Raw genomic sequence first — 56488 nt, forward strand, 5'->3', positions numbered from 1 at the left:
CACCCTCGACTCCCCCTCCATCGCCGACATCAAATCCGCCCCACGCACGCCCTGTAGCCTGTTCAGCGTGGACCCTGGCGCCTCGACTGAAACCCTGATGACGTATCTGGTGGAGACCCTGGCCTCGGTTGATGTGATGGTCCATCACCTGGTGGATCACCTGGACGGCGAGTCGCGCAATGCGCTGCTGGGTATTTCGAACACGATCATGCTGGCGGAGATCACAGCGAACCGCGTACTGGATCAAATCGACACGCCGACGTAGAAGCCAAACGATCCCCCGGTAGGAGCTGCCGAAGGCTGCGATCTTTTGATCTTTGAATCTTTTGATCTTTTGATCTTTTGATCTTGGCGATCGGCAGGAATCAAGATCAAAAGATCGCAGCCTGCGGCAGCTCCTACGGGATCGGGTGCTGGCGGCATGAATCGGTAGGACCGGGTTTGTTCAGCCGGAGGTCACTTGGGCCAGGGGCTGCGGGAACAGGTTGTTCAGCGTTTCCAGCAATCGCACGTGATAGATCGGCTTGCGAAACAGGTCGAGCACTTGCAGGCGCAGCATGTCGCTGACGTCCTCCATGTCCGCATGCCCAGACGTGACGATCACGGGGAGATGCTGACGTGAAGTGTGCTCGCGCAACCGCTTGATCAGCGACATGCCGCTCTCCTCCGGCATTCGCAGATCGGTGATCACCAAGGCGATATCAGGATGGCGGGTAAGGTGATGCAGGGCGAGTTTGACCGACGTTGCCGTGAAGCAACAAAAGCCCTCGCCCTCCAGCAGTTCGGCAAGCTCCAGCAGCGCGTCTTCTTCGTCGTCGACCAAGAGCAACTGCTGGCGTGGGGGTGAAGATAATGTCATGTGGCGTTTCCGCTACGGCAATCCTAGGTTTAACCACATTAGCCGACGATCAGAAATACGGCTGATTATCTTAACTGCTTGGCACGACAGCCTTGCCTCCAATTCCTTTGTTAAGTTCGGTGAAAATTTCGCTGACCCGATCTCCAATGGGGGTAATAAACACCACAACAACAACCGCTACCATCGCCGCCACAATCGCATACTCGATCGCCGAAGCGCCTTCAGTACTTTCAAAAAACACGCGAATTTTCACATACAGTTTAAGAAACATCTGACAACTCCTTGGGCCCCTGGGCACCGGTATCACGGACCGAGACATGATTGCTCCGTGCCACCAAAGCATTGTCAACAAACCGGCCCCCAGCAACTGTAAGAACGGTTTAATTACTAAGTATTAGCACTTTCTTATGCACCCAAAAAAAACCTGCTATTTCGGCCACTTCTTCAACTTTTGGCAGCTATTTTCATTGTGGTTAATGGCATTTCGCTTTACCTGCGCTACCGTCAAATAGCGAAATCGTTGAATGTTCATAGCTGCTTAAGCACGAATTACCCCGTCTGGATATGGGCCAAGTCTTGCAGCAGGAAAAGGAGAGCCCGTCATGAACAGTCGCGTCACCATGGGTCTTGCAGGGATGTTGCTAGTGGGCGCAGTGGTCGCCGGCTACTGGGGTTTGATGCTCAGTCGCGCGCCTGTTGCCCAACCGGTCGAGACTCCCACCGCCGTTGCCGCCATCGAAAAAACCGTCGCCACTGCCGAAGACCAGACCCGCCAGTCGGTGGTCGTAGTGGTACGCGATGTGGCCCCATTCACGCCATTGACCGCCGCCGACCTCGCCGTGGAAAAACTGCGCAGCGCGCCGGCCGGCAGCCTGGGCAACATCGACCAGGCGCTCGGGCGTACGCCGTGGCGCACACTCAACGCCGGCACCTGGCTGAGTGAGGACAGCTTTGAAAGCGGTGGTGCCGTGGCACGCATAATTCGCAGTGACGAGCGCGCACTCGCGGTCGCCGTCGATGAAGTGATTGGTGCCGCAGGGCAATTGGCGCCGGGGGACTATGTCGACGTGCTGCTGTACTTGCGCCAGGACGAGAGCAACCCGCAACAGTCGGCACAGATCGTCATCCCGGCCATGCGTGTGCTCGGGGTCGGCGACCAGCTCGGCCTGACCAACGACGGCAAGCCTGCCACCCCGCCCCTGAACGCTGAAGAAAAGATCAAGCAGGATCAGCGCCGCATCGCCGCTCGCACCGTACTGCTGGCCGTGCCGGAACCATTGCTCAGCCGCCTGATGCTGGCGACCCAGGCAGGCACTTTACGCCTGGCGGTGCGCAGCGCCGAGGAGCAGCGCCTGGCCCGTTACTGGGCTGGCGAAAGCGACACGCCCGGCAATCTTGATGCTGCCAACAGAGGCCTGATCCAATTCACCCAACTGGCCCTGGGCGGCGCGCCGAAAACACCCGTCAGCAGCCCTGTGCGCACGGCCGTCGCACGGCCTGGGGTGGAAGTCATTCGTGGTAACCAGATCACCCAACAAACTCCCTGATCGAGCAAGGATGCAGTTCTATGCCCAGTCGTTCCATGCCGATACTTTGCCCGCTGTTCGCTTGCCTGGTGTTGACCGCAGCTGACACCAGCCTTGCCGCCTCCAGCAATTGCACGGCCTTGAGCCCGTTGCCCAGCGTGCTGGAAGTCGGCGAAGGCCTGCAGCAGGAGCTGCAATCTGCGGTTGCGATCACTCGCCTGGCCGTCGGCGACCCGAAGATCGCCGACGTGCGCACCACCGGCGCCAGCGGCTTCCTGCTCACCGGGATGGCACCCGGCGCGACCAGCCTGATGGTCTGGACGGCCTGCTCGACCACTCCGCGCCAGACCATGGTGTTCGTCCAGGGCAAGGCCACCGCCGCGCTGACCGGCGTCGCCCTGCCTTCCGAGGAACCGCTGCTGCCCTCCCAGGTGCAGACCGACATCCGCTTCGTCGAAGTCAGCCGATCCAAATTGAAGGAAGCCTCGACCTCGGTTTTCGGTACCCGTGGCAACTTCCTGTTCGGCGCGCCCCGCACCCTGCCGACCATCGACGGCGTGGTGCAGCCGCGACTGCCGGTGAATAACGATCAGTTCAATATTTCCTGGATTGGCGGCAAGACCATGGTGATGATTAACGCCCTGGAAGGCAGCGGTTTCGCCTACACCCTGGCACGTCCCAGCCTGGTGGCGCTGAGCGGGCAAAGCGCGAGTTTCCTGGCCGGCGGCGAAATCCCCATCCCGGTGCCCAGTTCCGGCAGTGACAACGTCTCGATCGAGTACAAGGAATTCGGCATCCGCCTGACGCTGACCCCGACCATCATCGGCAGCAATCGCATCGCCCTGAAAGTTGCGCCGGAAGTCAGCGAACTGGACTACAGCAACGGCGTCAACATTGCTGGCACCGTGGTCCCGGCGCTGACGGTACGCCGCACCGACACCAGCATTTCTTTGGCCGATGGCGAAAGTTTTGTCATCAGCGGCCTGATCAGCACCCGCAACAGCTCCCAGGTGAACAAGTTTCCGGGGCTTGGCGACATCCCGATCCTGGGTGCGTTTTTCCGCGACCAGAACATCAATCGCGAAGAGCGCGAGCTGCTGATGATTGTCACCCCGCACCTGGTGCAGCCACTGGCGGCGAACGCGCAACTGCCCTCGCTGCCCGGGGAAAAGTTGCGCAACTACGACCCGAATTTCTACCGCATGTACTTCCTTGAAAACGGCAACTTCGATAAACGCAGCGGGTTATCGCAATGAGCCAGAGCCTGAGCCAGACCTTTCTCGCGATTACGCGCAACGACACTGACCTGGAGTGGCTGCAGGGCGCCCTGGCACCCTTGGGCCAGGTGGTCAGCGTCGGTGGCGGCAGCCTTGACGAACTGCTGGCACTGGTGGATGTGACGTTCGCCAGCCTGGTGTTCATCGGCCTGGACCGCGACCACGTGGTGGCCCAGAGCGCGCTGATCGAAGGGGCCCTTGAAGCCAAGCCGATGCTGGCAATCGTCGCGCTGGGCGATGGCATGGACAATCAATTGGTGCTTAACGCCATGCGCGCAGGGGCCCGGGATTTCGTCGCGTACGGCTCGCGCTCCAGTGAGGTCGCAGGCCTGGTGCGGCGCCTGAGCAAGCGCCTGCCGCCTGTCACGCCCAGTAATCACCTGGGCGGCCTGACGGTGCTGTACAGCGTGCAGAGCAATGCCGATGGCGCCTTGCTGTCCACCCATCTCGCGCAAGTGGTGCAGAAGAGCGGGCAACAAACCCTGTTGCTGGACCTCGGATTACCACGGGGTGACAGCCTGGCCTTGCTGGGCCTGGAGAGCTCGTTTCACTTCGGCGATGCCCTGCGGCACTTGCGACGCCTGGACGCCACGTTGATCGACAGCGCGTTCAGTCGCTGCGAGGGCGGCTTGCGGATCCTCGCCTATGCCAGTACCGATGAACCGCTGGAACACACCAGTGCGGCCGAGCTGTACATGCTGCTCAGCGCGCTGCGTCATCACTTCCAGCACATTGTGGTGAACCTCACCGGGCAGCAGGACAGCGAGGCGCTGCGAACCTTTGTCAGCCACTGCGACAAGTTGCTGTGGTACACCGACCAGAACGTGCTCGATTGCCGGCGCAACCTGGCGATCCTCAATTTCTGGCGCGAAAAAGGCATGAAGCTTGACCACTCCCGGCTGCTGGTGGACCGCTACCTGCGCGACGTTAGCCCAGACGCCGAGACCCTGGGTAAAAGCTTCGGCATGGAGGTCATCGCGACGCTCGCCAACAGCCCGCAGGTGCGACTCAACGCCAAGAACCAGGGCGTGTCGCTGTTCGAACTGGCACCGCGAGAAACCCTGACCCAGGGCCTGCGCACCCTCGGCGAACGCCTGGCGAAACGCTCCGAAGGCATCATCAAGCGCAAGGCGGGATGGTTCGACCGCCTGAGGGGTGCGCAATGAACAGTGAAAAGCTGTTTGGCGCGCCAACCCGTGGCGCCGTCGGCAACACCGACCATGAGGGCCTCAAACTGGTGTTGCACCGCTACATCATCGACGCCATCGAAGAGTCCGGGAAAAACCTGCTGGAGGGTACCCGGCAGGTGCTGGCGCAGTTTGTCATCGACAAGATCGCCGAGTACATCGCCCGCCTCCACCTGGCAATCTCCCGCTATGAAATGGAGCGCCTGGCCGAAGAGATTGTCGACGAACTCACCGGCTTCGGTCCCCTCGAAGTGCTGCTACGCGACCCGGCGGTGACCGAGATCCTGGTCAACGGCCCGCACCGGGTATTTATCGAACGCGATGGCGTGCTGCATCAGAGCGACTTGCGCTTCATCGATGCTCACCACGTCGAACGCGTGATGCAGCGCATCCTCGCGCCCCTCGGGCGAAGGCTCGACGAGTCCTCGCCAATGGTCGATGCGCGCCTGCCCGATGGCAGCCGCGTCAACGCGATCATCCCGCCAATCGCCCTCGATGGCCCGTGCCTGTCGATCCGTAAATTTCGCAAGGACATGCTCAAGAGTTCGGACTTGATGGCGATGCAAACCATCGACCAGGCGATCTTTGATTTCATCCAGGAGGCTGTCGGCAAGCGCTGTAATATCCTGATCAGCGGCGGCACCGGCACGGGCAAGACCACCTTGCTGAATATCCTCAGCCAGTTGATCAACCCTCACGAACGCCTGGTGACTATCGAAGACGTCGCCGAACTGCAACTGGGCCACCCCCACGTGGTGCGCCTGGAAACCCGCCCGCCGAATGCCGAAGGCCACGGCGAAGTGAAGGCCAGCGACCTGATCCGCAACGCCCTGCGGATGCGTCCCGACCGGATCATCCTCGGCGAGATCCGTGGCGTCGAAGTGGTCGACGTACTCACCGCCATGAACACCGGTCACGACGGCTCGATGAGCACCGTGCACGCCAACAACGCGCAGGATGCGTTGCTGCGCCTGGAGACCCTGGTGGGCCTGACCGGCCGCAGCATCGCCGAGCGTACCTTGCGGCAGATGATCTGCGCCGCGCTGGATGTGGTGATCCAGTTGACGCGCATGCCCGACGGACGCCGCTGCGTCAGCGAAGTCGTGGAAGTGGTGGGTATCCGCGACGACGTGTATGTCACCAATACCCTGTTCCGGCTCGATCGACGCACCGGTTTCGGCTTTCTGCGCGAGGCGGTCAACCCCGCCGGCGACAAGCTGCGCCGCGAGTCGTTCGGCGACCTTCAGTGACCGCGAGGCGCACATGATCGGTCCTCTGTTGCTGTGCCTGGTGTGCCTGTTGCTGCTGACCTTTTCCGTGCGCCTGTTCTACCAGGGCGTGCGCAAATCCGGCAGCGAAAGGGTCTTGGAACGCCTCGGCCAGGGGCAGCCGGAACGGCTACCGGAAAAAACTCGCTGGACGGGCCTGGAGCGGGCATTCCTGCGCGCAGGCCTGGGGCGCCCCACCGACCGCCTGGGTATCTGGCTGGCGCTGTGGGTGGTGTCGATGCTGATGGGTTCTGCCGTCGCGAGCTGGGCCGGTTTCCTGCTGTTGCTGGTGGTGCCACCGTTGGCGCTGCGGGTGTATGTGTCCTGGCGCTATCGCCGGCGGATCCACCGGATCGTCGAGCAGTTACCCCAGATGCTGGACCACACGGTACGCAGTCTGAAGTCCGGTCGTACCCTGGCGGACGCAGTGATGGGCTCGATCGACGCCAGCGAGGATCCGTTGAAAACCGCCATGGGCAGGGTTCAACGCAACGTGCAGTTGGGCGTAAACCTGCCCGACGCCGTGAATGACTTTGCCGAACTGTATGAGCAGGACGAACTGCGCATGTTCGCCCTGGGCCTGAAGGTCAATCACCGTTATGGCGGCAACGCCAGCGAGCTGCTGGAGAACCTGATCAAACTGATTCGCGAGCGCGACCAGGGGGCTCGCCAGTTGCGTGCACTTACGGGTGAAACCCGCATGACCGCCTGGGTCCTGGGTTCGTTGCCGCTGATCCTGGTGAGCTATTTCATGATGAGCAATCCCGGCTACATGCTGGGGATGTGGAACGACGAAGGTGGACGGCAGATGCTGATCATCGCCGTGTGCCTGCAAGTCACCGGTTGCCTGGCGCTGTGGCGCATGTTGCGGAGCGTGTGAAATGGCCATAGCAATGCTTGTCAGCTCGTTGCTGCTGCTGGGCGCTGTGATGTTGATGTTCGCCAGCCTGTTCGAGCGCCACCGCCGCGAACGCCAGGTCAGCCAGCGCCTGCAGGGGCAGATGGTGCGGGACAACCGCCTGGGCACCTGGCTGCGCGCCGTGGGCGACAGCAAGGTGGGACAACGCAGCGTCAGTCTCGACAACGAAACCCAGGTGCTGCTCAACCGCGTGGGATGGCGCCGCGCCCGCCAGCGCTCGATGTTTGCCGCGCTGCAAATAGGCACGCCGTTCGTGGTGATGGGCCTGGTGATCGGGCTGCAAACGCTGTTCTATCCACAGGCCAGCAACCACTGGATCGCGCCATTCTTTGCCTTGGCCATTGGCTACCTGCTGCCCAAGCGCCTGCTGGCCTACGCGGCCAAGCGCCGGCAAAAACAGATCGCGGTGGAAATCTCCACGCTCATTCCCTTGCTGCGCATTCTGTTCGAGTCGGGGATGGCCGTTGAGCAGGCCCTGCGCGTTTTGAGCGTCGAAGCCCAGCGGCTGCTGCCGCAGACCACCCAGGAGCTGAGTCTTATTCTGGCCCGGGTCGACTCCGGCCTGGAGCTGGGACAGGAGCTGAACAAGGCGGCCAACGTGCTGGCTATCGACGAGTTTACCGACACCTGCGTGATCCTGCAGCAACTGATCCAGCAGGGCGGCGGTGCGATGAAGTCGCTGCTGGCGCTCAAGCAGCTGCTCGACGACCGGCGCCTGACCAACCTGCAGGAATACATCTCCAAGATGTCGGCGAAGATGTCGGTGGTGATGATGCTGTTTCTGTTTCCAGCGCTGTTGATCGTGTTGGCCGGGCCGGGGTTTACCGCGATTGGCCGAGCGTTCTCGTCCTGATTTGGGCTCTTGAAGAGGTTACTTATGAAAGCACTGATAGCCGTGATGAGTCTGCTGATGCTGAGCGGATGTGCCACCAACGGCCAAGCGCCCTGGTCCAACCTGACGACCTCCGCCAGTTGCGCCAAACCCAGCGCCGATCAGGAGCTGGCGCTGAACCTGGCCGATGACATGGCCAAGGACGGCAAGCTGCACGCCAGCCTCGCCAACCTGCAGAGCCTGCCGGACAACCTGGCGGATGTACGCCTGCGCAAGGCCCGGGTTTATCGCCTGCTTGGACGCAGCGATGCCGAACCCTTGTACCGCAGCCTGCTGGGCAGCTGCCGCGCCGCCGAAGCCGAACACGGTCTCGGCCAACTCGCCGCAGGTCGGGGTGACAACGGCCAGGCCCAGGCGCATCTGCAACGGGCCGCACGGCTGGCACCGACTGACGAAAGAATCCGCAATGACCTGGGCGTGGTCTACATGAACCAGCTGCGCCTGGACGACGCACGCTTCGAGTTCCTGACCGCCATCGAGCTCAAGCAGAGCGATCAACTGGCGGCGGTGAACCTGGTGGCATTGTTAATCTATCAGGACAACTGGCAACAGGCTGGTGAACTCGTCAGCCGTGCCGGCTTGAGCCCGGAACAATTCGGCGACGCCAAGGCCCGCGCCGAATCACTCAAGGCACCCGCCCCGCCACGGCCGTCCACCAGCGGCCAGGTGGCGGTTGTCACTGACGCGCTGAAGTAGAGGAGAACACCATGAAACTGACCATCCTGTGCTGCCTGCCCCTGCTGAGCCTGCCAGCCCTGGCCCTCGACGCCGGCCCCTCTTCACCACAACAGCAGGAAACCGAAGGCTGGCTGGTTTTGCAGAGCCGAAACCAGGCGGCGTCCAACATCCCGCAAACGGCCACGGCGGCCGAGCGGGAACGGGCCATGACGCGGTTCCTGAAAAGTTTTGAGTACCCGATACCGGAGTTTTATGAGCAGGATACGGGCGGGTCGCTGGAGGGGAATTGAGAGGCCTTCGGATACCTTATGCACATCCTGTATGCACATCCCCGTAGGAGCTGCCGAAGGCTCGGGCCGCGTTCGGACGATCTTTTGTCTTTTTAAAGATCAAAAGATCGCAGCCTTCGGCAGCTCCTACGGTGGATTTTTGCCACTCAGTGGGCTGTGACTCTTTGGCGCAAACCTGAGTTATTGGGGGACAACGCCAGTGCCAATTGCGTGCGATTGTGCATGTGGGTCAGACGCAAAACCTGCGACACATACAGCTTCACGGTGTTTTCGGTAATCCCCAACTCACAGGCAATCTGATAGTTGGTCTGCCCCTTGCCCACCAGCCGTGCCACGTCCAGTTGCCGAGGGGACAGCTGATTGAAAATCGACGGTATCTGCAGCCGGTCCGGATCAATGAAAGCATCGTCCGAGGCCTCTGCCCCGCCACGGGCTGACGGATTGCGTCGTACCTTGTCCAGGTCCTGATACAGATCATCGATGGACTCGGAAAGGTACTGCAGCTTCTGATTCAAATGCCCCAGCTGCAGACTCTTTTGCCGCTCCTGCAACGCCACTTCCTGGCGTTGCAAACCGTCCAGCAATTCATCCAGGTCGATGGGTTTCTGATAGTAGTCGGCAAAGCCTGCGCGTAACGCCTTGATCACGTCCTGCTTGTCCGCGCGCCCCGTCAACATGATGGCCTCGAACACCCGATGCTTGCCGGACAGGCGTTGCAACTCCTGAACCAGCTGAATGCCATCCATGCCGGGCATGTGCAGGTCACACAGCACCAGGCCGACATCGGCGTCATCGGAAAAACGCTCGATCGCTTCCTGACTGGAGCCACAGGGTACGCACTGATAACCACTGCTCTCGAGAAACTCGCCAAGTTCTTCCACGATCAACGGCTGATCATCAACCACAAGGACTTTTACTGCCGAGGTGAGCTTGTTCACGTGCTACTCCATGCCAACGCCAAAATCTGGCTATTCCTGTACTGACAGCCACGGGCTGTACAACTACGACTGACTTGAAAGTAGACGTAATTTTCGACTCTGTACACACGACATGCGACTAGCGGAGCCAGGCCATGGTCAGCACGGCGCCCGCCAGTACGAACGGCGCAAATGGTTGTTTTTTTGACATTTGCGGGCCCATATAGCGCAATTGTTCCCTAAGTGATTGACTCATATATAGCCAGAGTTTTGGCGAAATCAACAACCACAAAACGCTGACCACTCCTGCGCCGATGATCGTGCCGAGAACGTGCTTACCGTCCGTCGCAAGCGCCAAAGCTGTCACTAATTTCACATCACCGGCGCCCATACGACCCATCCAGTAGCCCGGCAGCGTGAAGGCCAGCGCCAGCAGGAACGCCAGGCCGCCCTGAATGGCCTCGGCGCCCAGCCAGGTGCTGCCGGTCCACAGCAACCAGACCAGTGCCAACGCGCCAGCGCCGAGGGTCAGGACATTGGCAATGTGTCGCTCTCGAGCGTCCTGCGCGGCGCACACCATCAGCCAGATGATCAGGAAAAAACTCTGCATGAGGTAAAAGCCGTCCGTTTTGGCTGAATGATTCTATGCTGATATTACGTCGTGATTGTCAGGGTAGACGCACACATGAAAACCGCCCTTCCCCGTAAACAAAAAGGTGCCGTGGCGATTGAGTTCGCGCTGGTGTTCGTGATCTTTTTCGCGGTGCTGTATGGCCTGCTCAGTTACAGCCTGCCGTTATTGCTGATGCAATCGTTCAACGAGTCGACCGCCGAAGCGGTACGGCGCAGCGTGGCCGTGGACCCGACCACCGCCAACTACAAGCAGACCGTCGAGACACTGGCGACCAGCGTCCTGACTCAACGCCTGTCGTGGATTCCGCCGGCCTTGAATTTCAGTGTCGCCAGCGACGCGAAGGCGGAGTACGCCGGCGGAGTGCTGACGGTGCGCATCGACTATCCCAGCAGCAAATTGAACAGCGTGCTGCCTTCGCTGGTGCTGCCCGGGATCGGCCCGGTACCCAGCCTGCCGACCACGCTCAGCGCACAATCGAGCCTGCAGTTTTGAGTTCCGGCGATACGTTGCTCGGGCGTCTGCTGCAACGGCAACCGGCGAAAGCCCTCATCACCGGACACGCCATGAGCGCGCCCGGAGTCGGTTTACACATCCAGCTGGATGCCGCGGCTCGAGTGATGCACCTGGCGGGACCGCTCAGGCACGCACTCGCCCGTCAGGCCGTGAGCGCCCAGCCGGTACCACTGCGCGACTACCTGATGCCCCACAGTTGCCTGTCCATCGAAGGTTCGCCTGGGGATTGGCTTGGGCACAGCCTGGACCTGGACTTTCAAGGCCTGGGCGATCAGCCCGTGCACCTGCGCGGCTGGGTGCAGCCTCAAGCCGAAGGCTGGTTATTGCAGCTGCTGGACATCGGTGACCTGTTGCTCGAACGCCGTCAGGCACGCAGCCGCGAGCAGTGTCAGCTGCTCACAACCCAGATCAGCGAGCAACTGCGCCTGTGCAGTCTGCCGCGCTTGCCCCAGGTGCTGACCGACCAGCTGCAACTTCTCGCCCAACGTTTGCACATCCCTTGCATTGCCGTCGCGCTGCTCGACGAGCAGGCACAGGGCTGGCAAGTGCATCAGCATGCCAAGGCCTTCGACGCGCCACAGTTATGGCACCTGGGGCAACGCCTGGGCACTGGCCTCGACACCTTGAACAGCGGCGCCCCGCAGCCGTTGATCAGCGGCGAGCATCCGCGCCTGCAGGATATTTTCGGCCATGCCGAAGGCTTCGCCGTGCCTTACCAGGACGCCCAGGGTATCGCGGCCTGGTTGTTGTGCGGTTTTTACCCCGTGCAACAGCGCGCGCCCGACTTGAGCCATCGCGACTGGTTACAGCTGATGGCCGCGCTGGCAGCGCCCCTGCTGGAGCGTTTGCGCGAGCAGCGCCACCATCTGCACCTGGAGCGCCTGGAAGCCCTGCAAACCTTGCTGGGCACCGGCTGGTGGGAGCTTTTCGGTGATCGCCACGAGCTGCAACTGGCCCCATCGCTTGCCAGCGACCTGGGCCTGGACCGGAGGTTTTTACCGGTGCGCGACTGGCTCGAACGGGTACACCCCGCCGATCGCGAAGAACTCAATGCCCGCCTGCTCGACCTGCAGGACAACAGTGCACCCCTGCTGCTGTGCATCCGCGTGCTGCAGGCCGATGCCGCGCAATCGCCGACCTGGTATCGCCTGCAAGGCCAGGCTATCGGCGCGGGGACACAGCGGCGAATCATCGGTTTCATGCTCGACATCAGCGACATCAAAAACCAGCAGCAGCACACGGCAACGGCGCATGCGCGGCTGGACAACCTGATCGCCAGTTCACCGCCGGTGATCTATGTTCAGCGCTACGTCGAGGGCGCGCTGCTGCCGACGTTTTTCAGTGACAGCCTGCTGCCGTTACTGGGCTTCTCCCTCGCCGACTGCAGCCCCGCGATGCTGGTCGAGCGAGTGCACCCGGATGACCGCGACCAGTACTTTGAACGCACCCGACAGTTGCTGCGCCAGGGTTCGGTGCAGGCGCGTTACCGGATGCGCGACAGTCTTGGCGATTACCACTGGCTGCTCGATGAAGCCCGCCTGCTGCGCGACGATCTCGGCCTGCCGGTGGAGGCCGTGGGCCTGTGGCTGGATGTCACTGAAGTCACCCAGGCTGCCGAGCAGGTTCGACAAAGCGAGGAACGCTATCGCCTCCTGGTGGAAGACTCCCCGGCGATGATCTGCCGTTACCTGCCCGACCTCACGCTGACCTTCGGCAATCGTCCCCTGGCGGCCTATCTGGAATGCGAGCCGCAAGCGTTACCCGGTGTGAACCTCGGCAGCTGGATGTCGCCGGAACAGCGCGAGGCGTTTGTATCGCGCCTGGGCCAACTGACCCCCGAGTTTGCGGTGAGTACCGCGGAAATCAATCTGCAACTGCCGGGACGCGAGCATGCATGGTGGGTCTGGTCGGATCGCGGGGTGTTCGATGATCAGGGGCGCCTTCTTGAAATCCAGGCCGTGGGCCGCGACAACACCGAGGTGCGGCGCGCCCAGCAGCAACTCACCCAGAGCGCAAAAATGGCCACATTGGGCGAGATGGCCACGGGCCTGGCCCATGAAATCAATCAGCCGCTGAATGTGATGCGCATGGCCGTCGTCAATGTGCTCAAGCGCCTGGGCAATGGCGATGTGCAGGTCGATTACCTGACCGAAAAGCTCAAGCGCATCGACGCTCAGGTCCAGCGCGCAGCGCGGGTGGTGGACCACATGCGCGTGTTCGGTCGCCGTTCCGAGATCGAGCAGCAACCATTCAATCCGTTACATGCCATTGAAGGAACCCTCGCGTTGCTGGCCGAAGGCATGCGCGGCAAAGGGCTGGAGCTGCGAATAGGCGAGGCCGGCTTCCAGGTGCAGGTGCGCGGTCATGTCGATCAGCTGGAACAGGTGCTGATCAACCTGATGGTCAATGCCCGGGATGCCCTGCTGGCCAAGCGCGAGGATGATCACCCGTTCCAGCCGTGGATCGCGCTGGACGCCGAGCGCGATGCGCAACACGTACGCCTGTGGGTCGAGGACAATGGTGGCGGTATCGATCCGCGGCTGATGGAGCGGATCTTCGAACCCTTTTTCACCACCAAGCCGGTGGGTGTGGGCACTGGCCTTGGGTTGTCTGTGAGTTACGGCATTGTCGAGAACATGGGCGGACGGCTCAGTGTGAGCAATTCGGCACACGGCGCACGCTTCTGCATCGAGTTGCCGATATTGCCCCAGTCTTAAATCACCAGCCCGGCGCGACCCGGGGGCTTGCAACTGAGGTTGGCGCCGACGTCGACTTTGTTCAGGGTGATGCCGAGGGCGGCGAGCAGGTTGTCGAGGATGGGGTCGAGGACTTTGCTGAGCAGGCCATCAATGACCACGCCCAGCGTGTTGTTAACTGCGTCCAGCGCCCCCTTCACAGTGGTCAGTAAATCACCCAGTACATTTGGAGCCACAGGTTTGTAGGCCTGCACCTGAACACCCGCCAGGGTGGTTTTCAAGCTGTCGACAATGCCCTGCGTACCCAGGCTGTAAAACAACGGAGGTTGTTTGATCTCTGGAGGCTGGTTGTAAATGTGCGTGCTCTGGGTGCTGGCGACGGGCGAATCGACCTTGACCCCAAGGCCGCCGCCGTAAAACGGCTTGCGTGTCGACAGATCGCAGGTTTCTGGCCCCAAGCCCAGCAAGGGAATCTTGCAAGTGATGGCGCCAACGTCGATCAAGGGCAACGGTTGCACCGTTACATCTGCCGAAGACGAGAATGCGTTGGTCGTGTCGATTTTGCCGACCTTCAGTTTCACCAGGGCCGTATTGGTCTGGGTCGTCAGCGTTTTGGTGGCATCACTGGCGCATGTGTAGTCGGTCACATGGCTGTTGGCACTGCCGACTTCCAGGGCGATATCAATTCTGGAGGTGGGCAGGATGAGCAAGTTCGTACGCTGGCAGGTGCCGCCCAGAACACAGAAGACTGACTGGAGCGCTCCGCCGAGGTTGAGGTGCAACACGTTGTTCAGGGCGTCGGTCACGCCTGAGATCAATGACGTATTCAAGATGGCAGCGGGCAGACCGACCACTCCCGTCAACAACGGCGGTAGATTAAGCGACAGCACCGTGCGCACCTGTGCCGTGCGCACGAAAATACGGTCGGGCCCCATCGGGTTGGCTTTGGCCAGTGCCGGATTACCCACCGCCGACAGCTGCGGCGGCTCGATCACCTTGACCCGTACCGAGCCATTGACCAATGCAGGAATATTCAGTGGAAGGTCGACCACGATGCCGTTCTGGCTGTTGGCCAGCTGCACAAAGGCTTCCACCAGCTGGAACACTTGCAGATGGGTATTGAGCGCCGACGAAGGCGTGCCGGTCTGCAACTGCAGCAGTTGCCCTAATGCAAGCTCGGTGCTGCCGGCTACCACCTTGAGATCGGTCAGGCCACTGACTGCCACGTTAGTCGTTGTGCCGCCAGCCTGGAGCACGGTGATCGCGGTGTCCAGCAACTGGGTCAGCTTGATTTTCTTGTTGAGCAATTCGGTGTAGTTGCCGGCACTGACGTTGACGTCCAGGGCCAGTTGATTCAGGTAGCTCAGCAGATTGATGTTGGTATCGACCAGGCCTTGCCAGCCCACCGCGCTCAGATTAAGGCTGCCGCCGAGCATTTTCCCCAACAACAGGTTCAAGGCCGCCGACTTGCTGGAGTCGACCACCAGCGCTGTGCTGCCGATCGTCAACATGGCCAGGGGCGGCAGCACGGCCGGGGCACCGACTGCTGTCGCGGTGAGCCGGGTGTTGAGGCTGACCGGGCCGGGACTGAACAGTGCACCGACACCGGCGGCGATGCTGGTGGGGACCACTCGGGTGGCGATCACGCGGATGGCTGCTTTTTTACTGGCATCCGGCGTAAAGCTGCGCAGCTTGTCGGCGCCGGTCTGCAAGACTCCGCAGGTGGTGGTCAGGGTAATGCCGTCGGCGACGGTCAGGCCGTTGCGGGTGGCGCTTTCAGTGGCGTACCTGGCCGCGGTGAGATTGGCCAGGCAATCGCCGTCGCGCGTCACGGCTTCAAGGGCCGCCACATCGGCGACTCGCTGCAGCTTGCGCTGCTCCAGGTAGAGCCTGCCACTGTCGAGCACCAGCAACATGAACATCATTGCCAGGCCGAGGGTAAGCGCGGCTACCAGACCGATCGCGCCACGTTGCCGGGCGGGACCGTGAAACTGCAAGCGGGGAGACATTGTGCACTCCTTTGCCGGCGTACTGCCGAGGGGTTACCTCCATGGGTATGGGAGAGTGTAGACAAGGGTTTTCAGAGCTGCACATGAGCGGTGTGCAGGAACTGTCGAGTGCAACGAGGCTGCGATCTTTTGGCTGTGTAATGTTCAAAAGCAAGATCAAAAGATCGCAGCTTCGTTGCACTCGACAGCGCCTACGGTTGATTGCGGTGCTGCATCAAGTTTTTATCTAGGCGGGTAATTTGCCAATATCCGCGCCACCGTCTCGCGTATCGCGGTGCTGCGATCAGCCGGGTTCGGCGAGCGGGCGAGCATTTGTTCGTCGCTGCCGCGCCAAACCAGCTTGCCGTCCTTGCCATCGAGCAGGTCGATCTGGACCGTCGCGACCTTGTAGGTGATGTTGCGGGTTTCGTTGTACATCGGCCCGCCCCAGTAACCATTCCATGGGCCGCCCCAACCACCGCCGTAGTTGGTGGTGACCTGCTGCTGGCGCTGCTCGACAATCAGGTAGGTCTGGACGCTCAGGTCACCCTTGATGCCAGCGGCAGCCGGGCGCAGGCCGCGCTGGTCGAGCTGTTCGGTTACCGCCTGGCGGATGCGCTGCTCGGTCAGATCGCTCTTGATTCGCGGGTCATCGGGGCGGTATTGCAGGGCCGGCTCTTTCCAGCTCCAGCTACGGTAAGCGGCGAAGTCACGACTGGCATCAAAGTCATGGTTGACCTGGTCCGAGGCACAGGCGCCGAGCAGCGCGATCACGACCAGTAAAGCGAGACGGCGGAACATGATGATTCTCCGAGTGAGGCATGAACCTGCGTAATGCGTCTTATCTACTTTAGCTAACCGGGAGGATACGCCGACATGGCTTTTTCCACAGCCTCCCTGATCGCATCGGCCCTGGCGCTCTGCTTGCCCTGGTTGCTGGTTTCGGCACTGGCGCTCCACACCGGCTGGCCGCTTTGCGCATCGAACAGGTCGACCCGCACGACCACGACCTGCTCCTGATAGGTGCGCACGATCGGCACTGTGTTGTACATGCCATAGCCGCTGCCGCAGCAGCGGTTATAACCGCCACCGCCGCCGTAATAACCGGCACCGCCATAGTAGTCATCCCGCACCTGACGCAAGCGGGTTTCCAGGCGCAGGTTAGCGCTGACGAACAGGTCGGCCGGGCGATTGTCGTGCAAGGGTCGCAAGCCGCGCTGGTCGAGGGCGTTGCTGACGGCTTCGGCCACCTGCGCCGAATCCGCCCAGGCAGTCCCCGGCGGCAATTGACCGTTCAACCAGGCCCAACTGCGATACCGGCCGTAGTCGCGCGCAGGTGCCGGATAGGCGCTGCGGTCGAAGGTAGTGGCGGCTTGAGGTGGCGCGGGCGGCAACGGCCTGGAGGTCGCGACATAAGGGTTGCTGCCCTGGCAGGCCGCCAACCCCAGGCAGATGATCAGTAAACCCGAACGACTTTTCATTTCATGCTCCGATCAGATCGGCCGACAGATCCAGTGCAAGTAGCGCCCAAGCCCGGCAAAGCTTGGGTGACGGCGGTGCGCGAGTTCCATTTCAAGCAGGTCCACCAGTTCCGCGCGGGCCTGGAATTCCACCGGCATGTAGTCGTGGAAAACCCGTACCCCGCTTTGGGTTTCGACCCGCCACAGGCCCTCAAGTTGCGCCGCAAGTTCACGCGGGTCCAGGGGCTGTTGTGGCGTCAGGCTCTGTTTTTCCCCCGCCATGTCGTTTTTGCGCATCTTGCGAAAGTGGCCTTTGAGCAGGTTGCGGTAGATCAGCGCATCGCGGTTGTAGAACGCCAGGGACAACCAGCCGTCCTGCCGGGTCAGTTGATGCAAGACCGGCAATATCGCGTGGGGCTCGGCCAACCATTCCAGCACTGCGTGACACAGCACCAGGTCGTAGGGTTCGGTAAGCTGGCCGAGCAGATCCTGCCAGGGTGCCTGGATAAAAGTCGCGTGTTGCCCGGCCTCGGCGAAGCGCTGGCGAGCACCTTCAAGCATCGGTTCGGCAGGTTCGGCGAGCGTGACGTCATGCCCGCGCTGGGCCAGCCATAACGACATGTGGCCCAGGCCCGCGCCGATATCCAGAACGCGCAACGGCCGGTCCGGCAGGGTTTCGGCCAGGTCGGCCTGGAGAACGGCCAGACGAATGGCGCCCTTGGCCCCACCGTAGATTTTTTCGGCGAAGCGCGTCGCCAGCTGATCGAAATGACGGTCACTCATCAGCTGAACCGCCGTTCGCTGTCCGCCAGCTTGCTGCGTACCACTTCATTCATGTCCAACCCCAACTCGCTGCACAACAGCAGCAGATAAAGCACAATGTCGCCAACTTCCTGACCGGCATGGGCGAGTTTCTCGGCCGGCAGCTGGCGCGACTGGTCTTCGGTCAGCCACTGGAAGATCTCCACCAGCTCGGACATTTCCACGCTGGCAGCCATGGCCAGGTTTTTGGGGCTGTGAAATTGTCGCCAGTCATTGCGATCGCGGATGGCGTGCAGGCGTTCGGTCAGTTCAACAAGGTTCATCGGGCTCTCCTGAAGACGTATAGCTTCAAGGGGTTGGCCCAGGACTGCAAGCGTATCGATGGAGTGTCGAACTTTGCCCCATAATCCACAGTCGATGCCCTGTGCAGGAGCTGCCGCAGGCTGCGATCTTTTGGCATAGTCATTAGCGCCAAAGATCAAGATCAAACGATCGCAGCCTGCGGCAGCTCCTACGGGGCTCATCATTCTCTCAGGACGAACTACACATGCAGGTAGAAAGCTTTTTCGAATGGCTCGGGCAGGCACTCGGCTCAGTCATCCGTTTTATCGTCGACGGCCTCAGCGGCCTGTTCAATCTGTTGAGCCATGCCGGCGCCAACTTCGTCGAGGGGCTGTCCCGGGCGCTGGGGATGGACACTTCGATCATCAGCATCATCGCGCTGGTCCTGGGCCTGATGCTCTTGTGGTCGGCCATTCGGGCGTTCATGAATGCGTCGATCATCATGGGGATCATCTGGCTGCTGCTCGGGTTGTGGCTGTTGAGCTGGATCATCCACTGACACACAATGGCTCCCCCAAGGAGCCTGCATGTCCAACCTGAGCAACGACTGGCGCGACCGCCTGACCCATCGCCGGGTCTGGGCGCTTGCCGCGCCCATGATTCTGTCCAATATCTCGGTACCGCTGGTGGCGCTGGTCGACAGCACCGTCATCGGCCACCTGCCCCATGCCCATCAACTCGGCGCCGTGGCCGTGGGCGCCAGCCTTTACACCTTCCTGGCGTGGGGCATGGGCTTCCTGCGCATGGGCACCACCGGTTTCGCCGCGCAGGCGGCCGGCCGAGGCGATGGCGCGGCGTTGCGGCAGATCCTGTTGCAGGGCTTGTTGCTGGCCCTGGGGCTGGCGATTGTCCTGGGCGCAGCAGGCGTACCCCTGAGCGGAGTCGCGCTGCACTTCATGCAGCCTTCGGCGGAGCTGGACCAACTGACCCGCGAATTCTTTCACACCCGACTATTCGGGCTGCCGGCAGCCCTGGCCAGTTATGCACTGGTTGGCTGGTTCCTCGGCACGCAGAACGCTCGGGCACCCCTGGCGATACTGCTGAGCACCAACCTGGTCAACATTGCCTTGAACCTGTGGTTCGTTCTGGGCCTGGAATGGGGGGTGACAGGGGCCGCCCGGGCCTCGGTCATCGCTGAATGGACCGGAGCAATCATCGGCCTGCTGATGACCCGCAAGGCCCTGCGCGCCTACCCCGGGCACATCGCCTGGGCGGCGCTGGCCATCTGGCAGAGCTGGCGCCCCTTGCTGGCGGTCAATCGCGACATCTTCATTCGCAGCCTGGCGCTGCAGTCGATTTTTTTCCTGATCACCGTGCAAGGTGCGCGGCTGGGCGACGCTACTGTCGCCGCCAATGCGCTGCTGCTCAACGGCCTGTTGCTGACGGCTCATGCACTGGATGGCCTGGCCCACGCTGTGGAAGCGTTGTGCGGCCATGCCATTGGCGCCCGTGACCGGCAGGCGTTGCGCCGCTCCCTGGTGGTGGCCTGCGGCTGGTCGCTGCTGGCGAGCCTGGGTTTTGCCGTGCTGTTCCTGTTTGGCGGGCATCTGTTCATCGAGATGCAGACCGATATCCAGAGTGTGCGCGACACTGCGTTCATCTACCTGCCCTACCTGGCCGCGCTGCCATTGATTGCCGTGTGGAGCTACCTGCTCGATGGCCTGTTCATCGGGGCTACGCGCGCCCGGGAAATGCGCAATGGCATGTTGCTAACGGTGGCCCTGCTGCTGCCCTTCGCCTGGGCGCTGCAAGGGTTGGGCAACCATGGTCTATGGCTGACCTTCCTGCTTTTCATGTTTCTGCGCAGCCTGACACTTGGGGCGTTTGCCTGGTATCTGCAACGAAACGACGGCTGGTTTGCCGGCAAAGCTCACTGAGCCGGCGTGGCCTTGATGAAGCCTTCGACCTCATCCAGCACCGGTGCCAGGCCGCGCATTGGCCGGGACAACGCTGCCACCAGGGTGGCATGACCGGTGCGGGAGAAATACAGGTCGCGCACCGGCACCCCGGCTTCGCGCAACTTGCGCGCCAGGCCACCGGTGTTGCGACCAGGGTCGACCAGCTCATCATCGCTGGACGCCATCAGCAACGCCGGTGGCGCGCCTCGACTGACATGGTTGATCGGTTGTGACAGGGCCGGCGAATTCGGCCAGAAGAACACCGGGCGCACGTCAGGGTTAACGATGGGCAGAAAGTCATAGGGACCGGCCAGGCCGATCCAGCCGCTGATGTCATGGGGCGACATGCCAGCAGCTCCCAGTAATTGCGGGTCCAGTGCCAGCATCGCGACGTTGTACGCGCCGGAGCTATGCCCCATCAGGTACAGCCGCTGCGGATTGCCGGAAAACTGCTGGATGTGCGAGCGGGTCCAGGCTACGGCCTTGGCGCCATCCTCGAGAAACGCCGGGTAGCGCACCTGCGGATACAGGCGATAGTCCGCCAGCACCGCCACGATTCCCCGGGATGCCAGGGCCTCACCGACAAAACTGTAATCGCTGCGCGATCCGCTGTTCCAGCTGCCGCCGTAGAAAAACACCACCACCGGGGCGTTTTCCATGGGGTGGCGCGGGACGTACACATCGAGTTTTTGCCGCGGGTCGCTGCCATAGGCAATGCCCTCGGTCTTGTCGAAGCTGTCTTTAGGGGTCAGTGCATTAAGCGCCTTGAGCGGTGAACAGGCCGCGATCGCAGCCAGCACCAGCGCGCCAATGGCCCGTTTGCAAAATAGCCGAATCCTGATCGCCATCGACGCCACACCTCAGGGTTTGTTGTTCTGCCACAGATAGCGCAGCCACAACCACTCATCGAGCACCTGTCGCTCGCTGAAACCTAGCGCCAGGCCTTCCTGAAGATGGGACCACGGGCGCTCGTAATCGGTCCCCGTGGTTTCACTCCACTGCCAGGCTCGCCCGCGCCAGGCCAACCGGCCCCACGCGAATCAAGCCTTGGCGCCAACCCGTCAGGACGACAGGTAAGACGAACGGGTCAGGCCCAGACGCAAGGCGTCGAGGAACTGGGTGCGTTCGGCGGCAGTGATGCGCGCGCTGGCGCATTTGTCGCGGTAGTGGGTCATCAGCTCTTCCGGCGACAAGTGCACGTAGCGCAGCATGTCTTCGATGGTGTCGTGGGTTTCGATACCGGCGTGATACACACTGCCATCCGCGTTCTGGTAGATGTTCACCGAGTCGGTGTCACCGAACAGGTTGTGCATGTCGCCGAGAATTTCCTGGTAGGCGCCCACCAGGAAGATACCCAGCAGGTAGTCTTCACCTTCGTTCAGACCGTGTACCGGCAGGCTGGTCTCGATGCTCTGCTCGTCGACGTACTGCTTGATCTTGCCGTCGGAATCGCAGGTCAGGTCTTGCAGCACGGCACGGCGCAGCGGCTCCTCGTCGAGACGGTGCAGCGGCAGGATCGGCAGGACCTGGCCGATGGCCCAGGTGTCCGGCAGGCTCTGGAATACCGAGAAGTTGCAGATGTACTTGTCGGCCAGTTTGTCGTTGAGTTCGTCGAGCACCTGGCGGTGCGAACGCTGACGCGCCTTCAACGAGTTGTGCAGGCGACGGCACACCGCGAAGTAGCATTGCTCGGCCAGGGCTTTTTCCGCCAGGGTCAGCTTGCCATCGGCGTACTGGGTAGCCACGTCGCTCATGTAGTGAGTGGCGCGCCAGTAGGTTTCGGTGACCATCTCGATGTCGGTCGGGCCCAGCAGGTCTACCAGCCACTGCACGGTTTCCGGCAGGGCCTCCTTGTTCTCGATCTGCGGCACGTCGTCGTTGTGTTTCTCGACGTCGGTGACCTGCACCACCAGCATGGCGTGGTGCGCCGTCAGCGAGCGACCGCTTTCGGAGAAGATGTTCGGGTGCGGCAGGCTCTGCGCGTCGCAGAATTCCTTGAGCATCCCGACCACGACGCCGGCGTAGTCGTCCATGTCGTAGTTGATCGAACTGGCGTTACGCGAGTGGGTACCGTCGTAGTCGACGCCCAGGCCGCCACCGACGTCGATATGATCCACCGGCAGGCCGAGGTTGCGCAGTTCGCCGTAGTAGCGGATCGCTTCCTTGAAGCCGTGCTGGTAGTCCGCCAGGTTGGCGATCTGCGAACCCATGTGGAAGTGCAACAGGCGGATGCCTTGGTCCAGGCCCGCCGCGCGGAAACGCTCGACCACCGACAGCAGCTGCGCCGCCGACAGGCCGAATTTGGATTTCTCGCCGCCGGTATCCGCCCACTTGGACGACGCCAGGGACGACAGGCGCACGCGCAGGCCGACCTGAGGCTTGACCTTCAGCGAGGCGGCTTCTTCGATCACCAGCTCAACTTCGGATTCTTTCTCGATCACGATGAACACGTTGTGCCCGAGTTTCTGCCCCATCAAGGCCAGGCGGATGAACTCGCGGTCCTTGTAGCCATTGCAGACGATGGTGCCGCCTTTGGGCGCCAGGGCCAGCACGGCCAGCAGCTCGGGTTTGGAACCGGCTTCAAGGCCAATGGAAACATCCTGGGTGGCGATGATGTTTTCGATCACCGCTTCCTGCTGGTTGACCTTGATCGGGTAAAGCGCGGTGTACTTGCTCTGGTATTCCAGGCGTTCGATGTTCGAATCGAATGCACCGGTCAGCTGACGCACGCGGTCTTGCAGGATGTCGGGAAAACGAACCAGCAATGGCAGGGACAAGCCGCTCTTGCGCAGCTGGTCCACTTGCTCGAACAGGTCGATAGGCGAACTGGCGGGGCCGTTCGGACGAACCTCGACGCGACCGGCGTCATTGATGGCGAAATACCCGGCCCCCCAATGGCGGATCCCGTAAACACTGCGGCTGTCCGCAACTGTCCATTGGCTGCCATCGTCTTTGCGTGTGCGTCGTACGGACATTGAAGTCCCCTATAAAGAAGTCATAGAGCGTCGCCTGGGTTCAGGCCGGCGCAGTCTAAAGAATGAAAATGACGGTTCGTCAACGAGGGGGTAGACCTCGCCGACCGCAGTGAGTTTAGAAACCGGTCAGAACAGGCTCTGTGAAAACCATGTGGACGACGCCAGACCTGCTGTGAGGACTGGATCAAGTCGAGGGTGGTTTTCACAGAGGCTGCTAGCCGCCGGACTTCTTTGCCTTGAAACCGAGCTTGATCAATTCCGCCAAGAGTAGTTCGACATGATCGCCCTGGATTTCAATGATGCCGTCTTTCAACGCACCCCCGGTCCCGCAACGTTTTTTCAACGTGGTCGCCAGGTCCTTGAGCGCATCTTCAGCCAGGGGCACACCGGTGATGGTGGTCACCGTCTTGCCGCCACGTCCCTTGCTTTCGCGACGTACGCGAGCAATGCCGTCACCGGCCGGGATCACGGTCTGTTTGCAGATGCAGGCGTCCACCGGTTTACTGCACTCGGGGCAATGACGACCTGCGTCGGTGGAAAATACCAGGCCACCTAGGGCGGCGAAGGATGCGGCTTTTTTGGCCACCGGCAATCCTCTTGGGAGGACAAAGACTGGCCGCAGCGCATGGCTATCGACCGCGAAGCCCCACTCAGGCAGGGGCAGCGCTACTGAAACGGTATGCGCCATTTTCTGTAGGAGCGAGCTCGCTCGCGATGGACGTAAACGATAACGCGGGCATTCTGAATGAACGCGTCGCCCTTGAGTACATCGCGAGCGAGCTCGCTCCTACAGTTACAGCAATACCGGTTCAGTTTGAAAAGGTCGCGCAGTGTAACGGCAAAAACGCCGATTGCTAAGAGCCAATCGGCGCCAATTTATAGCTCTTTTGCGACGTCTTTCCCGCAGGCGCGAAGATAGCGCTTCAAAGCCGCCAGCGAGTCCGGGCAGTAAGGCTTCTGCCGGATTTCCAGCATTACCTGGTCGATGGGTAGAAAGCGCGCTTCAACCACCTCTTCGGGCTGCAGGATCAACGGCCCGTCCCACACTGCCGAGAACGCCGAACACCACAAGCGATTGCCGGTGTCCTCGAAGTAGAAATGGTCGTGGGCGGTCAACTCCACCCCGCCAACGCCCAGCTCTTCTTCCAGTTCCCGTGCGGCCGACTCGGCGTAGGTTTCGGTGGCAAGCACCATGCCGCCAGCGGCAACGTCCCAGTAACCGGGATAGATCGCCTTGCTCAGGGTGCGGCGGTGCACGCACAGCTCACCCGCCGAATTGAACAGCATGATGTAGGTGCCACGCCCGATCAGGCCCCGCTCGCGCAGGTCGGAACGGACCAGCGCGCCGAGCAGGTTGTCCTGCTCATCGACCCAGGCAATCTGCTCGGCGTCCGAGGCCGCGCGGTGGGCGGCCTCTTTGTCGCTGTCAGCCATGACTCAGCCCTGGTTGAGCAATTGACGCAAGTCGATCACTGCGGCGTTCGCTCGGGAAATGTAGTTAGCCATGACCAGCGAGTGGTTGGCCAGAACGCCAAAGCCGCTGCCGTTAAGGATCATCGGACTCCACACCGGCTCCTGCGAAGCTTCCAGCTCACGAATGATCTGGCGCACGCTGACGGTGGCGTTTTTCTTCGCCAGCACGTCAGCGAAGTCGACTTCAATGGCGCGCAGCAGGTGGGACAAGGCCCATGCCTGGCCGCGGGCTTCATAGAATACGTTGTCGATCTGCATCCACGGGGTTTCGACGATTTCCTCGTCAACCTGTGGTACCTGGCCCGGGGCCACGACCTCGGTTTTCAAGGCGGTGTTGAGCTTGACCCGGCCAACGCTGGCCGACAGTCGCTGCGACAACGAACCCAGGCGTGTGCCCACATCACCCAACCAGTTGTTGAGGTTGTCGGCACGGGCGTAGAACAGCGCATTTTTCTGCGAAGGATCGGACAGGCGAGCCTGGTAGCGGCTCAGGGAATTGATGCCTTCCTGATACTCGGACTCACTGGACGGCAGCACCCAGCTCTTGTTGTCGAAGTTGAAGCGCGGTTCGGCCTTGGCCAGGTCCGAGTCTTCCGCCGATTGCGATTGCGAGCGGGCAAAATCTTTACGCAGTGCTCGCGTCAGGTCGCGCACCTGCACCAGCACCCCGTATTCCCAGCTTGGCGTGTTGTCCATCCACAGGCCTGGCGGGAAACGGTCATTGGAAATATAGCCGCCCGGCTTGCTCAGCAAGGTATCGGCCACGGTCTTGAGGGTTTCAACCGTGGTGTAGCCGATGACCATCTGCTTGCCTTCTTTCTCGGCAGCGACCTGGGCATTCTGCTGAACCGGGAACAGTGCCGGCTCCTGGCTCCAATACCAGCCCAGGGCGATAGCCACCAACAGGTACAGGCCGATCAAGGTGACCAGCGCCCGGCTGAACAACAGTCCACCTATATAGCTGCGGGTGGCTGATTTTGGTTCAGCGGCACGTTCAGGCGCGCTGCCCGCGCGGTTCTTCCAGTCCAGCATGGCGATATCCTTTCAATCACTTGAGTTCATCGGTTCGACCACAACCCTACGCCATCGTGCCTCGTTTGCCGCGCATTAATACGCGCATGCCGCAAGCATCAATCGCACGGTCGATACCGCCACTATAAATGAACACCACGCCTTGTGTTGGTGCGGCGTACGCATCCCGTACGCAGCACCGCGACTCGCCAGTCATAAACTGAATGAGCTCGCTATGCAGATTATTGACATGCGACACTGATCCACCCTCGGAAGAGATGCTAGCATAGAGCCACCAGTCGATCTCAGCATGCACCCTAACTAGTAGTCAGGATATGACCGAGCCAGAAGACCCCAGCCGTGAGCGCCTCAAGCACCACTTTGCCCAGCGGGTAATTCATCAGGCACGTCAGATTCTTGAGACATGGCAGCGCCTGCAGCGCAGCGAGTGGTCTGCCACCGACCTGGCGGAACTGAGCGAAGCCAACCTGCGCCTGTTGCGGTTCGCCGAGCGCTTCGAGCAGCCGGAACACATGCAACTGGCCCGCCACATCGGCCAGGCACTTGACGCAGTCGAGACCAATCGCGGTCGCCTCAGCAGCGGCCTGATCACTGACCTTAACCGCCTGATGCAGCGGCTGTCGCGCACCGGCCTGCGCCAGGGCGATCAGCTCGATCAGACGTTCCTGCCGCCCTTGCGCAAACCGATCTACGTGATGCTGCAGGATCACGACCGCGCGGAGCGCCTGGCCAAACAGCTGGAATTTTTCGGTCTTAGCGCCCAGTCCCTGGACAGCGTGGCGGCGTTTCGCTCCTCGATGGTCGAGCGCCTGCCGGCGGCGATTGTCATGGATGTGGATTTCAGCGGGCCCGGCATCGGCCTCAAACTCGCCGCCGAAGCCCAGGAAGGCCTGGAACAACAACTGCCGCTGCTGTTCTTCAGTCTTAATGAAACCGACACCCCGACCCGCCTCGCCGCCGTGCGTGCCGGCGGCCAGGAGTTCCTCACCGGCACCCTCGAAGCGTCAAGCCTGCTGGAAAAGATCGAAGTGCTGACCTGCGTCGCGCAGTACGAACCGTTCAAAGTGCTGATCATTGACGATTCCCGGGCCCAGGCCATGCACACCGAGCGCCTGCTCAATAGCGCCGGCATTGTCACCCGCACCTTGATCGAGCCTATACAGGCCATGGCCGAACTCGCGGACTTCCAGCCCGACCTGATCATCCTCGACATGTACATGCCGGCCTGCACCGGCACCGAGCTGGCCAAGGTCATCCGCCACAACGACCGATACGTCAGCGTGCCGATCATCTACCTTTCGGCCGAGGATGACCTGGACAAGCAACTCGACGCCATGAGTGAAGGGGGCGACGATTTCCTGACCAAACCGATCAAACCGCGGCACCTGATCACCACCGTGCGCAACCGCGCGGCACGGGCGCGCAACCTGAAGGCGCGGATGGTGCGCGACAGCCTCACCGGCCTGTACAACCACACCCATATCCTGCAGTTGCTGGAAGACTGCAGCTTTCGCGCGCGCCGCGAGAACAAGCCACTGAGCTTTGCCATGCTCGATATCGACCACTTCAAGCGGGTCAATGACAGTCATGGCCATCCGATGGGCGACCGGGTGATCAAGAGCCTGGCGCTGTTCCTCAAGCAGCGCCTGCGCAAGACTGACTTCATCGGCCGCTACGGTGGCGAAGAGTTCGCCATTGTGATGCCCGATACCGATCTGGAGTCGGCCCACAAAGTGCTCGATGAAATCCGCCAGCGCTTCGCCGAAATTCACTATCCGGCGCAGCCCCAGGACCTTTGGTGCACGTTCAGCGCCGGGGTGGTGGACCTCGGTGAAAACTCCGACAGCTTGATGATGGCGAGCCAGGCTGACGAGGCGCTGTACCGCGCCAAGCATGCCGGGCGCAACCGCGTGCAGTCCTCGCGGGAATCAAAGCAAAAGGCCACTATTTCATCTGAATCCACCGAACCAGTCATAACCCTGTAATAGAAACGCAATAACTTCGGGCGCTTACCATTCTGCCGTTGGTAGTCCCGCGATGCGCCTCAAGCTGCTGACCAATCTCAACACCGTCCTCTTAATTGCCGTGTGCGCTGCGCTTGGCGCGACCCTATGGTGGTCGCAAAAAGCCCTTGAACGACCCTATCTGCTGATGGAGCGTTACCTGAGCCTGTCCCAGCAGTTTCAACGGCAGGTGGTGGGCAACGTGCAGGATTACCTCGTCAGCGGTGATGCCCTGCGCCTGAGCAGTGCGGGCCAGGCGATCGATGAGCTTAAACACGAGCTCGATGAACTGCCGCCCTCCCTGGCCGACGCCGTGCGCCCCAGCCTTGCGGAGCTTGAAGGGTTCAGCAAAACCGAACTGCTCGCCGCCGGCAAGCTTGCAGGCGACCCCCAGGCGTTGCTGCTGCAGGCAGAACGGGAGCTGGGCGCAAACCTTGACCAGCTCAGCCAATATGCCAGTGCCAACGCGGACTACCTCAAGCCCTTGCTCAACGCCTCGCAGAACGTGGGCAAGCTGTCGCTGGCCCGGGACAAACTGGTCAGCAGCGGTCGCAGCGAACTGGCTGCGGAGGTGGAGCGCGAAGTCAGCAATATCCGCACCCAGGCCAGTATTCTGGAGGCCCTGCCCTTGCTGGGCGTGACGAGCAGCAGCGAGTCCAATACCGATGATTTTGCCGCCATGATGGGTCTGGAAAGCACTGAGAAGACCGTCGCCGAAGACGCCGGCATTGCCCTCAAACGGGAACTCAACAGCCTGTTGGCCCGCTACCCCGCAGAACTTGCCCGCACCCGCGAACAGATCGAAAAACGCAGCGAGCTCAGCGCTGCGACTCACCAGAAAATGACCGCCGTGCAGCAGTCCATTGCAGATCTGGAGCCGGCAGTGCGCGCGCAACACGGGCAAATCCAGAGTGAGGTGCGACTGCTGCAGGGGTTGATGATCGGCCTGATCCTGCTGATCGCACTGCTGATCGACACTCTGCAACGGCGACTGGCTCGCACCCTGACCAACCTCGCACCCGCCCTGTCGACCTGGGCCGAGGGCGATTTCAGCCGGGACATCGAACTGGGCAGGACCAACCGCGAATTGCACGACATTCAGGCTTCGCTCAACCGCCTGCGAGCCTACCTGGTCGACCTGGTGGGAACCATTCGCCTGAACGCCGAGCAAGTGGCCGGCAGCAGTCGCACCCTGGCCGAGTTGAGCAACGACCTGCACGGCGGCGCTGAGGATCAGGCTGGCGACACCGCGATGATCCGCGATTCTCTCGCAGAGCTGGAAGCTACGATCCAGCAAGTGGCCGGCGATGCCAGCCAAGCCGCCGACGCCAGTCGCCATGCGGGGCTGGCGGTAGAGCAAGGGCAGAAAGTCATCGGCCTGAGCCTTGCCGGCCTGCATGCCCTGGTCGGCGAAGTGCAAGGCAATGCGCAGATGATTGAACATCTGGCCGAAGAGTCGGCCACGATCGGCGGGGTACTGACGGTCATCCGCTCGATCGCCGACCAGACCAACCTGCTGGCCCTGAACGCCGCCATCGAGGCGGCTCGTGCCGGGGAAATGGGTCGCGGGTTTGCCGTGGTTGCAGAGGAAGTTCGCTCGCTGGCACAACGCACTGCCGGTGCCACGGCGCAGATCCAGACCTTGATTGCCGGGCTGCAAACGGCGGCACGCCAATCGGTCGAAGGCATGCGCGCCCAGGTCGGTCACGCGCAGTCCACCGCCAACCAGGCCCAGGCGGCGGACGGCGCACTGGATAAAATCGTCGATGCGATCCAGACCATTTCCGACACTGCAGTGCGCATTGCCGATGTGACTGCGCAGCAAAGTGGTGCGGTCAGTGAGATTCGCGATCACAGCGAGCGGATTCACCAGCTGGGTGGGGATAACTTGCTGCGAATTGGTGAAGGCCGTGAGCAAGGGGAACACTTGCTGGTGCTGGGCGGACGGTTGCACACGGCGGTACAGGCGTTTCGCGTCTGATCGAGCGCCTTCGCGAGCAAGCCCGCTCCCACACTGGATACATGCGCGGCACAGGCCCCAGTGGGAGCGGGCTTGCTCGCGACGGCAGCACACCTGCCAACCCCATCATGCCGGCCGGGCCCAAATGACCGGATTCAATCGGGCGGTCATATATTTCGCGCAAACATCGGCCATCGTGCTGGCTATTGCATAGAACTGGACAGTCACAAAGTCTTTGCGGCATAGTCGCCGGGTTCTGACAAATGCACTCGGATAACAAGGAACAGCAGATGGCAACCTTTCTGGTTCTGCACGGACCCAACCTGAACTTGCTCGGCACCCGCGAACCGGGCACCTATGGCGCCACGACGCTGGCCCAGATCAACCAGGACCTGGAACGCCGTGCCCGTGAAGCCGGCCACCATTTGCTGCACCTGCAGAGCAATGCCGAGTATGAATTGATCGACCGCATCCACGCTGCCCGCAGCGAAGGTGTGGATTTCATCCTGATCAATCCAGCAGCTTTTACGCACACAAGTGTCGCTTTACGTGACGCGCTGCTGGCGGTGAGCATCCCATTCATCGAAGTGCATTTGTCTAACGTGCACAAACGCGAACCATTCCGCCATCACTCTTACTTCTCCGACGTAGCGGTGGGAGTGATCTGCGGCCTTGGCGCCAGCGGTTATCGACTGGCCCTGGAGGCCGCACTAGAGCAGCTTGAAACACAGGCAACGACTTGAACTACAAGCGTTAAGCGCCCCTGACCGACCCTTGGGAGTTGATGATTCATGGATATCCGTAAAGTTAAGAAACTGATCGAATTGCTGGAAGAGTCCGGCATCGACGAGCTCGAGATCAAGGAAGGCGAAGAGTCCGTACGTATCAGCCGCCACAGCAAGACGCCAGCTCAACAGTACTACGCACCGGCTCCAATGCACGCTCCGGCTCCAGCGCCTGCCGCTGCCGCCCCGGTTGCCGCCGCTCCTGCCGCTGCAGCCGCGCCTGTGCTGAACGGCACCGTTGCCCGCTCGCCGATGGTGGGTACTTTCTATCGCAAATCTTCGCCAAGCTCGCCGTCCTTCGTTGAAGTCGGCCAGACCGTGAAGAAAGGCGACACCCTGTGCATCGTTGAAGCGATGAAGATGATGAACCACATCGAAGCTGAAACCAGCGGTGTGATCGAATCCATCCTCGTCGAAGACGGCCAGCCGGTTGAGTACGACCAACCGCTGTTCACCATCGTTTGAACCGCGGAGAAACTTTGATGACTGCGAAGTTGGAAAAAGTTCTGATCGCCAACCGCGGTGAGATTGCCCTGCGGATCCTGCGTGCCTGTAAGGAAATGGGCATCAAGACTGTCGCCGTTTACTCCAAGGCCGACAAGGAGCTGATGCACCTGGGCCTGGCAGACGAATCCGTCTGCATCGGTCCGGCGTCGGCCGCCCATTCTTACCTGCACATTCCGGCAATCATCGCCGCAGCTGAAGTGACCGGCGCTACCGCCATTCACCCAGGCTACGGTTTCCTCGCGGAAAACGCTGATTTTGCTGAACAGGTCGAGAACTCCGGCTTCGCCTTCATCGGTCCGAAAGCCGACACCATTCGCCTGATGGGCGACAAGGTATCGGCCAAGCACGCGATGATCGCTGCTGGCGTTCCAACCGTTCCGGGTTCTGACGGCCCGCTGCCGGAAGACGAAGAAACCGCCCTGCGCATCGGTCGCGAAGTCGGTTACCCGGTGATCATCAAGGCCGCTGGCGGCGGCGGTGGTCGCGGCATGCGCGTTGTGCATAAAGAGGAAGACCTGATCTCCTCGGCGAAACTGACCCGTTCCGAAGCTGGCGCGGCGTTCGGCAACCCGATGGTCTATCTGGAAAAATTCCTGACCAACCCACGTCACGTGGAAGTTCAGGTGCTTTCCGATGGCCAGGGCCACGCCATCCATCTGGGCGACCGCGACTGCTCGCTGCAACGTCGTCACCAGAAGGTCCTCGAAGAAGCACCGGCACCGGGCATCGACGAGAAAGCTCGCCAGGAAGTCCTCGCACGCTGCGTTAAAGCCTGCATCGACATCAACTACCGTGGCGCGGGCACCTTCGAGTTCCTGTACGAGAACGGCGCGTTCTATTTCATCGAAATGAACACCCGCGTTCAGGTCGAGCACCCGGTTACCGAAATGGTCACTGGCATCGACATCGTCAAGGAGATGCTCAGCATCGCCGCTGGCAACAAGCTGTCGTACACCCAGGAAGACGTCGTCATCCGCGGTCACGCACTTGAATGCCGGATCAACGCCGAAGACCCGAAAACCTTCATGCCAAGCCCAGGCACGGTCAAGCACTTCCACGCTCCAGGCGGCAACGGCGTTCGCGTCGATTCGCACCTGTACAGTGGTTATGCCGTTCCGCCGAACTACGATTCGTTGATCGGCAAGCTGATCACCTACGGCGCAACCCGTGACGAAGCCCTGGCGCGCATGCGCAATGCGCTGGACGAAATCGTGGTCGACGGGATCAAGACCAACATCCCGCTGCACCGCGACCTGGTCCGCGACGAAGGCTTCTGCAAAGGTGGAATCAACATCCACTACCTGGAACACAAGCTGGCTGGCGACAAGCACTAAGCTTTAGCTGGTAATCAACAAAGCCGCCTTCGGGCGGCTTTGTTGTTTTTGAAGCACAGTCAAAAGATCGCAGCCTTCGGCAGCTCCTACATTTGGAATGCGCTCCCCTGTAGGAGCTGCCGAAGGCTGCGATCTTTTGATCTTCAACCATGGTCGTCTTCTTAGCCACGCTCGCGTAAACTTGCGCGCTTCTCGCAGCCCGCTAGGCTGCAATCAATATTTTTCAAAGGTGCCCGCCATGCCTTGGCTGCAAGTCCGTCTCGCCATCAGCCCAGAACAAGCCGAAACCTACGAAGACGCTTTCCTTGAAGTGGGCGCCGTGTCGGTGACCTTCATGGACGCTGAAGATCAGCCGATTTTCGAACCGGAACTCAACACCACGCCACTGTGGTCGCACACGCACCTGCTGGCCCTGTTCGAAGGCGGCACTGAAGCGGCGAGCGTGCTGGCGCATCTTGAATTGCTGACCGGCAGCCCATTGCCCGAGCATCACAGCGAAGTCATCGAAGACCAGGACTGGGAGCGCAGCTGGATGGACGGTTTCCAGCCGATGCGTTTTGGCCAGCGCCTGTGGATTGTCCCGAGCTGGCACGCCGCACCCGAGCCTGACGCGGTGAACCTGTTGCTGGATCCGGGCCTGGCGTTTGGCACCGGCACACACCCGACCACCGCACTGTGCCTGGAGTGGCTCGATGGTCAGGACCTGAAGGATTGCAACGTGCTCGGCTTCGGTTGCGGCTCGGGCATCCTGGCGATCGCCGCCCTGTTGCTGGGCGCCAGGGAAGCCGTAGGCACTGACATCGACGTGCAGGCGCTGGAAGCTTCCCGGGACAATGCGGGGCGCAACAACATTGCCGAAGCGTTGTTCCCGTTGTATTTGCCAGAAGATCTGCCGCAGGTGAAGGCCGACGTATTGGTCGCCAATATCCTCGCCGGGCCGCTGGTTTCCCTGGCGCCGCAACTGTCCAGCCTGGTCAAGCCGGGTGGCCGCCTGGCGCTGTCGGGCATCCTCGCCGAGCAGGGCGAAGACGTCGCCAGGGCCTACGCCCAGGACTTCGACCTGGACCCGATCGCCAATCGCGATGGCTGGGTGCGCATCACTGGCCGTCGGCGCTAGAATGGGCGCCTGCATTCATCGGATCGCCGCATGACCGACAGCTTCGTCACCCAGTGTCCGCATTGCCAAAAGAGCTTCCGCGTCAGCCATGCCCAGTTGAGCGTGGCCCGCGGAGTGGTTCGTTGCGGGTCATGCCTGCAGGTTTTTAATGCCGCCAAGCAGCTGCTGGAGCAACACGCCGGCAAGGAGCCTGTTGCCTCCACATCCCCAGTCATCGTCGAGCCGCCAGAGCAACGGGCCATCAGCCTGAAGCAGTGGACGGCCGCCGAGCTGGACCTGGACAGCATGGACCTCGACGAAGAACTCGCGCGCCTGGAGCAGCGGGAGATCCAGCCGACCACCGAATTCGGCCGGCACCGCGAAGATTCACTGAGTGCGCGACGCGACAGCGCCGATCATGAGCATGCCCCCTGGGCCGATAGCCTGTACAGCGAATCGGCGGCCGAGCGGGCACAGGCCAGCCAGGTCGAGGAAGCGGCCGCGGTGGTGCCGTTTACTCCACTCAAGCCAGCCCGTACCGAACCCTCGCTGACCCTGGAGCTGGTCGAGCTCGACGATGAGCCGCGCCCTCCCCTGGTGCGCCAGGAACTGGTGCTGGAGCCGCCACCCGCGCCGGAACGCCTGTCCCTGTCCGCGGTGGATGACCTGGATGACGACCTGCCTTCGATCGAGCCGTTGCGTAAAAAGCGCAGCGAACCGGCAGTGCGCGCCGAGGTGCTGCAGGACCTGACCGACGACCCGCTGCAACTGGACTGGCAAAAACGTCGTTCGCCCTGGGGCCGCCGTTTCATCTGGATGCTATTGGTGGCGCTCGCCGCGCTTGCGCTGGGCGGCCAGTACGTTGCGTATCATTTCGAAGAACTCGCGCGTCAGGACCAGTACCGTCCCTGGTTCCAGCAGCTGTGCCCGCAAATCGGTTGCACCGTGCCGTCCAAGGTCGACATCGCGAAAATCAAGAGCAGCAACCTGGTCGTGCGCAGCCACCCGGAATTCAGCGGTGCCCTGGTGGTCGATGCGATCATCTACAATCGCGCGCCGTTCTCCCAGCCATTCCCCCTGCTGGAGCTGCGTTTTGCCGACCTCAACGGTCACCTGATCGCCAGGCGTCAGTTCAAACCCGGCGAATACCTCAATGGCGATCTCGAAGGCATGGCGGAAATGCCGCCGCAGACGCCCATCCACATCGCGCTGGATATTCTCGATCCAGGCTCCAAAGCGGTGAACTACAGCCTGAGTTTTCATTCGCCCGAGTGAAACGCTTCACTGATCCGCGATTGACGACGGATTTCTGCCTGAGCGTGCCTGGACCAAACCGCTGGCGATAACAGAATAACTGTTCAGATTTTGTTCAATTCAGCCTTTATCCAGTCATCGAGAGCGGGTATCATGCCAACCCTTTTTCGAACTCTCATGATCCGGCCCCACAACAGGGAAGTCCTATGTCGGCGGTACGCATCGGTCCATATACATTGCACAACGGCTTGATTCTCGCCCCCATGGCGGGCGTCACAGACCAACCCTTTCGTCAGCTGTGCAAGCGACTGGGCGCCGGGCTGGTAGTTTCAGAAATGGTCACCAGCGACATGAGCTTGTGGAACACCCGCAAGTCCCGCATGCGCATGATCCACGAAGGTGATCCCGAGCCCCGCTCGGTACAGATCGCCGGTGGCGATGCGCAGATGCTGGCAGATGCGGCACGGGCCAACGTCGAACTGGGCGCACAGATTATTGACATCAACATGGGCTGCCCGGCCAAGAAGGTCTGCAACAAGGCCGCCGGCTCCGCACTGTTGAAGGATGAAGCATTGGTGACCGAGATCCTGCGGGCCGTCGTGGCCGCAGTCGATGTGCCGGTCACCCTGAAGATCCGAACCGGCTGGGACCGGGACAACAAGAACGGCCTGACGGTGGCGAAGATCGCCGAGCAGGCAGGAATCACGGCGCTGGCGGTGCATGGCCGCACCCGTGCCGACCTGTACACCGGTGAAGCCGAGTACGACACCATTGCCGCGATCAAGCAGGCGGTGTCGATCCCGGTGTTTGCCAACGGCGATATCGATTCGCCGGAAAAGGCCCGGTATGTGCTCGACGCCACCGGTGCCGATGGCCTGCTGGTAGGGCGGGCTGCCCAGGGGCGGCCATGGATTTTTCGCGAGATCGATCATTACCTGCGCACCGGTGAAAAACTTCCGGCGCTGGAACTGATCGAGGTGGAACGCATACTGCTAGAGCATTTGGCCGCGCTGCACGTTTTCTATGGAGACGTCATGGGTGTGCGCATTGCTCGCAAGCATGTGGGCTGGTATCTCGCAACCTTGCCGGGCGCCAGGGAGTTTCGCGCCCACTTCAATCGTTTGGAAGATACGGAAGCACAATGCGCCAACGTTCAGGGCTTCTTCGCCGAACGTTACAAGAGCCTGACAGGGGACGGAGAAGGGGTGGCCGCATGACGATGATGACCGAGACTTTAGTGAGTGGAACAACACCCGTGAGCGACAACGTGAATTTGAAACAGCACCTCAATACGCCTAGCGAAGAAGGCCAGACCCTTCGCGGGAGTGTCGAGAAGGCGCTGCACAATTATTTCGCCCACCTTGAGGGCGCTGCCGTCACGGATGTGTACAACCTGGTGCTCTCCGAAGTCGAGGCTCCCCTGCTCGAGTGCGTGATGAACTACGTCAAGGGCAACCAGACCAAGGCCAGCGAACTGCTCGGACTGAACCGGGGCACGCTGCGCAAGAAACTCAAGCAGTACGATTTGCTGTAAGCATTCAATCAAACCAGAAAGGCGCCCGCGTAAAAACGGTCGCCTTTTTTGCTGACTCCTTTGCTTTTGATGGAAATTGAGATGACCGACCAGACTACCCGCCTGCCGATCCGCCGCGCCTTGATCAGCGTTTCCGACAAGACCGGGATCCTCGAATTCGCCAAGGAGCTTGAAGCCTTGGGCGTCGAGATCCTCTCCACCGGCGGAACGTTCAAGCTGCTGCGCGACAACGGTGTTGCCGCAGTGGAAGTCGCGGATTACACCGGTTTCGCAGAAATGATGGACGGTCGGGTGAAAACCCTGCACCCGAAAATCCACGGCGGGATCCTCGGTCGTCGCGGCATCGATGACGCCATCATGAACGAGCACGGCATCAAGCCGATCGATCTGGTAGCCGTCAACCTGTACCCGTTCGAAGCCACCATCAACAAGCCAGGCTGCGACCTGCCGACCGCCATCGAAAACATCGACATCGGCGGCCCGACCATGGTCCGTTCCGCGGCAAAAAACCACAAAGATGTAGCGATCGTGGTGAATGCCAGCGACTACGCCAGCGTGCTCGAAGGTCTCAAGGCCGGCGGCCTGACCTACGCCCAGCGTTTCGACCTGATGCTCAAGGCCTTCGAACACACGGCCGCCTATGACGGCATGATCGCCAACTACATGGGCACCGTAAACCAGGCTGCCGATACGCTGAGCACTGAAGGTCGCAGCGAATTCCCGCGCACTTTCAACAGCCAGTTCGTCAAGGCCCAGGAAATGCGCTACGGCGAGAACCCACACCAGAGCGCGGCGTTCTACGTGGAAGCCAAGCCTGCCGAAGTCGGCATCGCCACCGCGACCCAACTGCAAGGTAAAGAGCTGTCGTACAACAACGTGGCGGACACCGACGCCGCGCTGGAATGCGTGAAGAGTTTCGTCAAACCAGCCTGTGTGATCGTCAAGCACGCCAACCCGTGCGGCGTGGCCGTAAGCCCCGACGCCGAAGGCGGTATCCGCCAGGCCTACGAGCTGGCCTATGCCACTGATACCGAGTCTGCGTTCGGCGGCATCATTGCCTTCAACCGCGAACTGGATGCTGAAACGGCCAAGGCCATCGTCGAGCGTCAGTTCGTCGAAGTGATCATTGCCCCGTCCGTCAGCGAAGAAGCTCGCGCCATCGTCGCCGCCAAAGCCAACGTGCGCCTGCTGGCCTGTGGCGAGTGGTCGGCCGATCGCGCTGCTGCGTGGGATTACAAGCGCGTCAATGGCGGCCTGCTGGTGCAGAGCCGTGACATCGGCATGATCGGCAGCGAAGACCTGAAAGTGGTGACCAAGCGCGCACCGACCGAACAGGAAATCAACGACCTGATCTTCGCCTGGAAAGTCGCCAAGTACGTCAAATCCAACGCCATTGTGTACGCCAAGAACCGCCAGACCATCGGCGTCGGCGCTGGCCAGATGAGCCGCGTGAACTCCGCGCGAATCGCCGCGATCAAGGCTGAACACGCGGGTTTGCAAGTGCAGGGTTCGGTGATGGCATCGGACGCGTTCTTCCCGTTCCGCGATGGCCTGGACAATGCGGCCAAGGCCGGTGTCACTGCGGTGATCCAGCCAGGCGGCTCGATGCGCGACGCAGAAGTGATTGCCGCCGCTGATGAAGCCGGCATCGCCATGGTGTTCACCGGCATGCGCCACTTCCGTCACTAACCAGACAACGGCCGCACTGAAACCGGCATCTGCTGCGTTGGAGGCTACCTTGATGATGCTCATTGCCAAAAGGCAACTCCGCTCATCAAGGTAGCCTCCGCCTTGCATCTACCGGCTTCATTGCGACCTCCTGCAGCGCGAAGCGCTTCAGGTTCTAAAACAGAATTAGCTTCATCCGAGGTTTTTGAAATGAATGTTTTGATCATTGGCAGCGGTGGCCGTGAACACGCCCTGGCCTGGAAAGTGGCTCAGGATCCGCGCGTGCAGAAGGTTTTTGTTGCGCCTGGCAACGCCGGCACCGCGATTGAAGCCAAGTGCGAAAACGTTGCGATCGATGTGCTGGCCCTTGAACAGCTTGCCGACTTCGCCGAGAAAAATGTCTCACTGACTATCGTAGGCCCGGAAGTGCCACTGGTGGCCGGTGTGGTCGATCTGTTCCGCACACGCGGCCTCGACTGCTTCGGCCCGACCGCTGGCGCAGCCCAGCTGGAAGGCTCCAAGGCGTTCACCAAGGACTTCCTGGCTCGCCACAAGATCCCGACAGCCGACTATCAGAACTTCACCGAGATCGAGCCTGCCCTGGCTTACCTGCGTGAAAAAGGTGCGCCGATCGTCATCAAGGCCGACGGCCTGGCGGCCGGTAAAGGCGTGATCGTCGCCATGACCCTGGCCGAAGCCGAGGACGCCGTACGCGACATGCTCGCTGGCAATGCCTTCGGCGACGCTGGCTCCCGCGTAGTCATCGAAGAGTTCCTGGACGGTGAAGAAGCCAGCTTCATCGTCATGGTTGACGGCAAGAACGTACTGCCAATGGCCACCAGCCAGGACCACAAACGCGTCGGCGATGGCGATACCGGCCCGAACACAGGCGGCATGGGTGCCTACTCCCCTGCCCCGGTGGTCACCAGCGAAGTGCACCAACGCGTAATGGATCTGGTGATCTGGCCGACCGTTCGCGGCATGGCCGATGAAGGCAACGTTTACACGGGCTTCCTGTACGCCGGCCTGATGATAGACAAAGCCGGCAACCCTAAAGTCATCGAATTCAACTGCCGTTTCGGCGACCCTGAGACCCAGCCGGTCATGCTGCGCCTGCAGTCGAGCCTGGTGTTGCTGGTCGAAGCCGCCCTGGCGCAAGCGCTGGACAAGGTCGAAGCACAGTGGGATCCACGTCCGAGCGTCGGCATCGTGCTGGCAGCGGGCGGCTATCCTGGTGATTACGCCAAAGGCGTGGCCATCAATGGCCTGGACGCTGCCGCAGCACTGGAAGGCAAGGTCTTCCACGCCGGCACCGCGCTCAAGGATGGACAAGTGGTCACCGCCGGTGGTCGAGTGCTCTGTGCGACCGCCATGGGCGCCAGTGTCGATGCGGCTCAACAGCAGGCTTACCAGCTGGCAGCCAAAATCGATTGGGAAGGCTGCTTCTATCGCAAGGACATCGGCTACCGCGCCATTGCCCGTGAGCGTGGCGAAAATCAGGAATAGTCGATCCATTCGGTCGGGCAAGGGCCTCAAGCCCTTGCCGGACTATTCCGGCGCCGCGCATAGTTATATTCTGGCATCAACCTACGAAGGGATTTCGCCGTGCGCTGGCTCAGGATTGCCGTAAGTCTCACCGTCACTCTGCTGACCTTGCTCTGCATGCTCCCGGCCCAGGCCGCGCAAGGCAGTGGCTGGGCCGTATTGCTCGACGAGCAGGGCAACCTGCAGTTGAGCGACATCCGTTCCGCCCGTTATACCAATCAATTCAGCCCTATCGAACTTGAACGCCTGACGGCGGCCGAGCCCGGTGGCGCGCTCTGGCTACGCTTCAGGCTGGCCCCCGGCAAACACGAGCAGGTGCTGAAGATATTCGCTCCGGACCTCGAAAACCTCAAACTCTACGTGCTGGACGGCGACAAGCTCATCGACCAGACCCAGGCCGGCGCCGATCAGCCGCAAGCTGAGAGGCGAATGGCTGGCAGTGATGTCCTGTTGCCGCTGCCACAAAGCAATAACACCCTGGATGTCTACCTGCGCCTGGTTTCCGATCACCAGATGCGCCCCTACATCACCCTGCAATCGGCTATCAGCACCGCCGCCAACCAGACCCAGACACTGATCTACGGCCTGCTGTTCGGTTGCATCGCCATGCTGATCCTGCACAACCTCATCCGTTACGCCTACACGCGATCACGCAGCAGTCTTTGGCTGGCCGGGTGCGAGGCCTTGTTGATGCTCAGCCTGGCCCTGTTGCTGAATCTTGCCGGCCCCTGGTTGCCAGCCTGGCACGCCATCCAGACGCCCGGAGCGTATCTGGCCCTGCTGCTGACCGCGCCCTGCGGACTGATGTTTGCCTATCGCTTTTTTGCCCCCCTGGGCTCGCACCCGCTCAATAAACTGCTACAGGGGGAAATGCTGTTCATCATCGCCTGCGGCCTGTTGCTGTTGTTCGTCAACACGCTGCCGCTGAACATCATTACCTATGGGCTGGTCGCCCTCGCCGGCCTGAGCATGTTGTTCGCCGGGGCCTGGCACCTGCAAAAAGGCTATCGCCCGGCGCGCTTTTTCGTGGTGGCCATGGTGGCGTTCAACCTCGGCACCTTGATCATCCTCCCGGCACTGCTGGGGCTGACACTGGTGGAACCCCAGGGCCTTATCACCACGCTGCTGGCGTTCATCTGCCTCAGTGGCCTGTTGATGAGCATCGCCCTGAGCGAGCGCCAGCGCAGCATCACCGAAAGCCGTTTCAGCATCAGCCGCGACCTGGCTGCCAGCAATGCCGAGATCAATGCCAAGGCCGAGTTCCTCGCCAAGATCAGTCACGAAATCCGTACGCCCATGAATGGTGTACTGGGCATGACCGAACTGCTGCTGGGCACCCCGCTTTCAGTCAAACAACGCGACTACGTCCAGACAATCCACAGCGCCGGCAACGAACTGCTCACACTGATCAACGAGATTCTCGACATCTCCAAACTCGAATCCGGGCAGATTGAACTGGACGATGTGCAGTTCGACCTCAACGCGCTGATCGAGGACTGCCTGAGCATCTTCCGCGCCAAGGCCGAGCAACAGAACGTCGAGCTGATCAGCTTTATCCAGCCGCAAGTCCCGCGGGTCATCAGCGGTGACCCGACGCGCCTGCGCCAGACCCTGCTGAGCTTGCTGGAAAACGCCCTGAAAAAAACCGACGAAGGCGAAATCCTGATCGTTGTGGCATTGGATGAACGCAGCGCCAAACCGCGGTTGCGCATTGCCGTGCAGGACAGTGGCGAGCCGATGGACGCCGAGGAGCGCGACGCGCTGATGCACGCCGAACTCCACAGCAAGCATTTCCTGTCGGCCAACCGTGTGGGGGGCAACCTGGGTCTGGTGATCGCCCGTCAACTGATCCGGCTGATGCATGGCGAGTTCGGCATCAAGAGCGGCAACAGCCAGGGCAGCACCTTGTGGCTGACCTTGCCGCTGGATCCAGATCGCCTGGAACACCCCACCTCCGATCTCGATGGCCCTCTTCAGGGTGCGCGGGTGCTGGTCGTCGACGACAACGACACGTGCCGCAAGGTACTGGTGCAACAATGCACCGCCTGGGGCCTGAACGTCAGTGCGGTGCCGTCCGGCAAGGAAGCGCTGGCACTGTTGCGCACCAAGGCGCACCTGCGGGATTATTTCGATGTAGTGCTGCTGGACCAGAACATGCCTGGCATGACCGGCATGCAACTGGCGGCAAAGATCAAGGAAGACCCGAGCCTCAACCACGACATCCTGCTGATCATGCTGACCGGCATCAGCAACGCGCCCAGCAAGATTATCGCGCGCAATTCCGGGATCAAGCGCATCCTCGCCAAGCCGGTAGCCGGCTATACGCTCAAGACCACCCTGGCCGACGAACTTAACCAGCGTAACAAAGGCCTGGCGACCCCCTACCCGTTACCAACGGGGCCGACCCTGCCGGTCAAGGTGCCGGGGGATTTCCGTATCCTGGTGGCCGAGGACAACAGCATTTCCACCAAGGTGATTCGCGGAATGCTGGGCAAACTCAATCTGCAGCCCGACACCGCCAGCAATGGCGAAGAAGCGCTTCAGGCCATGAAGGCCCAGCGGTATGACCTGGTGCTGATGGACTGCGAAATGCCGATTCTCGACGGTTTCTCCGCCACCCAGCAACTACGCGCCTGGGAAGTCGGCAACCAGCGCGTGCGCACCCCTGTGGTCGCCCTGACGGCGCACATACTGGCCGAACACAAGGAGCGGGCGCGCCAGGCCGGCATGGATGGACACATGGCCAAGCCGGTGGAGCTCTCCCAATTGCGCGAACTGATCGAGCACTGGGTCGCCCAGCGAGATGAACAGAACCGCGCGGCGACGCAATCCAGCTGAGCCGACAGACACTGCAACGCCTGTTAGACTTCCCTTCGACTTTTCCCTGCAGTGAGCTCGCACCATGCTCCATGTGTTGTTCAGTGTGTACCTGAAGATGCTGGTGCTCTACAGCCCGTTCTTCGTACTGTCCTGCTTCATCAGCCTGACGCGCGGCTACTCGCGAAAAGAACAACGCCGCCTGGCCTGGAAAGTGGCGACCGCCACGCTGGTTTCGAGTGTGCTGCTGTACTTGTTCGGCCGGGTGATTTTCGATGTGTTCGGCATCACGGTGGATGCCTTTCGCATCGGCGCCGGCAGCGTGCTGTTCATCTCGGCATTGGGCATGGCGCAGGGCAAATCGGTGGTGCAGACTGACAACGTGCAACAGGACGTGACCATCGTCCCGCTCACCATTCCCCTGACGGTCGGCCCCGGGACTATCGGCGCGCTGTTGGTCATGGGCGTGAGCCAGCCGCATTGGGACGACAAGCTGACGGCAATCGTCAGTATCGCCCTGGCCAGTTTCACTGTGGGCGTGGTGCTTTTCCTGTCGAACCGCATCGAGAGAATCCTGGGCGACCAGGGGCTGCAGATTGTCAGCCGCTTGATGGGGTTGTTCGTGTGTGCGCTGGCGGCGCAAATCATCTTTACCGGGATCCGAGGGTACCTGGTGCCCTGAACACAGGCCCCCTCAAAACCTGGCGATTACTTGATTTCGACCAGCTTGTCTCCGTAACTGCGCGGCGTATACACCCATGACAAACCCTGGGCTCGAGGGAACACGCGAGTCGTCGAAGAACCAATCAATACCATTGTTCGCATATCAACCTGATCCGCAGTCAACTGCCCCAGGGTAGTCACCCGTAACGTTTGACCGGGCCGCCCGATATCTCGCCCCAGCACGACCGGCGTCTCGGCAATGCGGTACTGCGCCACGATCTCAAGGGCGCGCCCCAGCTGCCAGGGGCGTGATCGTGAAATCGGGTTGTAAAATGCCATGGCCAGGTCGGCTTGAGCGGTCAGCGCCAGGCGCTTCTCGATGATTTCCCATGGTTTGAGATTGTCCGACAGCGACAGTACACAGAAGTCATGCCCCAGCGGAGCACCTGCCTGGGCAGCGGTAGCCAGTGACGCTGAAACGCCGGGAAGAATTTCCAGGTCAACGCTGTGCCATGCGGGGTCACGGGATTCATGCAGCGCTTCAAGCACCGCCGCGGCCATCGCAAATACCCCTGGGTCACCAGAAGACACCACGACCACGCTGCGACCTTGCGCCGCCAACTCAAAGGCATGTCGCGCTCGCTGCATTTCCTCACGGTTGTCGGTGCAGTGCAGCACTTGATCGGCGCGGAACGGCCCCGCCATGCGCACATAGGTTTCATAACCTAGAACATCATTGGCGCGGGTCAATTCCAGCTTCACTGCAGGCACCATCAAATCCGCAGCGCCCGGGCCAAGCCCGATGACGGCCAGGCGCCCCCGTGCACGACCAATGCGCGAGGGGTCCAACGGGTGTTCGGCGACGGCAACCGTGATCCCGTTATCGCCATGGACGGTCAGCGGTGGCGACGTTAGCTCGGCCAACTGCTCGCAAACAGTGTCCGCCCTGGAAAACCGCAGTGGCACATTGAGTTCGACGGCGGCGTCACGAAGCGCCTGGCTGGCCATCTGCTGTTCACTGGCCAACAAACAGGCCAGCGAGTGCACGGCAATGTTCGCGTTGTGCAGGCGCTTGCGAATGGCATCGGCCAGGTCTGCGACCTCTTCGTTCACCAGCACCAGCACGCTCTTGGGATAAATCAGCAGCTCATTGGCGGATGGCTCGCGCTCGGTACTCCCGACATGAATGGCCAGACGCGCCTGCTGATCCTGGGCCAACTGCGCTTGCGCCAGCCACGGCGCATCGCCTTCAATTCGAACCGGCTCACCGCCGAGCAAATCGGAAACAAAGCGTTTACCGAGCTCCAGATCGCCCAAGGCGTAGCCGCTGGGCGGGTTCAGCAAACAGGTGCCAAAGCGCAGTTCGCCGCTGGTAGTGATGGCCGGCGCGATCCCCAGGCTTTCAGCAATTTCGCGGGCCAATACGTTGACACCGCCCAGGCCACCCAACAGCGGCACCACGGCGCTGGCGTCTTCAGCCACGACCAGTACCGGCGGTTCCACGCCTTTTTCCAGGAGCAGCGGCGCCAGCGTACGGATCACGATACCGGCGGCGCACAGCGCAATGATCGGTGTGTTCGTCGTGTAGAGTTCGCGCAGGGTAGCGCCGAACTCCTGATACACGACGTCTGCGCCCTCGACCCTTGTGGACAGTCCGTAGATCAGGGCGCCGGGCAGGGATCGCTGAATCAGGCGTGCAGTCGCGAGGCTGCCATTACCTAGAATGACGATTGCAGGAACGGATCGACTCATCAGCCCTGCCACCTTTCACCCGGAACGATGATCAATGAGAAGTACGGCGAAGACATCGGCTCGACCTGATCCAGCGGTACTATCTTCTGGTTAGCCATGGTGGCGCGCTCAACGTACAGCGCCCGCTCTGCGAGGCCCAGCTCGCCCAGTACTTCTCGAACCTTGGGAAAGTTGCGCCCCAGTTTCATGATCACTGCCGCGTCAGCGTCGGCCAGGCGGCGCTTGAGATCTTCACGGGGCAACACGCCGGACAACACCGACAGGCTCTGATTTCGATAGACCAGAGGGGCACCGAGTACCGACGCGCCTCCCAGCATCGAGCAGACACCCGGCACCACTTCGGCTTCGTAGCGCTCGGCCAGGCGGTCGTGCAGGTACATGTACGAACCGTAGAAGAACGGGTCGCCTTCACAGATCACCGCCACATCTCGCCCGGCATCCAGGTGCTCGGCCAACTCTTGCGCAGCGGTGTCGTAGAAGTCGCTGATCACTTGCTCATAGGACAACGGTGCCGGCAATGCTTCGGTGGTCACCGGGTACACCAGCGGCAGCAGTGTTTGTGCATCCTGCAGGTGCGCCTCAATGATACCGAACGCATTGCCCTTCTTGCCCTTGGCGACGAAGTACGCGACCACAGGCGATTCGCGTAACAGGCGCAGGGCTTTGACCGTGATCAGTTCCGGATCACCCGGGCCGACGCCCAGGCCAATCAAACGTCCAGATGGCTGCATCATTCGATCTCCGTAGCCAGGGCATTGACGGCGGCGGCAGCCATGGCGCTGCCTCCCAGCCGCCCTTGCATGATCACGAACGGTACGCCTCGGCTGTCGGCGGCAAGCGCTGCCTTGGATTCGGCTGCGCCCACGAAACCTACCGGAAAGCCCAGAATCAGCGCCGGTTTCGGCGCGCCGGCATCGAGCATTTCCAGCAAGTAGAACAAGGCCGTCGGCGCGTTACCGATGACGACCACGCTGCCTTCCAGATGCGGGCGCCACAACTCGAGCGCAGCAGCGGAACGGGTGTTGCCCAACTCACGCGCCAGCTCTGGCACGCTGTCGTCGCGCAACGTACAGATCACCTGATTGTTGGCCGGCAAGCGCGCGCGGGTCACGCCTTCGGACACCATCCGCGCATCACAGAGAATCGGCGCCCCGGCCATCAGAGCCTCACGCCCCGCCTTGCCCGCCCCTTCGGAATACTGCAAGCCGTCAATGGACTCGACCATGCCGCAGGCGTGGATTACCCGAACCGCGAGTTTTTCCAGGTCAGCCGGGATCCGGTCGAGGTTGGCCTCGGCGCGAATGATCGCGAAGGAGTTGCGATAGATCTCCTGACCGTCGCGGATGTAATCAAGCATCAAGGGGGCTCCGTGGGCGGGCATCAAGCAATGCACCCGCCGCTTCAATAGTGAGATTGCGTGCTTGCAGCGCGCCGAAACCCGGCAGTGCTGCATCGCGAAAATAAACATCGTAGTGACCCGCGCTGGTCGCCAGCAGCGTCACGGGGGCAGGGTGCGCGCAGGCGCAGGAGCGTGGGCAACCTGTCAGGTGAACCTGTTGCCCGCGCGGGCCTGGCTGCAGCGCCCCCAACAGCCGGGCATCGCCCTTGGTATCCGACAACCCTTTGGCGCAGCCGCAAGAACCGGTGCAGGCCACCAGATCGGTCAACGGCTCATTGGCGTCGACCAGGAAACCCAGGGCCTGCAATTGCCGGGTGACCCAGGGCGCATCCTCCTGGCGGATGTTGGGCAGCAGCAGGCTTTGCCAGGGCGTCAGGCGCAGGCTGGCGTCGCCGAACTGCTCAGCCAGGTCCGCGGCGCCCTTGAGCATCGACGGATCCAGCCGCCCGAGCGGCGGTGCGACGCCAACATACACAAGGCCTTCATGGCGCTGGGCAACAGTGCCCAGGTGCAATTTCGCTCCCGCCGCCGGGCGCTGCCACTCAGTCACGCCCAGTAGCGGCACCCGAGTGGCCAGCATCTGCAGCAACAGCTCTGGTGACCGTTCGGCCAGCACATGGCGCATACGGGTCTGGTCCGGCCGAGCAAGCTCAAGGAACAGATCCAGGACGGCGATCACCAGCGCATGGGCGTTCTGCAGCTGTACCGCGGCCGCCGGCAAGTCTGTGGGGCAGCCGGCAAAACCGAACGCCAGCACCACTTCTCCCGCCCGGTCAGCCGCGCTCAGCCACAGGTCGTGAGGATGCTCGAGCATGGCCAGCGCCTCACCGCCGTCCAGTTGCAGGGCGAACTTGGCCGACAGGGCATGGAAGCGTTCATGGGTTTGCAGGCTGTCGAGTATTTGCCGGGCCAGTGGACGGGTGTCGAGCAGCATTTTTCGATCGATACCGGCGCCAGGGCTAAGCATCACATTGCGCACGTCGTCGCCAGCGGCGGTGGCAGGCCCCAACCCGGCAGCCAGCAAGCTGTCAATCAGTGCGGTTTCCTGCCCGCCAATGCCGCGAATCTGCAGATTGGCCCTGTTGGTCGCTTCCATGACCCCATCGGCATACCGCTGCGCGGCCTGGGCAACAGCCTTGGCCTGAGCGCTGCGGATGGAACCGCCATCGAGTTTGATCCGGCAAATCCCCCCGTCCAGCGCCTGAACGACACGCAGCAATCCCGGGCAAGCCGAAGGACGCAAGGGACTGGAGGTCGGTCGTGATTTCACGGGTTAGCCGGCAAGGGAATTAAGCTCGGCATTATGCCTGCTTTGCCCCGCAGGATGAAAAGCCCGTACGTTTTGACGACGAAACGCGAGGAGCTTTCGAGTTGCAAAAACACCGACAGTGAAGCGCCAGGCCCTCATCCCGGCGACTGATAAGGACAACCGGTCACAGGCTACGCCGGGCTATAATGGACGGCCGCACGGGCAACTCAGGCCCGGGTTGCGGTGATGATGTGCTTGGCTTGATAAAAGAGGAACGGCATGACCCCTTGGCTGACGGTGGTAGGTATCGGTGAAGACGGCTTCAAGGGCCTTGGCAAGAATGCCCGACGCGCCCTGCTGTCTGCATCGCGGATCTTCGGCAGCCCGCGCCAGCTCGAACTGTTGCCCCTGTGTATCGTCGGCGAACGTCGTCAATGGCCGAGCCCGTTCTCGCTGGATTCACTGCTGGCCCTGCGCGGCGAACCGGTTTGCGTACTGGCCAGCGGCGACCCGATGTTCTTCGGCGTCGGGGCCAGCCTCACCCGGCAACTGTCCACTGACGAAATGCTGATCCTGCCGGCGCCGTCCTCTTGCTCCCTGGCCGCTGCGCGAATGGGCTGGGCGCTGCAGGACGTCGTCACCCTGTCCGTCGTCGCCCGGCCGGTCGCTGCGCTCAACGCACATCTGTTCAACGGCACGCGCCTGCTGGTACTCAGCAATGACGGCCAGAGCCCTGGTGCCATTGCCGCGTTGTTGCGCGAGCGCGGGTTCGGCCCGAGTCGCCTGAGCGTGCTTGAGCACCTGGGCGGTGACGCCGAACGCCGCATCAACGCAGTGGCCAATGACTGGAGCAATCCGGTCATCGCCGATCTCAACCTGGTTGCCATTGAATGCTTCGCAGAAGCCGACGCACCGCGCCTGTCGCGGTTGGCCGGTTTGCCGGACAGCGCCTTCAAGCATGATGGTCAGCTGACCAAGCGTGACGTGCGGGCGATCACCCTCGCTCGCCTGGCGCCGGTGCCGGGCGAACTGCTGTGGGACGTCGGCGCTGGCAGTGGTTCGATCGGGATCGAGTGGATGCGTGCGCACCCGAGTTGCCGCGCACTGGCGGTCGAGGCTGACGCAGGGCGCCAACTGTTGATTGAACATAATCGCGATGCCCTCGGCGTGCCCGGCTTGCAGCTGATTCGCGGCAGCGCGCCGCAGGCGCTGGATGGGCTTGAGCGCCCCGACGCCATTTTCATCGGCGGCGGCGTCACCCGCGAAGGCGTGCTGGACACCTGCTGGGCAGCGCTCAAGCCCGGCGGCCGCCTGGTGGCCAACGCAGTTACGCTGCAGAGCGAAACGACCCTGATGGCGTGGCGCGAGCAGCACGGCGGCGAGCTCACGCGAATTCACATCGCCCAGGCGCAACCCCTGGGTGACTTCGACACCTGGCGCCAGGCGCTGCCGATTACCCTGCTGGACGTGGTCAAGCCCTTCGATGCGTGATGAAACCGCAGAACAACCCGCCCCCCTGCGCAGCGGCCTGACCACCGGCAGCTGCGCCACCGCTACCAGCCTCGCGGCCGCCCGGTTGCTACTCGGCGGCCTGGGTGCGGACGCTGTGGATATTGTGTTGCCCAAGGGCAAGCAGGTGCAGATGCGCCTGGAGTTCTGCCGTTTGACCGAAGACGGCGCGGAGGCCGGCACTATCAAGGATGCCGGTGACGATCCGGACGTCACCCACGGCGCCCTGCTCTATTCAAGGGTGCGCCTGGACGCCGACCCAGGCGTACGTTTCAGGGCTGGCCGTGGCGTTGGCACCGTCACACGCCCGGGGCTGGTCCTGGGTGTGGGCGAGCCGGCAATCAATCCGGTGCCGCGCAAGATGATCAGCGATCACCTGACCCAACTGGCCGCCGAATTGGGTTACGGCGGTGGGTTCGAGGTCACGGTCAATGTCGAAGGCGGCGAGGCGCTGGCATTAAAGACCATGAACCCGCGGCTGGGGATTCTCGGCGGGCTGTCGATTCTCGGCACCAGCGGTATCGTCCGGCCGTTCTCCTGCGCCGCGTACATTGCCTCTATTCATCAGGGCATCGACGTCGCCAAGACCAACGGCTACCTGCACATTGCCGCGTGCACCGGCAACGCCAGCGAAGACACCATGCGCCGGGTCTACGACTTGCCGGAAATCGCCCTGATCGAAATGGGCGACTTCGTCGGTGCTGTGCTCAAGCACCTGCGCCGGGTGCCTGTGGATAAACTGAGCCTGTGCGGTGGGTTTGGCAAAATCAGCAAGCTGGCCGCCGGGCACATGGACCTGCACAGCCGGCACTCAAGCATCGACCTGGCGCAATTGGCTGACTGGGCCGCCGCCATCGGCGCCGACGAGGCGTTGCAACAGGCGATCCGCGAGGCCAATACCAGCCAGCAAGCCCTGGCCATGGCCAGCGCAGCCGGGATCGCCCTCGGTGATCTTGTGTGCCAGCACGCACTGGATTTTGCCCGCAGCGTGGTGCCGGCCCAGGTGCAGGTCGAAGTGTTCGCCATCGACCGCCAGGGCGGCGTGGTCGGCCACGCGGGAGCCTTCCAATGAAACGCATCCTGTTGCTGGGCGGCGTCACTGAAGCATTGGCCATTGCTCGAACCCTGGCACCGCCACACATTTACAGCCTGGCCGGCGTAGGCCGCGTGCCCACGGATCTGTCATGCCAGGTGCGCGTCGGTGGCTATGGCGGTGCGGATGGCCTGGCGCAGTTCATCGGCGATCAAGGCATCGACCTGCTGCTGGACGCCACCCATCCCTACGCAGCCCAAATCAGCCAGAACGCCGCCACTGCTGCGCGCATCAGCGGCATACCCTGCTGGGCCCTCAGGCGCCCGGCATGGCAGGCCCAGGCCGGTGATGACTGGCGAGAAGTGAAGGACTGGGCAGATCTGATCAGCGCCCTGCAACCCTTCAGACGCCCACTGTTCACCCTCGGCCGCGAGCCTTTGCAACACCTGCACGAAATCCCGCCCGAACAGTTCTGGACGCTGCGTGCACTGGACGTCTACCCCGGCAACGAACGCTGCGAAGTGATCGGCGCCCGCGGGCCCTTCCTGATCGACGACGAACGCCACCTGTTCGAGCGCCGGCAGATCGACGTGCTGATCAGCAAGAACAGCGGCAGCACCGCCACCGAGCCGAAGCTGGAAGTGGCGCGGGAGCGTGGGGTGCCGGTGCTGGTGTTGAAAAGACCGGTGTTGCCGGTGGTGGACAGGGAATTTGAGTCGGTGATGCAGGTGTTGGGGGCCCTGTCGTCGTAGATGTCCCCGACATTCTTTCGAAACTCGAGGCTTTGTCGACCGGGTTTTTCGGAATAAGCCGTATATCCAGCCTATCGCGTCAATCTTATAGTTCGGCATTGAGCAGCGCTGGCAATCTGGAATTCGCGACTATCATGAAGGTTATGAAAGCCTTGGGCCTGCGCTTGCATGCCAATGCGCCCTGACTGCTGCGACACCACACCGCAGGCGGACTTTTTACTTATCGGCACTGATCAGGCTAAATAGCCGCGCCTGATCGCCCATCCACCGGATTTCCCCATGTCCCGACAACGGCTCGCAATTGCCTGGATCGCCTGCTTTGCAGTGCTGTTCAACATGCTCGCCATGCCGATGAGCGGGGCGCTGGCGCAGTCGGCTAAATCGCCGGCCGATCAGTTGTTGTGGGGCAGTTTCTGCTCTTCCAGCGGCACGAAGATGGTGGCGATTTCACTGGGTGACGTCGACCAGAAAGCCCCCTCAGGGGACGATCATTCCAACATGCAGCATTGCTGGTGCTGCTCCGGGTCTGCGCCATTGGTGGCATTGCCCGGGCATGAGCCGCAGCTGTATTTCGCACAGTACCAGGCCAATCGCAGCCTGGCAGTCGGCATCCTGGATACACCCACACCTCGCCAGCAATGGCCTGCCTTGAACCCCCGCGCGTCCCCTCTGGTGTGATTCCTTCTCGCAATTGACCTGCGTTTTGAATCGTTCTGGAGAACCGCCATGTTGAACAAACTCATCGTCCTGGCCGCCTTGGTGTTGCCTGCCTGCTTTGCCAATGCCCACGATTACAAGGCCGGGCAACTTGAAGTTGCCCACCCCTGGTCCATGGAGCTGCCACCCAATGCACCGACCGTGGCCGCGTATTTCGTGATCACCAACAAAGGCGACACCGCAGACAGGTTGGTCAGCGTCGACTCGACGATCGCCGGCAGCGCCCAATTGCATGAACACGTACAGCAAGGCGACCTGATGAAGATGCAGCAGGTACCCAGCGTGGCAATCCCGGCCGGTGGAGTCGTCACCTTCGCCCCCATGGCCTATCACGTCATGCTGCTGGACCTCAAAGACCGCGATCTGTTGAGAGACGGCCAGAAGTTCCCGCTGACGATGCACTTTGAAAAGTCCGGTGAAGTGACGGTCGACGTCACGGTGCAGAAGCAGGCGCCGGATGGCGCGCCAATGCACGCCCACGCCCAATAACCGACCGAGCCCGCACGCCCATGCGCCCGCTTAGCGCCAGGTTCCCAGCTACCCGCCGTCAGCCATTGCGCCTGACTCGCGGCAGCTGGGTCAGCCTGTTCGCCATGTTGATGATCTTTATCGGCCCGCTGATTTCCCAGTCGATGCCGATGGATCAGCGCGCGCCGATGCCCATGGACATGTCCACGAGCATGAGCATGGACATGTCGACGATGGTGCACGCCGAACATGGCGCGCAGGTCGACGATGAGCATTGCCCGCCGAAAACCGATCATCACGCGCTGTGGGAACGATGCGGCTACTGCAGCCTGTTGTTCAATTGCCCGGCACTGACGGGCGGCCACTCTTTCGCGGCCTTTGACACCCCCAAGACCAGCACTTTCACCACCCCCGCCACACGCCTGGGCCATGCCCGGCCAACCTTCTTCCCCGGCGCCCGCACCCGCGCGCCCCCTTCCGCCGCGTAAACACCTGCCCAAACCCACACGGCTATAGGACAGCAAAGCTTCCTGTGGGAGCGGGCCTGCTCGCGAAAGCGTTGTGCCAGATGACATCCATGTGGCTGACATTCCTCTTCGCGAGCACGCCTGCTTCCACAGTTGATTCGATGCTTTGGCTGCCAGCCGTGACGTTTACGACTGTTCGACGGAAATTTTCATGTCCATGTTTTCTGCAGACACACGCCTGGGCGCCGCCCAGGTTTCTTTCGCCCTGAACCCGACCAGCGTCCGGGTCAGTCACGCCACCGCGATCCTTTGCGGCGCTTTGCTCATGCCCCTGGCGCAAGCCGATGAACACGCCGGGCACAATGAAGAATTGAGCCCCACGGTCATCACCGCCATTGCCCAGAGTTCACCGCTGACCATCGTCACCAACCCCAAGGACCCGCGCCAACCGGTGCCGGCCAGTGATGGCGGTGACTACCTCAAGACCATCCCCGGCTTCGCCCTGGTGCGCAATGGTGGCACCAACGGCGACCCTGTGCTGCGCGGCATGTTCGGTTCACGCCTGAATATCCTCACCAATGGCGGCATGATGCTCGGCGCCTGCCCCGGCCGAATGGACGCACCCACCTCCTACATTTCGCCGGAAACCTACGACAAGCTCACAGTCATCAAGGGCCCGCAAACCGTGCTCTGGGGCCCCGGCGCATCAGCCGGGACCGTCCTCTTTGACCGAGAACCGGAAAACTTCGGCGAGCTTGGTTCGCGGGTAAATGCCAGCCTGCTGGCCGGTTCCAACGGTCGTTTCGACAAAGTGGTGGACGCTGCTGCCGGAGGACCGTTGGGCTATGTGCGAGTGATCGGCAACACGGCCCACTCCGACGACTACCGTGACGGCAACAATGACACCGTGCCCTCGCGCTACGACAAGTGGAACGGCGACGTCGCCGTGGGCTGGACGCCGGATGCCGACACCTTGCTGGAGCTGACCGCTGGCAAGGGTGACGGTGAAGCGCGGTACGCCGGACGCGGCATGGACGGTTCCCAGTTCAAGCGCGAGAGCCTGGGCCTGCGCTTCGAAAAATCGAACATCGGCGAGGTGCTGGACAAGGTCGAGGCACAGATCTACTACAACTACGCCGACCATGTGATGGACAACTACACGCTGCGCACGCCTTCCGGCACCGGGATGATGGCCGGTCCCATGGCCTCGAACGTCGACCGCCGCACCCTCGGTGCGCGCATCAAAGGCACCTGGCGCTGGGCCGACGTGCAATTGATCAGCGGCCTCGATGCGCAGACCAATGAACACCGCCAGCGCAGCGGCATGGGCATCGATACCTACAAGGACGTGCCGTTCACCAAGGACGCCGACTTCCATAACTATGGCGTCTTCAGCGAGCTGACCTGGTTCGCCACGGACAGTGACCGGCTCATCAGCGGCGCCCGCCTGGATCGCGCCTCGGCCAGGGATTTTCGCCAGACCACCGGCTCGGGGATGATGATCCGGCCCAACCCGACCGCCAACGACACCCGCGCCGACACCCTGCCCAGCGGCTTCATCCGCTACGAGCATGACTTGGCCGACAGCCCGACCACTCTCTATGCAGGCCTGGGTCACACCCAGCGCTTCCCGGATTACTGGGAGCTGTTTTCGCCCAACTCAGGCCCGAGCGGGTCGCTCAACGCCTTTGATTCGATCAAGCCGGAAAAAACCACCCAGCTCGATTTCGGCCTGCAGTACAAGAGCGCTGAACTCGAAGCCTGGGCCTCGGGTTACGTCGGCCAGGTGCGCGACTACATCCTGTTCGATTACACCCCGGGGATGATGGGAATGACCTCGCAGGCGCAGAACATCGACGCGCGAATCATGGGCGGCGAACTCGGTGCCGCCTACAAGCTGACCGACAACTGGAAGGCTGACGCGACCCTGGCTTATGCCTGGGGCAAGAACAGCAGCGACGGCAACGCACTGCCGCAAATGCCGCCGCTCGATGCCCGTTTCGGCCTGACTTATAGCGAAGACAACTGGAGCGCCGGGGCGCTGTGGAGGCTGGTCGCCGCGCAAGACCGGATCGACCGCAACAAGGGCAACGTGGTCGGCAAGGACTTCGACAAGACCGCAGGTTTCGGGGTGTTCTCGCTCAATGGCGCCTACCGGATCAATCAGCACTGGAAGGTCAGCACCGGCGTGGACAACCTGTTCGGCAAGGCTTACGCCGAGCACCTGAACCTGGCCGGCAACGCAGGCTTTGGCTACCCGGCCAACGACCCGCAAGCCATCAAGGAACCGGGGCGAACGCTCTGGACCAAGATTGATATGAGTTTCTAACAAGAAAAGTCAAAAGATCGCAGGCTACGCCAGCGCCTACATCGCATGCACCCTGTAGGAGCGCTGTAGGAGCTGTCGAGTGAAACGAGGCTGCGATCTTTTTACGGGACAATCGATTCGCCAAGCGGAGCACCCACCATGCAACAGCCCAAAGTGAATTTCTACAACCTGGCCTGGCGCTGGCATTTCTACGCCGGTCTGTTCGTCGCGCCATTCATGGTCATGCTGGCCCTGACCGGGGTCATCTACCTGTTCAAGCCACAGCTTGATCCGTTGATGTACGGCAGCCTGCTGAATGTCCCGGCCGGCCATCACAGCCTGCCGGCCGACGAGCTGCTCAAACGGGTGAAAATTGCCTATCCACAAGGTCAGGTCACGCAGTACCTGCCACCGGTCAATGCCGAACGCAGTGCCCAGTTTGTGGTGACCCAGGCCGACCAGGAACTGAACGTCTTTATCGATCCTTATCACGGCGACATCCTCGGCGAGCAAGACGCCAAGATGAACCTGCAAGCCGTGGCCCGGGCGATTCACGGCGAGCTGATGATCGGCACGGTGGGTGATCGCCTGGTCGAACTGGCCGCCGGTTGGGGCATTGTGCTGGTGGTGTCCGGCGTCTTCCTCTGGTGGCCACGGGGCCAGGCAGCCGGCATCCTCTGGCCGCGCCTGAGCAGCCGCGGCCGAGTGCTGTGGCGCGACCTGCACGCGGTCACCGGTTTCTGGGGCGCGACCTTTCTGCTGGTGATGTTGCTCAGCGGCATGACCTGGACCGGGTTCTGGGGCAAGCAATACGCGGGGGTCTGGAACGTCTTTCCGGACGCGATGTGGAATGCCATGCCCAAGTCCGATGTCGAAGCGCGCAGTCTCAATACCGCCACTCGCCAGACTGTCCCATGGGCCATGGAAAACACGCCGATGCCGATGTCCGGCGATCATGCCGAACACATGAACCACGGCGATAAATCTGCCGGCCCGGCGGCACCGATCATCAGCCTGCAAGACGTGCAAAACGTCGCCGAACAACGCAAGGTCGAGCCCGGCTACAGCATCACCCTGCCCACCACCGACACCGGCGTGTTCACGATCGCCGTGTTCGCCGACGACCCGCGCAACGATGCCACCCTGCATGTCGATCAATACACCGGCAAGGTGCTCGCCGATGTGCGCTGGGAAGACTACGGCAATGTCGCCCGCGCCACGGAAGTCGGCGTGATGTTGCATGAAGGCAAGATGTTCGGGGTCATCAATCAGATTATCGTGCTGCTGATCTGCCTGATGATTCTGCTGAGCGCGGTCAGTGGCGTGGTGATTTGGTGGAAACGTCGCCCGCAAGGCAAGCTCGGCGTGCCACCGCTGCGCCACGACCTGCCGAAATGGAAAACCGCCATGGTCATCATGTTCGCACTGGCGGTGGCATTTCCGTTCGTAGGGGCCTCGTTGGTCGTTGTCTGGGTTTTGGACCGTGTGCTGTTTTCGCGATTCAACCGGCAGCCTGAATCGGCTTCTACTTCCTGAATCCGGCTTCCTCTGCAGGAGCGGGCTCGCTTGCGATCAACGTCGTGACGCTGCGGTCAGACAGAAACCAGCGTTATCGTTGACGTCTATCGCGAGCGAGCTTGCTCCGACAGGTAGGGGCGGCGCTCCTGCCCTGTTGTGGCGCACCCCGGCGCACCAACGCCCCGACCTCGACCCTTCCTGGTGCGCCGCCCAGCCGCGCACCCTGTCTAAACCGACACTTTCCTGCCTTATGCCGACCAGGCACAGCCCTTGCTAAAGACTCTTCAGTAGCCCGCATCTGCCAACCAAGAAAAATATCTAATGTTCATGGAGATTGCACAATGAAGCGTCGTAGCTTGATCAAGGCTTTCACACTCACGGCAAGCATCGCCGCAATGGGCATGACCTGGACTATCCAGGCCGCCGAGACCATCAAGGTCGGGATTCTGCACTCATTGTCCGGCACCATGGCAATCTCCGAAACTTCGCTCAAAGACATGGCGTTGATGACCATCGACGAGATCAACGCCAAGGGCGGCGTGAACGGCAAGATGCTCGAACCGG

Annotated in this window: 54 protein-coding genes and 1 pseudogene (1 of these 55 cut by a window edge); 36 read left to right on the forward strand and 19 right to left on the reverse strand. The window is 61.7% G+C overall.

Features of this window, described 5'->3' with window-relative positions:
* A partial coding sequence (locus tag UB23_RS16145; protein ID WP_045060301.1) for a DUF6124 family protein occupies positions 1–265 on the forward strand: 265 nt, incomplete at its 5' end.
* Positions 266–445: 180 nt separating this feature from the next.
* Here the strand turns inward: UB23_RS16145 and UB23_RS16150 are convergent.
* Both UB23_RS16150 and UB23_RS16155 read right to left on the reverse strand, forming a co-directional pair.
* Positions 446–859 (reverse strand): response regulator, encoded by a 414-nt coding sequence (locus UB23_RS16150; protein WP_045060302.1) that lies wholly within the window; start codon positions 857–859, stop codon positions 446–448.
* 70 nt (positions 860–929) lie between these two features.
* A complete protein-coding gene (locus UB23_RS16155) occupies positions 930–1130 on the reverse strand; it encodes a Flp family type IVb pilin (protein ID WP_045060303.1) in 201 nt (66 codons plus the stop codon).
* 331 nt (positions 1131–1461) lie between these two features.
* Between UB23_RS16155 and cpaB the strand changes: the two genes are divergently transcribed.
* From cpaB to UB23_RS16195, 8 genes are read left to right on the forward strand one after another with little or no spacing between them, the layout of a single operon-like run.
* The gene (gene cpaB / locus UB23_RS16160; protein ID WP_045060304.1) at positions 1462–2406 is read left to right on the forward strand and encodes a Flp pilus assembly protein CpaB; all 945 of its coding nucleotides are present in this window, start codon (positions 1462–1464) and stop codon (positions 2404–2406) included.
* A gap of 35 nt (positions 2407–2441) precedes the next feature.
* Positions 2442–3641, forward strand: a complete 1200-nt coding sequence (locus UB23_RS16165; RefSeq protein ID WP_236695864.1) for a type II and III secretion system protein family protein — start codon at positions 2442–2444, stop codon at positions 3639–3641.
* Positions 3638–4828, forward strand: a complete 1191-nt coding sequence (locus tag UB23_RS16170) for an AAA family ATPase (protein ID WP_045060306.1) — start codon at positions 3638–3640, stop codon at positions 4826–4828. Before UB23_RS16165 ends, UB23_RS16170 begins: the two co-directional genes overlap by 4 nt.
* Positions 4825–6099 carry a CpaF family protein gene (locus UB23_RS16175; RefSeq protein WP_045060307.1) on the forward strand — a complete coding sequence of 425 codons (1275 nt, stop codon included), beginning with the start codon at positions 4825–4827 and terminating at the stop codon, positions 6097–6099. Before UB23_RS16170 ends, UB23_RS16175 begins: the two co-directional genes overlap by 4 nt.
* Before the next feature lie 13 nt (positions 6100–6112).
* The gene (locus UB23_RS16180; RefSeq protein ID WP_045060308.1) at positions 6113–6997 is read left to right on the forward strand and encodes a type II secretion system F family protein; all 885 of its coding nucleotides are present in this window, start codon (positions 6113–6115) and stop codon (positions 6995–6997) included.
* A 1-nt stretch (position 6998) separates the two neighbouring features.
* Positions 6999–7889: a type II secretion system F family protein gene (locus UB23_RS16185; RefSeq protein ID WP_045060309.1), complete on the forward strand. Its 891-nt coding sequence runs from the start codon at positions 6999–7001 to the stop codon at positions 7887–7889.
* Between the two features lie 24 nt (positions 7890–7913).
* Positions 7914–8624 carry a tetratricopeptide repeat protein gene (locus tag UB23_RS16190; RefSeq protein ID WP_045060310.1) on the forward strand — a complete coding sequence of 237 codons (711 nt, stop codon included), beginning with the start codon at positions 7914–7916 and terminating at the stop codon, positions 8622–8624.
* Positions 8625–8635: 11 nt separating this feature from the next.
* A complete protein-coding gene (locus tag UB23_RS16195; protein WP_045060311.1) occupies positions 8636–8896 on the forward strand; it encodes a DUF3613 domain-containing protein in 261 nt (86 codons plus the stop codon).
* A gap of 146 nt (positions 8897–9042) precedes the next feature.
* On the opposite strand, the gene UB23_RS16200 is transcribed toward UB23_RS16195, so the two are convergent.
* Together UB23_RS16200 and UB23_RS16205 are read right to left on the reverse strand one after the other, a co-directional pair.
* Positions 9043–9834 (reverse strand): response regulator transcription factor, encoded by a 792-nt coding sequence (locus UB23_RS16200; protein WP_045060312.1) that lies wholly within the window; start codon positions 9832–9834, stop codon positions 9043–9045.
* Between the two features lie 118 nt (positions 9835–9952).
* Positions 9953–10423: an A24 family peptidase gene (locus tag UB23_RS16205; protein WP_045060313.1), complete on the reverse strand. Its 471-nt coding sequence runs from the start codon at positions 10421–10423 to the stop codon at positions 9953–9955.
* Between the two features lie 75 nt (positions 10424–10498).
* Here UB23_RS16205 and UB23_RS16210 point away from each other — a divergent pair, with 75 nt between their 5' ends.
* Both UB23_RS16210 and UB23_RS16215 read left to right on the forward strand, forming a co-directional pair.
* Positions 10499–10939, forward strand: coding sequence for a TadE/TadG family type IV pilus assembly protein (locus UB23_RS16210; protein ID WP_045060314.1), 441 nt, complete (start codon positions 10499–10501; stop codon positions 10937–10939).
* A complete protein-coding gene (locus UB23_RS16215; protein ID WP_045060315.1) occupies positions 10936–13677 on the forward strand; it encodes an ATP-binding protein in 2742 nt (913 codons plus the stop codon). The genes UB23_RS16210 and UB23_RS16215 overlap by 4 nt, the downstream gene beginning before the upstream one ends.
* Here UB23_RS16215 and UB23_RS16220 read toward each other — a convergent pair.
* The 5 genes from UB23_RS16220 to UB23_RS16240 form a co-directional block, all read right to left on the reverse strand.
* Positions 13674–15665, reverse strand: coding sequence for a pilus assembly protein TadG-related protein (locus UB23_RS16220; protein ID WP_045060316.1), 1992 nt, complete (start codon positions 15663–15665; stop codon positions 13674–13676). The genes UB23_RS16215 and UB23_RS16220 overlap by 4 nt on opposite strands.
* 222 nt (positions 15666–15887) lie before the next feature.
* A complete protein-coding gene (locus UB23_RS16225; protein ID WP_045060317.1) occupies positions 15888–16445 on the reverse strand; it encodes a DUF4136 domain-containing protein in 558 nt (185 codons plus the stop codon).
* Positions 16446–16498: 53 nt separating this feature from the next.
* On the reverse strand, positions 16499–17125 hold the full coding sequence (locus UB23_RS16230; protein WP_045060318.1) for a DUF4136 domain-containing protein: 627 nt from the start codon (positions 17123–17125) through the stop codon (positions 16499–16501).
* A 12-nt stretch (positions 17126–17137) separates the two neighbouring features.
* Entirely contained in the window at positions 17138–17887 is a 750-nt protein-coding gene (locus UB23_RS16235) for a methyltransferase (RefSeq protein WP_045060319.1), read from the reverse strand.
* Complete coding sequence (locus UB23_RS16240) at positions 17887–18189, reverse strand: MazG-like family protein (protein ID WP_045060320.1); 303 nt, start codon at positions 18187–18189, stop codon at positions 17887–17889. Before UB23_RS16240 ends, UB23_RS16235 begins: the two co-directional genes overlap by 1 nt.
* 224 nt (positions 18190–18413) lie before the next feature.
* On the opposite strand from UB23_RS16240, the gene UB23_RS16245 reads away from it, so the two are divergent.
* Positions 18414–18707: a hypothetical protein gene (locus UB23_RS16245; RefSeq protein ID WP_045060321.1), complete on the forward strand. Its 294-nt coding sequence runs from the start codon at positions 18414–18416 to the stop codon at positions 18705–18707.
* Positions 18708–18735: 28 nt separating this feature from the next.
* Positions 18736–20085, forward strand: coding sequence for an MATE family efflux transporter (locus UB23_RS16250; protein ID WP_045060322.1), 1350 nt, complete (start codon positions 18736–18738; stop codon positions 20083–20085).
* Here UB23_RS16250 and UB23_RS16255 read toward each other — a convergent pair.
* The 6 genes and pseudogenes from UB23_RS16255 to UB23_RS16275 form a co-directional block, all read right to left on the reverse strand.
* Positions 20079–20954: an alpha/beta hydrolase gene (locus tag UB23_RS16255; RefSeq protein WP_045060323.1), complete on the reverse strand. Its 876-nt coding sequence runs from the start codon at positions 20952–20954 to the stop codon at positions 20079–20081. The two genes, UB23_RS16250 and UB23_RS16255, sit on opposite strands and share 7 nt — an antisense overlap.
* Before the next feature lie 12 nt (positions 20955–20966).
* A pseudogene (locus UB23_RS30780) lies at positions 20967–21113 on the reverse strand (DUF4123 domain-containing protein); the annotation flags it as partial.
* 54 nt (positions 21114–21167) lie between these two features.
* Positions 21168–23081 (reverse strand): arginine decarboxylase, encoded by a 1914-nt coding sequence (gene speA / locus UB23_RS16260; protein WP_045060324.1) that lies wholly within the window; start codon positions 23079–23081, stop codon positions 21168–21170.
* 214 nt (positions 23082–23295) lie between these two features.
* Positions 23296–23667 (reverse strand): translation initiation factor Sui1, encoded by a 372-nt coding sequence (locus UB23_RS16265; protein ID WP_045060325.1) that lies wholly within the window; start codon positions 23665–23667, stop codon positions 23296–23298.
* A 290-nt stretch (positions 23668–23957) separates the two neighbouring features.
* The gene (locus tag UB23_RS16270; RefSeq protein WP_045060326.1) at positions 23958–24515 is read right to left on the reverse strand and encodes an NUDIX hydrolase; all 558 of its coding nucleotides are present in this window, start codon (positions 24513–24515) and stop codon (positions 23958–23960) included.
* Between the two features lie 3 nt (positions 24516–24518).
* Positions 24519–25586: a DUF2333 family protein gene (locus tag UB23_RS16275; RefSeq protein ID WP_045060327.1), complete on the reverse strand. Its 1068-nt coding sequence runs from the start codon at positions 25584–25586 to the stop codon at positions 24519–24521.
* A gap of 314 nt (positions 25587–25900) precedes the next feature.
* On the opposite strand from UB23_RS16275, the gene UB23_RS16280 reads away from it, so the two are divergent.
* The 13 genes from UB23_RS16280 to UB23_RS16340 all read left to right on the forward strand — a co-directional run bounded on the left by UB23_RS16280 (position 25901) and on the right by UB23_RS16340 (position 42771).
* Entirely contained in the window at positions 25901–27571 is a 1671-nt protein-coding gene (locus tag UB23_RS16280) for a response regulator (protein WP_045060328.1), read from the forward strand.
* A 1270-nt stretch (positions 27572–28841) separates the two neighbouring features.
* The gene (locus UB23_RS30785) at positions 28842–29570 is read left to right on the forward strand and encodes a methyl-accepting chemotaxis protein (protein ID WP_414704639.1); all 729 of its coding nucleotides are present in this window, start codon (positions 28842–28844) and stop codon (positions 29568–29570) included.
* Between the two features lie 269 nt (positions 29571–29839).
* The gene (aroQ, locus tag UB23_RS16290; RefSeq protein WP_045060330.1) at positions 29840–30292 is read left to right on the forward strand and encodes a type II 3-dehydroquinate dehydratase; all 453 of its coding nucleotides are present in this window, start codon (positions 29840–29842) and stop codon (positions 30290–30292) included.
* A 48-nt stretch (positions 30293–30340) separates the two neighbouring features.
* The gene (gene accB / locus UB23_RS16295) at positions 30341–30799 is read left to right on the forward strand and encodes an acetyl-CoA carboxylase biotin carboxyl carrier protein (protein WP_045060331.1); all 459 of its coding nucleotides are present in this window, start codon (positions 30341–30343) and stop codon (positions 30797–30799) included.
* 17 nt (positions 30800–30816) lie between these two features.
* On the forward strand, positions 30817–32175 hold the full coding sequence (accC, locus tag UB23_RS16300; RefSeq protein ID WP_045060332.1) for an acetyl-CoA carboxylase biotin carboxylase subunit: 1359 nt from the start codon (positions 30817–30819) through the stop codon (positions 32173–32175).
* A 238-nt stretch (positions 32176–32413) separates the two neighbouring features.
* Complete coding sequence (gene prmA, locus UB23_RS16305; protein WP_045060333.1) at positions 32414–33292, forward strand: 50S ribosomal protein L11 methyltransferase; 879 nt, start codon at positions 32414–32416, stop codon at positions 33290–33292.
* Between the two features lie 30 nt (positions 33293–33322).
* Positions 33323–34546, forward strand: coding sequence for a DUF3426 domain-containing protein (locus UB23_RS16310; RefSeq protein WP_045060334.1), 1224 nt, complete (start codon positions 33323–33325; stop codon positions 34544–34546).
* 185 nt (positions 34547–34731) lie between these two features.
* A complete protein-coding gene (dusB, locus tag UB23_RS16315; protein WP_045060335.1) occupies positions 34732–35742 on the forward strand; it encodes a tRNA dihydrouridine synthase DusB in 1011 nt (336 codons plus the stop codon).
* Positions 35739–36059, forward strand: a complete 321-nt coding sequence (fis, locus tag UB23_RS16320; protein ID WP_007907419.1) for a DNA-binding transcriptional regulator Fis — start codon at positions 35739–35741, stop codon at positions 36057–36059. Before dusB ends, fis begins: the two co-directional genes overlap by 4 nt.
* An 81-nt stretch (positions 36060–36140) precedes the next feature.
* Entirely contained in the window at positions 36141–37748 is a 1608-nt protein-coding gene (gene purH, locus UB23_RS16325; RefSeq protein ID WP_045060336.1) for a bifunctional phosphoribosylaminoimidazolecarboxamide formyltransferase/IMP cyclohydrolase, read from the forward strand.
* Between the two features lie 189 nt (positions 37749–37937).
* Complete coding sequence (purD, locus tag UB23_RS16330; RefSeq protein ID WP_045060337.1) at positions 37938–39233, forward strand: phosphoribosylamine--glycine ligase; 1296 nt, start codon at positions 37938–37940, stop codon at positions 39231–39233.
* Positions 39234–39332: 99 nt separating this feature from the next.
* Complete coding sequence (locus UB23_RS16335) at positions 39333–42110, forward strand: hybrid sensor histidine kinase/response regulator (protein WP_045060338.1); 2778 nt, start codon at positions 39333–39335, stop codon at positions 42108–42110.
* A 64-nt stretch (positions 42111–42174) separates the two neighbouring features.
* Positions 42175–42771 carry a MarC family protein gene (locus tag UB23_RS16340; RefSeq protein ID WP_045060339.1) on the forward strand — a complete coding sequence of 199 codons (597 nt, stop codon included), beginning with the start codon at positions 42175–42177 and terminating at the stop codon, positions 42769–42771.
* Between the two features lie 26 nt (positions 42772–42797).
* Here UB23_RS16340 and cobJ read toward each other — a convergent pair whose 3' ends face one another.
* From cobJ to cobG, 4 genes are read right to left on the reverse strand one after another with little or no spacing between them, the layout of a single operon-like run.
* Entirely contained in the window at positions 42798–44504 is a 1707-nt protein-coding gene (cobJ, locus tag UB23_RS16345; protein ID WP_045060340.1) for a precorrin-3B C(17)-methyltransferase, read from the reverse strand.
* Positions 44504–45238, reverse strand: coding sequence for a precorrin-2 C(20)-methyltransferase (locus UB23_RS16350; protein WP_045060341.1), 735 nt, complete (start codon positions 45236–45238; stop codon positions 44504–44506). The genes cobJ and UB23_RS16350 overlap by 1 nt, the downstream gene beginning before the upstream one ends.
* A complete protein-coding gene (locus tag UB23_RS16355; protein WP_045060342.1) occupies positions 45235–45861 on the reverse strand; it encodes a precorrin-8X methylmutase in 627 nt (208 codons plus the stop codon). The genes UB23_RS16350 and UB23_RS16355 overlap by 4 nt, the downstream gene beginning before the upstream one ends.
* Positions 45854–47173: a precorrin-3B synthase gene (gene cobG / locus UB23_RS16360; RefSeq protein ID WP_045060343.1), complete on the reverse strand. Its 1320-nt coding sequence runs from the start codon at positions 47171–47173 to the stop codon at positions 45854–45856. Before cobG ends, UB23_RS16355 begins: the two co-directional genes overlap by 8 nt.
* Before the next feature lie 258 nt (positions 47174–47431).
* On the opposite strand from cobG, the gene UB23_RS16365 reads away from it, so the two are divergent.
* The 10 genes from UB23_RS16365 to urtA form a co-directional block, all read left to right on the forward strand.
* Entirely contained in the window at positions 47432–48643 is a 1212-nt protein-coding gene (locus tag UB23_RS16365) for a bifunctional cobalt-precorrin-7 (C(5))-methyltransferase/cobalt-precorrin-6B (C(15))-methyltransferase (protein WP_045060344.1), read from the forward strand.
* Positions 48636–49733, forward strand: coding sequence for a cobalt-precorrin-5B (C(1))-methyltransferase (locus tag UB23_RS16370; protein ID WP_045060345.1), 1098 nt, complete (start codon positions 48636–48638; stop codon positions 49731–49733). The genes UB23_RS16365 and UB23_RS16370 overlap by 8 nt, the downstream gene beginning before the upstream one ends.
* Positions 49730–50446 carry a cobalt-precorrin-6A reductase gene (locus UB23_RS16375; RefSeq protein ID WP_045060346.1) on the forward strand — a complete coding sequence of 239 codons (717 nt, stop codon included), beginning with the start codon at positions 49730–49732 and terminating at the stop codon, positions 50444–50446. Before UB23_RS16370 ends, UB23_RS16375 begins: the two co-directional genes overlap by 4 nt.
* Positions 50447–50478: 32 nt before the next feature.
* Positions 50479–50631: a hypothetical protein gene (locus UB23_RS30295; RefSeq protein WP_414704638.1), complete on the forward strand. Its 153-nt coding sequence runs from the start codon at positions 50479–50481 to the stop codon at positions 50629–50631.
* 94 nt (positions 50632–50725) lie between these two features.
* Positions 50726–51124, forward strand: a complete 399-nt coding sequence (locus UB23_RS16380) for a DUF2946 domain-containing protein (RefSeq protein ID WP_045060347.1) — start codon at positions 50726–50728, stop codon at positions 51122–51124.
* Between the two features lie 48 nt (positions 51125–51172).
* On the forward strand, positions 51173–51652 hold the full coding sequence (locus UB23_RS16385; protein WP_045060348.1) for a copper chaperone PCu(A)C: 480 nt from the start codon (positions 51173–51175) through the stop codon (positions 51650–51652).
* Between the two features lie 20 nt (positions 51653–51672).
* Complete coding sequence (locus tag UB23_RS16390) at positions 51673–52119, forward strand: DUF2946 domain-containing protein (RefSeq protein ID WP_045060349.1); 447 nt, start codon at positions 51673–51675, stop codon at positions 52117–52119.
* A gap of 190 nt (positions 52120–52309) precedes the next feature.
* Positions 52310–54427 (forward strand): TonB-dependent copper receptor, encoded by a 2118-nt coding sequence (locus UB23_RS16395; protein ID WP_045060350.1) that lies wholly within the window; start codon positions 52310–52312, stop codon positions 54425–54427.
* Positions 54428–54565: 138 nt separating this feature from the next.
* Positions 54566–55942, forward strand: coding sequence for a PepSY-associated TM helix domain-containing protein (locus UB23_RS16400; protein WP_045060351.1), 1377 nt, complete (start codon positions 54566–54568; stop codon positions 55940–55942).
* A 323-nt stretch (positions 55943–56265) separates the two neighbouring features.
* Positions 56266–56488, forward strand: the 5' end (the start) of a protein-coding gene (gene urtA / locus UB23_RS16405; protein WP_045060352.1) for an urea ABC transporter substrate-binding protein. The gene runs 1043 nt beyond the window's last position; 223 of the gene's 1266 nt are visible here — the first part of the coding sequence; its start codon is at positions 56266–56268; its stop codon lies beyond the right edge, outside the window.

This window comes from Pseudomonas sp. ES3-33 (genome assembly GCF_000952175.1).
Taxonomy (GTDB): domain Bacteria; phylum Pseudomonadota; class Gammaproteobacteria; order Pseudomonadales; family Pseudomonadaceae; genus Aquipseudomonas; species Aquipseudomonas gregormendelii.

What these genes read in the sequence shown, in the direction of transcription:
- UB23_RS16150 (WP_045060302.1), bottom strand. Translation starts at nt 859, where the DNA reads ATGACATTATCTTCACCCCCACGCCAGCAGTTGCTCTTGGTCGACGAC.
- UB23_RS16155 (WP_045060303.1), bottom strand. Translation starts at nt 1,130, where the DNA reads ATGTTTCTTAAACTGTATGTGAAAATTCGCGTGTTTTTTGAAAGTACT.
- cpaB (WP_045060304.1), top strand. Translation starts at nt 1,462, where the DNA reads ATGAACAGTCGCGTCACCATGGGTCTTGCAGGGATGTTGCTAGTGGGC.
- UB23_RS16165 (WP_236695864.1), top strand. Translation starts at nt 2,442, where the DNA reads ATGCCGATACTTTGCCCGCTGTTCGCTTGCCTGGTGTTGACCGCAGCT.
- UB23_RS16170 (WP_045060306.1), top strand. Translation starts at nt 3,638, where the DNA reads ATGAGCCAGAGCCTGAGCCAGACCTTTCTCGCGATTACGCGCAACGAC.
- UB23_RS16175 (WP_045060307.1), top strand. Translation starts at nt 4,825, where the DNA reads ATGAACAGTGAAAAGCTGTTTGGCGCGCCAACCCGTGGCGCCGTCGGC.
- UB23_RS16180 (WP_045060308.1), top strand. Translation starts at nt 6,113, where the DNA reads ATGATCGGTCCTCTGTTGCTGTGCCTGGTGTGCCTGTTGCTGCTGACC.
- UB23_RS16185 (WP_045060309.1), top strand. Translation starts at nt 6,999, where the DNA reads ATGGCCATAGCAATGCTTGTCAGCTCGTTGCTGCTGCTGGGCGCTGTG.
- UB23_RS16190 (WP_045060310.1), top strand. Translation starts at nt 7,914, where the DNA reads ATGAAAGCACTGATAGCCGTGATGAGTCTGCTGATGCTGAGCGGATGT.
- UB23_RS16195 (WP_045060311.1), top strand. Translation starts at nt 8,636, where the DNA reads ATGAAACTGACCATCCTGTGCTGCCTGCCCCTGCTGAGCCTGCCAGCC.
- UB23_RS16205 (WP_045060313.1), bottom strand. Translation starts at nt 10,423, where the DNA reads ATGCAGAGTTTTTTCCTGATCATCTGGCTGATGGTGTGCGCCGCGCAG.
- UB23_RS16210 (WP_045060314.1), top strand. Translation starts at nt 10,499, where the DNA reads ATGAAAACCGCCCTTCCCCGTAAACAAAAAGGTGCCGTGGCGATTGAG.
- UB23_RS16220 (WP_045060316.1), bottom strand. Translation starts at nt 15,665, where the DNA reads ATGTCTCCCCGCTTGCAGTTTCACGGTCCCGCCCGGCAACGTGGCGCG.
- UB23_RS16225 (WP_045060317.1), bottom strand. Translation starts at nt 16,445, where the DNA reads ATGTTCCGCCGTCTCGCTTTACTGGTCGTGATCGCGCTGCTCGGCGCC.
- UB23_RS16230 (WP_045060318.1), bottom strand. Translation starts at nt 17,125, where the DNA reads ATGAAAAGTCGTTCGGGTTTACTGATCATCTGCCTGGGGTTGGCGGCC.
- UB23_RS16235 (WP_045060319.1), bottom strand. Translation starts at nt 17,887, where the DNA reads ATGAGTGACCGTCATTTCGATCAGCTGGCGACGCGCTTCGCCGAAAAA.
- UB23_RS16240 (WP_045060320.1), bottom strand. Translation starts at nt 18,189, where the DNA reads ATGAACCTTGTTGAACTGACCGAACGCCTGCACGCCATCCGCGATCGC.
- UB23_RS16245 (WP_045060321.1), top strand. Translation starts at nt 18,414, where the DNA reads ATGCAGGTAGAAAGCTTTTTCGAATGGCTCGGGCAGGCACTCGGCTCA.
- UB23_RS16250 (WP_045060322.1), top strand. Translation starts at nt 18,736, where the DNA reads ATGTCCAACCTGAGCAACGACTGGCGCGACCGCCTGACCCATCGCCGG.
- UB23_RS16255 (WP_045060323.1), bottom strand. Translation starts at nt 20,954, where the DNA reads ATGGCGATCAGGATTCGGCTATTTTGCAAACGGGCCATTGGCGCGCTG.
- speA (WP_045060324.1), bottom strand. Translation starts at nt 23,081, where the DNA reads ATGTCCGTACGACGCACACGCAAAGACGATGGCAGCCAATGGACAGTT.
- UB23_RS16270 (WP_045060326.1), bottom strand. Translation starts at nt 24,515, where the DNA reads ATGGCTGACAGCGACAAAGAGGCCGCCCACCGCGCGGCCTCGGACGCC.
- UB23_RS16275 (WP_045060327.1), bottom strand. Translation starts at nt 25,586, where the DNA reads ATGCTGGACTGGAAGAACCGCGCGGGCAGCGCGCCTGAACGTGCCGCT.
- UB23_RS16280 (WP_045060328.1), top strand. Translation starts at nt 25,901, where the DNA reads ATGACCGAGCCAGAAGACCCCAGCCGTGAGCGCCTCAAGCACCACTTT.
- UB23_RS30785 (WP_414704639.1), top strand. Translation starts at nt 28,842, where the DNA reads ATGATCCGCGATTCTCTCGCAGAGCTGGAAGCTACGATCCAGCAAGTG.
- aroQ (WP_045060330.1), top strand. Translation starts at nt 29,840, where the DNA reads ATGGCAACCTTTCTGGTTCTGCACGGACCCAACCTGAACTTGCTCGGC.
- accB (WP_045060331.1), top strand. Translation starts at nt 30,341, where the DNA reads ATGGATATCCGTAAAGTTAAGAAACTGATCGAATTGCTGGAAGAGTCC.
- accC (WP_045060332.1), top strand. Translation starts at nt 30,817, where the DNA reads ATGACTGCGAAGTTGGAAAAAGTTCTGATCGCCAACCGCGGTGAGATT.
- prmA (WP_045060333.1), top strand. Translation starts at nt 32,414, where the DNA reads ATGCCTTGGCTGCAAGTCCGTCTCGCCATCAGCCCAGAACAAGCCGAA.
- UB23_RS16310 (WP_045060334.1), top strand. Translation starts at nt 33,323, where the DNA reads ATGACCGACAGCTTCGTCACCCAGTGTCCGCATTGCCAAAAGAGCTTC.
- dusB (WP_045060335.1), top strand. Translation starts at nt 34,732, where the DNA reads ATGTCGGCGGTACGCATCGGTCCATATACATTGCACAACGGCTTGATT.
- fis (WP_007907419.1), top strand. Translation starts at nt 35,739, where the DNA reads ATGACGATGATGACCGAGACTTTAGTGAGTGGAACAACACCCGTGAGC.
- purH (WP_045060336.1), top strand. Translation starts at nt 36,141, where the DNA reads ATGACCGACCAGACTACCCGCCTGCCGATCCGCCGCGCCTTGATCAGC.
- purD (WP_045060337.1), top strand. Translation starts at nt 37,938, where the DNA reads ATGAATGTTTTGATCATTGGCAGCGGTGGCCGTGAACACGCCCTGGCC.
- UB23_RS16340 (WP_045060339.1), top strand. Translation starts at nt 42,175, where the DNA reads ATGCTCCATGTGTTGTTCAGTGTGTACCTGAAGATGCTGGTGCTCTAC.
- cobJ (WP_045060340.1), bottom strand. Translation starts at nt 44,504, where the DNA reads ATGAGTCGATCCGTTCCTGCAATCGTCATTCTAGGTAATGGCAGCCTC.
- UB23_RS16350 (WP_045060341.1), bottom strand. Translation starts at nt 45,238, where the DNA reads ATGATGCAGCCATCTGGACGTTTGATTGGCCTGGGCGTCGGCCCGGGT.
- UB23_RS16355 (WP_045060342.1), bottom strand. Translation starts at nt 45,861, where the DNA reads ATGCTTGATTACATCCGCGACGGTCAGGAGATCTATCGCAACTCCTTC.
- UB23_RS16365 (WP_045060344.1), top strand. Translation starts at nt 47,432, where the DNA reads ATGACCCCTTGGCTGACGGTGGTAGGTATCGGTGAAGACGGCTTCAAG.
- UB23_RS16370 (WP_045060345.1), top strand. Translation starts at nt 48,636, where the DNA reads ATGCGTGATGAAACCGCAGAACAACCCGCCCCCCTGCGCAGCGGCCTG.
- UB23_RS16375 (WP_045060346.1), top strand. Translation starts at nt 49,730, where the DNA reads ATGAAACGCATCCTGTTGCTGGGCGGCGTCACTGAAGCATTGGCCATT.
- UB23_RS16380 (WP_045060347.1), top strand. Translation starts at nt 50,726, where the DNA reads ATGTCCCGACAACGGCTCGCAATTGCCTGGATCGCCTGCTTTGCAGTG.
- UB23_RS16385 (WP_045060348.1), top strand. Translation starts at nt 51,173, where the DNA reads ATGTTGAACAAACTCATCGTCCTGGCCGCCTTGGTGTTGCCTGCCTGC.
- UB23_RS16390 (WP_045060349.1), top strand. Translation starts at nt 51,673, where the DNA reads ATGCGCCCGCTTAGCGCCAGGTTCCCAGCTACCCGCCGTCAGCCATTG.
- UB23_RS16395 (WP_045060350.1), top strand. Translation starts at nt 52,310, where the DNA reads ATGTCCATGTTTTCTGCAGACACACGCCTGGGCGCCGCCCAGGTTTCT.
- UB23_RS16400 (WP_045060351.1), top strand. Translation starts at nt 54,566, where the DNA reads ATGCAACAGCCCAAAGTGAATTTCTACAACCTGGCCTGGCGCTGGCAT.